The 46,799-nt window shown below is 47.4% G+C and carries 38 protein-coding genes and 1 pseudogene; 29 read left to right on the forward strand and 10 right to left on the reverse strand.

The annotated features are described in order from the left end of the window. Positions 1-29: 29 nt before the first annotated feature. Positions 30-593, reverse strand: a complete 564-nt coding sequence (gene pabA / locus ACSHX2_RS10700) for an aminodeoxychorismate/anthranilate synthase component II (protein ID WP_435692940.1) — start codon at positions 591-593, stop codon at positions 30-32. 11 nt (positions 594-604) lie between these two features. Further along, positions 605-2,104 (reverse strand): anthranilate synthase component I, encoded by a 1,500-nt coding sequence (gene trpE, locus ACSHX2_RS10705; protein ID WP_435692941.1) that lies wholly within the window; start codon positions 2,102-2,104, stop codon positions 605-607. A 125-nt stretch (positions 2,105-2,229) separates the two neighbouring features. On the opposite strand from trpE, the gene ACSHX2_RS10710 reads away from it, so the two are divergent. The 3 genes from ACSHX2_RS10710 to ACSHX2_RS10720 are packed head-to-tail and all read left to right on the forward strand — an operon-like array spanning position 2,230 to position 4,765. Continuing rightward, positions 2,230-3,339 (forward strand): hypothetical protein, encoded by a 1,110-nt coding sequence (locus tag ACSHX2_RS10710; protein ID WP_435692942.1) that lies wholly within the window; start codon positions 2,230-2,232, stop codon positions 3,337-3,339. A gap of 49 nt (positions 3,340-3,388) precedes the next feature. Then, positions 3,389-3,988: a 3'-5' exonuclease gene (locus ACSHX2_RS10715; RefSeq protein WP_435692943.1), complete on the forward strand. Its 600-nt coding sequence runs from the start codon at positions 3,389-3,391 to the stop codon at positions 3,986-3,988. A 24-nt stretch (positions 3,989-4,012) separates the two neighbouring features. After that, positions 4,013-4,765, forward strand: coding sequence for a hypothetical protein (locus ACSHX2_RS10720; protein WP_435692944.1), 753 nt, complete (start codon positions 4,013-4,015; stop codon positions 4,763-4,765). Between the two features lie 10 nt (positions 4,766-4,775). Here the strand turns inward: ACSHX2_RS10720 and ACSHX2_RS10725 are convergent, their stop codons facing one another. After that, positions 4,776-7,634: a GNAT family N-acetyltransferase gene (locus tag ACSHX2_RS10725; RefSeq protein ID WP_435692945.1), complete on the reverse strand. Its 2,859-nt coding sequence runs from the start codon at positions 7,632-7,634 to the stop codon at positions 4,776-4,778. 230 nt (positions 7,635-7,864) lie between these two features. Between ACSHX2_RS10725 and rplM the strand changes: the two genes are divergently transcribed. Both rplM and rpsI read left to right on the forward strand, forming a co-directional pair. Further along, positions 7,865-8,296, forward strand: coding sequence for a 50S ribosomal protein L13 (gene rplM / locus ACSHX2_RS10730; RefSeq protein ID WP_435692946.1), 432 nt, complete (start codon positions 7,865-7,867; stop codon positions 8,294-8,296). 26 nt (positions 8,297-8,322) lie between these two features. Then, positions 8,323-8,718, forward strand: a complete 396-nt coding sequence (gene rpsI / locus ACSHX2_RS10735) for a 30S ribosomal protein S9 (RefSeq protein WP_435692947.1) — start codon at positions 8,323-8,325, stop codon at positions 8,716-8,718. A gap of 126 nt (positions 8,719-8,844) precedes the next feature. Here rpsI and ACSHX2_RS10740 read toward each other — a convergent pair whose 3' ends face one another. From ACSHX2_RS10740 to ACSHX2_RS10750, 3 genes are all read right to left on the reverse strand, one after another. After that, on the reverse strand, positions 8,845-9,135 hold the full coding sequence (locus tag ACSHX2_RS10740; protein ID WP_435692948.1) for a hypothetical protein: 291 nt from the start codon (positions 9,133-9,135) through the stop codon (positions 8,845-8,847). A gap of 198 nt (positions 9,136-9,333) precedes the next feature. Beyond that, entirely contained in the window at positions 9,334-10,722 is a 1,389-nt protein-coding gene (locus ACSHX2_RS10745) for a WG repeat-containing protein (protein WP_435692949.1), read from the reverse strand. Between the two features lie 548 nt (positions 10,723-11,270). Beyond that, entirely contained in the window at positions 11,271-13,301 is a 2,031-nt protein-coding gene (locus tag ACSHX2_RS10750) for a thioredoxin domain-containing protein (RefSeq protein ID WP_435692950.1), read from the reverse strand. Between the two features lie 174 nt (positions 13,302-13,475). On the opposite strand from ACSHX2_RS10750, the gene ACSHX2_RS10755 reads away from it, so the two are divergent. Beyond that, complete coding sequence (locus ACSHX2_RS10755; RefSeq protein ID WP_435692951.1) at positions 13,476-13,694, forward strand: hypothetical protein; 219 nt, start codon at positions 13,476-13,478, stop codon at positions 13,692-13,694. A gap of 12 nt (positions 13,695-13,706) precedes the next feature. After that, positions 13,707-13,997 (forward strand): annotated as a pseudogene (locus tag ACSHX2_RS10760) (TlpA family protein disulfide reductase); the annotation flags it as partial. Positions 13,998-14,068: 71 nt separating this feature from the next. Here ACSHX2_RS10760 and aqpZ read toward each other — a convergent pair. Next, positions 14,069-14,761 carry an aquaporin Z gene (gene aqpZ, locus ACSHX2_RS10765; RefSeq protein ID WP_435692952.1) on the reverse strand — a complete coding sequence of 231 codons (693 nt, stop codon included), beginning with the start codon at positions 14,759-14,761 and terminating at the stop codon, positions 14,069-14,071. Positions 14,762-15,163: 402 nt separating this feature from the next. Here aqpZ and ACSHX2_RS10770 point away from each other — a divergent pair, with 402 nt between their 5' ends. Then, positions 15,164-15,658: a protein-tyrosine phosphatase family protein gene (locus ACSHX2_RS10770; RefSeq protein ID WP_435692953.1), complete on the forward strand. Its 495-nt coding sequence runs from the start codon at positions 15,164-15,166 to the stop codon at positions 15,656-15,658. A gap of 93 nt (positions 15,659-15,751) precedes the next feature. Beyond that, positions 15,752-17,614, forward strand: a complete 1,863-nt coding sequence (locus ACSHX2_RS10775) for a carbon starvation CstA family protein (RefSeq protein ID WP_435692954.1) — start codon at positions 15,752-15,754, stop codon at positions 17,612-17,614. 13 nt (positions 17,615-17,627) lie between these two features. Here the strand turns inward: ACSHX2_RS10775 and ACSHX2_RS10780 are convergent, their stop codons facing one another. Beyond that, entirely contained in the window at positions 17,628-18,347 is a 720-nt protein-coding gene (locus ACSHX2_RS10780) for an SIMPL domain-containing protein (protein WP_435692955.1), read from the reverse strand. Between the two features lie 111 nt (positions 18,348-18,458). Between ACSHX2_RS10780 and ACSHX2_RS10785 the strand changes: the two genes are divergently transcribed. The 11 genes from ACSHX2_RS10785 (at position 18,459) to ACSHX2_RS10835 (ending at position 33,065) form a co-directional block, all read left to right on the forward strand. Beyond that, the gene (locus ACSHX2_RS10785) at positions 18,459-20,456 is read left to right on the forward strand and encodes an ABC-F family ATP-binding cassette domain-containing protein (RefSeq protein WP_435692956.1); all 1,998 of its coding nucleotides are present in this window, start codon (positions 18,459-18,461) and stop codon (positions 20,454-20,456) included. Between the two features lie 154 nt (positions 20,457-20,610). Then, positions 20,611-21,018, forward strand: coding sequence for a DUF883 family protein (locus tag ACSHX2_RS10790; RefSeq protein WP_435692957.1), 408 nt, complete (start codon positions 20,611-20,613; stop codon positions 21,016-21,018). Between the two features lie 81 nt (positions 21,019-21,099). Beyond that, on the forward strand, positions 21,100-21,543 hold the full coding sequence (locus ACSHX2_RS10795; RefSeq protein WP_435692958.1) for a phage holin family protein: 444 nt from the start codon (positions 21,100-21,102) through the stop codon (positions 21,541-21,543). Continuing rightward, complete coding sequence (locus tag ACSHX2_RS10800; RefSeq protein WP_435692959.1) at positions 21,507-21,944, forward strand: hypothetical protein; 438 nt, start codon at positions 21,507-21,509, stop codon at positions 21,942-21,944. Before ACSHX2_RS10795 ends, ACSHX2_RS10800 begins: the two co-directional genes overlap by 37 nt. 12 nt (positions 21,945-21,956) lie before the next feature. Continuing rightward, positions 21,957-24,494 (forward strand): hypothetical protein, encoded by a 2,538-nt coding sequence (locus ACSHX2_RS10805; protein WP_435692960.1) that lies wholly within the window; start codon positions 21,957-21,959, stop codon positions 24,492-24,494. A gap of 130 nt (positions 24,495-24,624) precedes the next feature. Beyond that, positions 24,625-27,279, forward strand: coding sequence for a hypothetical protein (locus tag ACSHX2_RS10810; protein ID WP_435692961.1), 2,655 nt, complete (start codon positions 24,625-24,627; stop codon positions 27,277-27,279). After that, complete coding sequence (locus tag ACSHX2_RS10815) at positions 27,276-27,944, forward strand: hypothetical protein (protein ID WP_435692962.1); 669 nt, start codon at positions 27,276-27,278, stop codon at positions 27,942-27,944. Before ACSHX2_RS10810 ends, ACSHX2_RS10815 begins: the two co-directional genes overlap by 4 nt. Positions 27,945-27,949: 5 nt before the next feature. After that, positions 27,950-28,939, forward strand: a complete 990-nt coding sequence (locus tag ACSHX2_RS10820) for a prenyltransferase/squalene oxidase repeat-containing protein (RefSeq protein WP_435692963.1) — start codon at positions 27,950-27,952, stop codon at positions 28,937-28,939. Further along, a complete protein-coding gene (locus ACSHX2_RS10825; protein ID WP_435692964.1) occupies positions 28,936-30,393 on the forward strand; it encodes a hypothetical protein in 1,458 nt (485 codons plus the stop codon). Before ACSHX2_RS10820 ends, ACSHX2_RS10825 begins: the two co-directional genes overlap by 4 nt. Before the next feature lie 4 nt (positions 30,394-30,397). Then, positions 30,398-31,702 carry a hypothetical protein gene (locus ACSHX2_RS10830; protein WP_435692965.1) on the forward strand — a complete coding sequence of 435 codons (1,305 nt, stop codon included), beginning with the start codon at positions 30,398-30,400 and terminating at the stop codon, positions 31,700-31,702. Next, on the forward strand, positions 31,692-33,065 hold the full coding sequence (locus ACSHX2_RS10835) for a hypothetical protein (protein WP_435692966.1): 1,374 nt from the start codon (positions 31,692-31,694) through the stop codon (positions 33,063-33,065). Before ACSHX2_RS10830 ends, ACSHX2_RS10835 begins: the two co-directional genes overlap by 11 nt. Here ACSHX2_RS10835 and ACSHX2_RS10840 read toward each other — a convergent pair whose 3' ends face one another. Further along, entirely contained in the window at positions 33,066-34,616 is a 1,551-nt protein-coding gene (locus ACSHX2_RS10840; RefSeq protein WP_435692967.1) for a glycoside hydrolase family 75 protein, read from the reverse strand. Positions 34,617-34,728: 112 nt separating this feature from the next. Between ACSHX2_RS10840 and ACSHX2_RS10845 the strand changes: the two genes are divergently transcribed. From ACSHX2_RS10845 to ACSHX2_RS10885, 9 genes are all read left to right on the forward strand, one after another. Continuing rightward, positions 34,729-35,865 (forward strand): M20 family metallopeptidase, encoded by a 1,137-nt coding sequence (locus tag ACSHX2_RS10845; RefSeq protein WP_435692968.1) that lies wholly within the window; start codon positions 34,729-34,731, stop codon positions 35,863-35,865. A gap of 96 nt (positions 35,866-35,961) precedes the next feature. Further along, positions 35,962-37,161 carry an enoyl-ACP reductase FabV gene (gene fabV / locus ACSHX2_RS10850; RefSeq protein WP_435692969.1) on the forward strand — a complete coding sequence of 400 codons (1,200 nt, stop codon included), beginning with the start codon at positions 35,962-35,964 and terminating at the stop codon, positions 37,159-37,161. Positions 37,162-37,263: 102 nt separating this feature from the next. Then, complete coding sequence (locus tag ACSHX2_RS10855) at positions 37,264-37,992, forward strand: TlyA family RNA methyltransferase (protein ID WP_435692970.1); 729 nt, start codon at positions 37,264-37,266, stop codon at positions 37,990-37,992. A 67-nt stretch (positions 37,993-38,059) separates the two neighbouring features. Then, entirely contained in the window at positions 38,060-39,019 is a 960-nt protein-coding gene (locus ACSHX2_RS10860; RefSeq protein WP_435692971.1) for an AAA family ATPase, read from the forward strand. Between the two features lie 12 nt (positions 39,020-39,031). Then, the gene (locus ACSHX2_RS10865) at positions 39,032-39,898 is read left to right on the forward strand and encodes a DUF58 domain-containing protein (protein ID WP_435692972.1); all 867 of its coding nucleotides are present in this window, start codon (positions 39,032-39,034) and stop codon (positions 39,896-39,898) included. A 4-nt stretch (positions 39,899-39,902) separates the two neighbouring features. Further along, a complete protein-coding gene (locus ACSHX2_RS10870) occupies positions 39,903-40,634 on the forward strand; it encodes a hypothetical protein (protein WP_435692973.1) in 732 nt (243 codons plus the stop codon). After that, positions 40,631-41,656, forward strand: a complete 1,026-nt coding sequence (locus tag ACSHX2_RS10875) for a vWA domain-containing protein (RefSeq protein ID WP_435692974.1) — start codon at positions 40,631-40,633, stop codon at positions 41,654-41,656. The genes ACSHX2_RS10870 and ACSHX2_RS10875 overlap by 4 nt, the downstream gene beginning before the upstream one ends. Continuing rightward, a complete protein-coding gene (locus tag ACSHX2_RS10880) occupies positions 41,653-43,728 on the forward strand; it encodes a VWA domain-containing protein (protein ID WP_435692975.1) in 2,076 nt (691 codons plus the stop codon). The genes ACSHX2_RS10875 and ACSHX2_RS10880 overlap by 4 nt, the downstream gene beginning before the upstream one ends. Continuing rightward, the gene (locus ACSHX2_RS10885) at positions 43,728-46,244 is read left to right on the forward strand and encodes a hypothetical protein (RefSeq protein WP_435692976.1); all 2,517 of its coding nucleotides are present in this window, start codon (positions 43,728-43,730) and stop codon (positions 46,242-46,244) included. The genes ACSHX2_RS10880 and ACSHX2_RS10885 overlap by 1 nt, the downstream gene beginning before the upstream one ends. A 364-nt stretch (positions 46,245-46,608) precedes the next feature. Here the strand turns inward: ACSHX2_RS10885 and ACSHX2_RS10890 are convergent. Then, positions 46,609-46,799: hypothetical protein (locus ACSHX2_RS10890; RefSeq protein WP_435692977.1), on the reverse strand; the 191-nt coding region annotated here is incomplete at its 5' end.

Below are 46,799 nucleotides of genomic sequence, written 5' to 3' on the forward strand. Positions count from 1 at the left end.
GCGGTGAAGAAGAACTCGCCATAGAACAACTAAATATCTAAAAAGTTCTGAAGCATCACTTTGCCATGCTCGGTCAAGATCGACTCTGGGTGAAACTGCACACCATGGATTTCCATTTCCTTGTGCCGTAGCCCCATGATGACTCCGTCTTCCGTCTCTGCTGTAATTTCTAAGCAATCAGGAAGCGTCTCGCGCTTCACGATAAGTGAGTGGTAGCGCGTCGCTGTGAATGGGCTTGGGATTCCCTTGAAGACACTTTTGCCTTCATGAAATACTTTAGAAGTTTTGCCGTGCATCAGCTGCTCGGCACGAATCACATCACCACCGAATACCTGGCCGATCGACTGATGACCGAGGCACACGCCAAAGATTGGAATTTTACCCGCGAAATGTTCAATCACTTCGCAGCTTATTCCCGCTTCAGTCGGGCTACATGGACCTGGAGAAATACAGATATGCGTCGGTGCGAGTTCTTCAATGTCAGCGATGCTGAACTTGTCATTGCGAACAACCTTCATTTCTTGACCTAGCTCGCCAAAATACTGGACGAGGTTGTAGGTGAAGGAGTCGTAGTTATCGATTACTAAAAGCATAATGTGTCCTTCTATTCTTCAATGGTCTTGGCGAGCTCCACTGCGCGGAGCATTCCCAGCGCCTTGTTGCACGTTTCTTCAAATTCATAGGTCGGATTACTATCCGCCACCACACCAGCGCCTGCTTGCACGTAGACTTTCTCGTCTTTCACCAAGCACGTCCGCAGCGTAATACAGCCGTCATGGCTACCGTCCCAGCCGAAATAGCCTACTGCTCCAGAGTAAGTGCAGCGCTTATTTTTTTCGAGCTCGTTAATGATCTGCATCGCACGGATTTTCGGAGCCCCACTCACAGTCCCTGCTGGGAACGTAGAGCGAAGCACGTCATACGCGCTGTGACCATCAGCTAAATCTCCGTGCACATTGGAAACGATGTGCATCACATGACTGTAGCGCTCAACGATCATGAAATCGTCCACCGTAACACTTCCATGTTTAGCAATACGCCCCACGTCGTTGCGGGCAAGATCCACTAACATTAGGTGCTCTGCGCATTCCTTTTTGTCAGCTAACAGATCTGCCGCCAGAGCATCATCTTCTTCCTCGCTTTTCCCTCTCCAACGCGTTCCCGCAATCGGTCGGATGTCGATACGCCCTTTAACTGAGCGCACGTGGACTTCAGGAGAGCTACCAACAAGAGAGAAGCCCTCGAGCTGTAAAATAAACATGTAAGGTGACGGATTCACATGACGCAATGCACGATAGAGGTTCACTGGTGAACCAGTGTAGTCAGCCTCGAACCGTTGGCTTGGCACCACTTGAAACGCATCACCAGCGGCAATGTATTCCTTCGCGTGCACCACCATCTCCTCGTACTCAGCTTGAGTCGTATTGCTCTTCACTTCTGGCTGCGGATAATCCACTAGTCCATTGAGCGGAGCCACATGTACAGGCTCGTCGAGCTTATCGAGTAACACTTGGATCTTAGCCTTAGCATCAGCGTATGCTTCATCCACTGTCTCGAAATCATCTAACAAGGCGTTAGACACTACTAACATGCGACGTAACTTTTGGTCGAACACCAACATGGTATCCGCCAGCATGAACACAGCGTCAGGTAAACCGAGATCGTCCTCTGGCACTTGTGTGATCGTTGGTTCAAACTGCTGCACAGCATCGTAACCTAAGTAACCGACCATCCCCCCGTAGAACGGTGGAGCATCGCCATGGGTCACAGGCTTGTACTGGGCCATCAACTTCTCGAGCTCTTCAAGCACGTCATTTTCAGCTGATAAAAATTGGACTTCATTGCCCACATGCCACTCTATCTCTTTTCCATATGCTTTGAACACGGCGCGGGGTGCAGATCCTACAAAGGAATAGCGACCACCAGCGTCAGTACTTTCAGCGCTTTCCAACAAGAATGCTCCATTTTCATCCGCTATCTTCAAATAAGCGGAGACAGGAGTCTCAAAGTCGGCAGCTAGCTGAGCATACACAGGAACGACATTTCCACGCTCAGAAAGCGTTCGAAACTCTTCGAGACCAGGTTTGACAGGCAGTTGATTCACGCGGAGAGAATGCGCTCGGAACTCTAACTTGCAAGTGAGAAATGCAGCACAATGCCCACGAAATAACACTTCTCGTAAATTTCAACTGACAGAAACTGCACACGCGTAATAATACACCCAGCTCGATGCGTATCCTCTGCCTCATATCCCTACTTTTTTCTATTCAGCTCCTCGCTGAATCGCACCTGCCGCCCTCCTCGGAAATAGCAGTCGAGCCCTACTTAAAACAGGTTAAACAGCAGCTCACTACGCTTACGGGGAATAATCAGACTGCTGACAACGTTTTTCAAAATCTAGGATTCAGTGGAGTCAAATCTGCGAGCCAATCGAATCTCATGGTCGATGACACATGGCTGAGTGAAATCACGCTCACGCGCGAACACCATGGTATATTCAAACTCTTAGCTCCCCCATCTAATAAAACCTTCTTCGCGCCTCAATCTACAGATATAGCTCTGCAAGCTTCACTCGACCTCACAGCTCTTCATGAGCTCATCCTAGAATACCATCGCGCCTTTGGCCGAGAAGATGAAGCGAATGAGATCTTGGGCATGAAAATCGGCGGCGTGGAGCTCAGCAATTTACTACAAAACAAACACACCACACTCCAGCTGTGTATCGACTTTGACGACACGCGACAACTCCCACTTGGCAAAGAGAATATCGGATACCCTCATTTCGCCCTCCGCATAGATGGGTGCTGCGAGCAATTTGAACAAATAGTCCAGCATTACATGCAGACGCGTAATGCACTCTTCACCAGAGTCACTACTGAATCAGGATCGCTCTTCACCCTCCCCGCTTACTTCTCAGAGGCCATCGCTGGCTACCTTCCAGTAATAGCCTTTAACACTCAAGAAGACAGCACAACGATCGCCAGCAGTGCGGACATGTTAAAAAGACTCGCCTCAGAGAAAGACTCACTTGCGCTCGACCCAGAGTTTATTGAAACATGGGAAAGCCTCCCCCTAGATAGCTCATGTAAGCTATACGTCTCCAAGCGAGCAGTCGAAGGATTCCACCATTTTTACAAGCTCTCACTCAAAGAACGATGGACCGACAACCCAAGCTTCCTTGCAAAAAAGTTTCAGATTTCGGCTGCAGCAGCACAACTCAACAGCTCCAAATCAGGTCTTGCATTTACTCTATCCTCTGAGGAAAACAGCGACACCATCACAGCGAAAAGCCCCTTCCCCAGCAGTTTCATCTTATGGGTTTTGAAAACTGCCAATTAATCAGATTTCAATCAGGTTTTCAAATCACTACCAACTTTAGACGACACACTTGAAACTTTCCGAGACCATCTTCACCGCTATCGACTTTGAGTCAGCTGGCACCGCTCCCGGCAAAACCGATGCTCCAGTCCAGATCGGCACATGCACTTGGAGCCTGGCTGATGGAGTGACTGACAGCTGGATTTCCTACATCCACACTGAGCAAGACATCACATGGTCTGCACAAAAAGTCCATGGCATCACTCACGATGACTTACGCGACGCGCCAAAACTCATGCTGCTCTGGCCAAGCATTAAGCGACGCCTCAAAAACAAAGCCGTAGTCGCCCACGGCCACGGCACCGAAAAACGCTTCCTTCATGCCTTCCCCGGCCACGGATTCGGCCCATGGATCGACACCCTTCAACTCTCCCGCGCAGCGTGGCCAGAGCTCCCATCCCATTCACTCGGTGACCTCTGTAAAGCACTCGACCTCGAAGAAAAAGTCACAGAGCTGGTTTCAGAAAAAACTTGGCACGACGCCCTCTACGACGCCGTTGCGTCCATCATCTTACTAGAAAAAATCGTCTCCGATTTTCAGTTAGATGACGCGAACATATCAGTATTAGAAAGCCCTGACACTCGTACGTGGCATTCCCTAAGAGGCTAATCCCAACCTGATCAATAGATTAATATGACAGATCATAGCCCCGCTATTCAGCTACTCACAAAGCGGCTCAGAAAATCCTTCAACAGCTATGCGAAAAGTCATCGTTTTAGAATCTACGTAAAAAGAAGTATCAATAAGAAGCTCCTCAAATGGTGGAGCCCTTCTAATCTAGCGGCCCTACAGATCATCATTAACAAGCAGAGACAAAAGGCTACTACCGTAGCCGACTCAGGAGTCCCTATGCTTGGAGTTGTGCTGATGCGTAATTCAATTCTCCAAAACCCTAAAGAAACGGGTTCAGCTCTCGCTTTAGGCTCTACCGACTTTACCCCCGAGGGATTAAACCAACTCAATCAATTTGCCGACCGAATCAACGGCTCGCGTCATAAGGAGGATGACCAGAGTGATTTCAAGCAATATATTGACTCTGTTTTTTCTGACGAAAACTACACAGAGAGCCGTCGCCGTATAGTCCCTCCTCAATACTCAAAAGGTAACTCCATCTTCTTTTTAGATGTCATGATGCGAGGTGATGACGCCCTAAAAAAAGTAAACCCACTTCCCTCACTCTACCCTTTGATCATCTTACTAGGCACTGAAGGCAAAAGTACCCATTGTGAAGTCATGCCGAAAAAAATCGGAGCTCTCGGCTTATCGTCTCTCAAAAAAGGTACTGTGTGGAAATGGCTGCCAACACCCAGCTACATGACAATGCCAGCTAAAGTGTTTCTATACGCTTTAATAGCCTACGTTTTGTGGATTATCTTCATCCACTAACAGCTCACTTCTAAAGCTTACTCACATGTGCCTCCACGCACTCCGCCAGTAATGGCGGCTCATAACCACCTTCTAACACTGAGACTACTCGTCCCACACAGAATTTGTCAGCATACTTTGTTACCAGCTTCGTAAGCTTGCCAAAGCCATCCACACTGACGCGCATTTCGGCTAGCGGATCTCCATCGGCAGCATCAAAGCCAGCTGACAATAGAATCAACTCCGGCTGAAACTCCTTCAGTCTCTCTTTCAGCGGGTTCCCCCATGCTTCCAAGATCTCAGTATCTCCCGCCCCAGCTGGTAGCGGCACATTCACAGTGAATCCCTTCGCGGCACCCTCCCCCATCTCCTCAGCTTTGCCTCCTGTATAGAAAAGACCGTCTTGATGAGTTGAGAAATATAACACACTGGGATCCGAATAAAAGATCGACTGAGTTCCGTTTCCGCAGTGGACATCCCAGTCCAAGATAGCCACACGTTCAATTCCATATTCCTGCTGCACATAGCGTGCCGCGATTGCTACGTGATTGAAAATACAGAAGCCCATTCCCAAATCTTCGGATGCATGGTGCCCAGGAGGGCGCACCGCGCAAAAGGCTCTCGAGGCATCCCCCTTCATCACTTCATCCACAGCATTCAGCACTCCACCCGTGGAAAGCACCGCTGCATCATATGAGTCTTCACTGATAGCGGTATCGCCAGTACGTAATTGCTCAGCAAAATTCTCGACATCCATTTTTACAATGTCGTGGTAATGCGCTGAATGCACCAAGGTCACCTCCGCAACAGACGCCATACGGTCATCAAGCCGATTCAGCTTCGGAAATTTCTCATCCAAGACATCAAGTACGGCTTGATAACGAGCGGGTGACTCAGGGTGATTAGGGTCAGGATTATGCTTCAGCAGCTCATCAGAGCTCCATAGTGCTACCTTTTTCTTTTTCACCTTGGCTCTCTTCACCGCTTTAGCTGCCACCTTTTTCTTTTTTGACTTCCGGGACTTCTGCTTTTTCTCCCAAGCTTCCGCCTGCTTCACTAAAGCCGCCACATCCATCGTAAACTCATCACTATCCTCCCCGAAGATACGTTCACGCTCAGCTCCGCGGCTCATGAAGAGTTTAACCATCGCTTCATTACGCTTTTGCACCGATGCCCAAAAGGTCTTCACACCACGATCGTGCGCTATTTTAGCAATCTCGGAGAGTAAATAGTTAGCGATTCCCTTTCGCCTCGCCTTTTCATGTACCAAAAATGCCACCTCTGCGGTCTCCCCACTTTTATCTAGATAAAAACGACCCACCGCACGCAGCAGCTCGCAGTGATCATTCCGATAAAACATGCCAATTGCGAGATCGTGTGACTGATCCACCGATGCCATACGATAGGCTGCACCCTCATCTAAGGTCGGGATAGCCTGCCCATAACGTAAGCGGATTGTCTCCTCATCTTGGGCGTAGAAAAATTGCTGCAGAGCTCGGACATCACTCGGGTGTAATGGCCGCGATAGGTATTGAATACTATCGAACTGCACGCGCTGACTATCTATCCCCGCATCGGAGTCGTGAATGCCTTTGGGATTAAAGCCAAAAATCTCAGGAATCCATTTCTGCATGCGCGCCCCCACGAGTAGAGACTCGCGCGCATCTGGGTGAGCAATTTCAACCAGCCTCAATACCCGCTGGCGAATTGTCTGCCCCACCAGGTTTGCCACTCCATACTCAGTCACCACATAATGCACATCTCCACGCGAGCTACACACGCCACTTCCAGAGGTCAACCCCGTCACTATTCGGCTAGATCCGTCACTATCGCGCGACGCTAAAGCGATAATCGGCCGGCCATTCTTACTCATCGCAGCACCGCGAATAAAATCCTGAGTCGCGCCGATGCCTCCATAAAATCGATGACCTCGAGAATCGCGCACCACCTGCCCAGTGAGATCAATTTCACGCGCTCCATTAATCGAAACCATTCTTCGGTTCTTAGCAATCCGGTGCGGATCATTCGTCCATTCACTCTTATGCAGCTCAATGTCAGGATTCTCGTCCACAAAGTCATAGAGCTCCTGCGTACCTAGGTAGTGACTCGCCACACTCACTCCTTGATGGTAGCTTTTCCAACTATTGTCCACCACTCCAGCCTTTACGAGATCCATCATAGCATCCGTAAAACATCCAGTATGAATCCCGAGACGACTATGCCCTTTGAGAGCGTGTAGCACAGCCTGCGGACTATTTCCCATACTCACCTGCAGACAAGCCCCGTCATCAATCAGCTGTGCAGCATAATTTGCAATTTTCTTATGGTGATCTTTATATTCCCAAGGTTCGATTTCAGGCAGCTTCTCATCATGCTCAATATAATGATCGATCATGCTCAGCGGAATCTGAGTATCACCAAAGGTGCATGGAACATGGCTATTTATTTGTGCTATCACTTTCTTCGCAGATCTCACTGCCGAGTAAATCACGTCAGCACTCAGTCCCGTCGAAACAAAACCATTAGCATCGGGGGGGCTCACTTGTATCAAAACTGCATCTAGGCTTATCACACCACTACGAAAGAGCCTGGGAATCTCAAAGGTCGGACAAGGAGTGTAATCTGCCCAGCCACCCTCCACAGCCTCCGACATCGCGCGTGAAAGAAAGAAACTATTGGTTCTGAAGCTCCCCTCGTAGCGCCGCTCCACCCACGGTAAATCTCCCAATGTGTGGATATGCAACAGCTCGACATCTTGAAAATGCTCATGCTCGGCCAGCAAGCTATCAACTAGCGCAAAGGGAACCATCGCGCCTCCTCCGATAAAAACTCGCCCACCATTCGGGATCAAACTCTTCCAAGGAACTTGTTGCATACCCTGTGCTAACATTGCCTCATGCGATCAACCAAGTTCAATCCTCGGCTCTAGTCCCCCAACATATGGAAACTCTTCATATACAGCCAAATACCATCTCACTAAAAGAAAAGCGCGGATTCCATCGAGATTCTGATTGACACTTGCCGATGTGACTCCTAGTTTGCCCGCCCTTTCCCGACCTACGGGCTCTCACGCCGTATTTGGGCGTAAGGAAACATCAAGGAACCAGAATTTTAGCAAACATGAAAACATTTTCAGCCAAAGCTCAAGACGTAGAGCGCAAATGGTATGTGATCGACGCAGCAGACAAGGTGCTCGGTCAAGTCGCACGCGAGGCCGCAGTACTTCTTCGCGGCAAGCACAAGCCTATCTTCACTCCACACGTTGATACAGGTGACAACGTCATCATCATCAACGCTGAGAAAGTTGTCCTCACAGGCAACAAAGAAACTCAGAAAATCTACACAGCTTACACTGGCTACGTTGGTAACCAGAAGATTGAGACTCCTAAGAAAGTCCGTGAGCGTCACCCAGAACTTCTCGTTGAACGCGCAGTTAAGGGCATGATCCCACACAACAGACTCGGTAGCGCTGTCTACAAGAAGCTTCACGTATACAAAGGCACAGAGCACCCACACGGCGCTCAGAATCCTGAGTCATTTGAAGTTGCTTAATTCTCAATTATAAACATTTTTACATTATGAGCGAAGCAAACGTAATTTCCGCAACTGGCCGTCGCAAGAACGCCATTGCACACGCATGGATCTCCGAAGGCACTGGACAAATCACTATTAACAAGCGTCCATTCGAAGAATACTTCCCAACACTCACACAGCAGAACGCAGTTCTCGCACCATTCCTAGTTGCTAACCTTCTCAACAAGTTTGACGTAAAGGCTACAGCTAAAGGTGGTGGACTCAACGGACAGGTTGGCGCGATTCGCCTCGCGATCTCCCGCGCTCTCGTTGAACACGACGCAGAACTCCGCCCGGCACTCAAAGCTGCTCTCTTCCTTCGCCGCGACCCGCGCATGAAGGAACGTAAGAAAGCTGGACAGCCAGGCGCACGCAAACGCTTCCAGTTCTCCAAGCGTTAATCCGCTACTCCGAACCCGGAACACTCTGGTTCCTTTCCAAAAAACCGCAGTTGCTCAGCAGCTGTGGTTTTTTCTTTTTTTAGCCCTGTAGCGACCGCTCACGGAACAGGTTCGAAGGCTTTCCCTCTAGCGACAGAAATCAAACTCATCTGAAGAAAGCTGCTCACCATGAGCATGCTCTTTCAACATCATGATTATGTCCATATTCTGGCGATCCGTACGCAGCCAAACATAGCCATAGTCAGAATCATCTTTCTCTTCCGCCTCGTAAAACCAACCGTCGGAATCAATCACAAGATACGCACCGTCGACCACGTCTGCCCATTGCAAGCGAGTAGTCAGTTCAGCGAGGGAATAGTTCACACCAAGAAAACCATCTTGGTCGATTTCGTAATACTTTAAATCAGGAGACACCATGGGAGTAATTTTTAAACTTCCCCATTTCTAGCACCATCCAAGCACGAGGTGAATCAAGAAATGCGATGCAAGCAAAAACCACCCCGTCAACACCCCTCCTCTATCCTAAAGCGATCTCCTCCACCCTCTACCAAGGGACGACTGTCCCCCAGCGTCCGGCTGTGCACCTGACTTTTAGCTGACGATGATACAACCATCTCATTTTGAGACCTCTTTAGCGACAACAGATATCCCTTCACTAAATGGGGCCATTTCATCCCATTCCAATTTGATGGCTATATCGCCTTTTCTATTGATACAACCGCGTTTCTCATTCTTTTCCCTTCTTACAGGTGCTAACCCATTGATAAATCTGCCCGCTTTAGACCATTGCGGTTTAATGACTATTTTACCCTTAGTGTCTATATGACCCCATTTTTCATTATCCCAATCACCAGCCATTACGAGATATAAACCTTCACATGCCTTATTATCCATAAACGTCCATCTGGGCTCTATGACTGTATTCCCTTTGTTATCAATAACTCCATACCTACCATCTCTCTCATTTTTATTTTTCAAAAAAACTATGGCACGCCCTTTATCGAAGGAACCAATATAATCCCAGTAGGGCTCTACGATCATTTTACCACTCTTATCAAACACTCCCCATTTACCTTTCATCTCGCATCCTCTCCTAACTCTAGCGAGACCTTCAGAAAAAATAGGGGAAGGTCCTATTATATCCCATTCTGGCTCTATCACAATTTCCCCTAATTTATTAATTACACCCCAATTATTTTTTTCTTTAGTACCGCTTCTTACCTTTGCAAATCCACCCTCAAAACAACTGACTTCCCTCCATTGTAATTTGATCAAAGTTTCTCCAGTTTCATTAATAAACCCAAATTTGTTACCTTTTCGAACCATTGCTAATGCTTCAGAGAAAGACCCTACTTCATCCCATTCTAGCTTAATCGCAATATTACCTTTTCTATCAATAAACCCCCACTTCGACTCACTTCGCACTGCAGCAAGACCTTGGTAATAACTCTTTATTTCATCCCACTTGGGCTCCACTAGCACTTCGCATTTATTATTGATAACTCCCCATTTTCCTTCTCTGCTTACTAAGGCTAATTTCTCTTTAAAATGAACTATTTCATCCCATGAAGGTTCAATTACTAGATCTCCCTGTTCATCTATAAAGCCCCATTTTGAGTCCTTTTTGACTGCTGCAAGCCCGTCTCTAACACCACTTATTCTATCCCATTCGGGTTTTAACATGATACTCCCGTTAGAATTTATTAGCCCCCATTTTCCAGTTTGATAACTACCTTTCCTAACCTCGAAAATCCCTTCCTGAAATAAATGTACTGCGTCCCATTGAGGTTTTATTTTAATTTCCCCAGATAAATCGATAATTCCATATTTACCTTGGTCCCGGAAAGGTGCCAGCCCTTGATGAAAATGCCCAATATAGTCCCAAGTAAGATCAAGTATAACAGTACCTTTCGTGTCAATAACCCCATACTTAATTTGATCTGAAGCGTGTAAATAAGAGCAAAGCTGAAACCATGACAGCATGATAATAATTATTTTTTTCATAACAAAACTTCCCATCCGAGACTTATTGACTTCTTAAAAACCATAACCCCACCTCTTGATTCGCAGGTTTTCCCCTCACAATCGAGCCTCTCAGTTATAGTTAACTGTAAGCCTCCCCGTCAAGAGGTCAGTTTAAAACTAGAGTTTCTTGGTTGTTACTTGGGTTAAGTGACGATGCATTTAAGAGATCATTTAAGGCGGCAACCCCTTTAAAGATGAAGTCACTTATTCTCGACGAGTGGATGAGTTGAGTTGCTCGCTATGAGGTGTCCACGATCATACATGCTTTCTCCCTGGGGTGAACATCAGGGTGCACCATATCACGTGGTGTCACCTGTGGTTGATCATCGCTTTGTTTACATCTACGTTGTGTGATCCCTTTGTTCGAACTAACTATCACCTTTGTGAGGCGCCCGACGAGGGACGACTGTCCCAGTCGTCCGACAGGGTTGATGCCTCATACCTTCTTCAAGCTGCGAACATTAAAATCAGCTAGCTTCACGAAAACAGCCCCACCTAAATTCTCAGGACCGCACACGTCCATTTACTTAGTCCGCACTATCCAGCGCCTCCGGCTCAGTCACCGGCTGTTGACAGCTCTCGCCCTCACAAAGATACGCCGTCGTCTTCCCCCCTTGAGCCTTCAGCCCTCTCTCAAACGCATCCACCTGCCCGCTATTACTCATCACAGTCAATTGAGGACGATAGCGCGTAGATAACTGCCTATAAAACCCCTCAAGACCATTCTCCCCCTCCGCTAACACCAAGCGCTGATCTTTAGCGTAGTAGAGATCAAGAGCCTGAAGCATATTGGTCATCGAGGTAGGCGTCTGCATGAGCACCTCACCATAGGCCTTGAACGTGCGCTCAGCAGTCACTTTATAATCCTCACGGCCAGTGATCCTCGCCAGCTTCAGGAACTCCATAGCCGCTACTCCACTTGCTGTCGGCATGGCACCATCATAGTCACCCTTCAGACGCACCATCACATCGTCGACCGCGGCACTCTCAAAGAAACCACCTTTCTCTTGATCAAAAAACAATGCCTCACTCGCGTCCGCCAAGGCCACAGCAAATCCTAACATTTCAGGATCGAGCGTGAGTTCATAGAGTCGGCGTGTCGCCTGTAGCATCAACAAGTAACTCTCAGCTTGCGCTGACCAATCCACGCTAGCCGCATGCCAGCGATGCGCCAATCGCTCACCATCCCACATCTCCTTTTGAATGAAGCGATGCGCCTTGAGTGCCGCTGCGAGATACTTGTCTTCCTCTAGCACCCGGCCAGCACGCGCCAAGGCTCCGATCATCATCCCATTCCAAGATGCCAACACTTTATCATCAATACCCGGGCGAACTCGCGCTGCCCGCGCGGCTTTCATTTTTGCCACTGCGCCATCTAACACAGTCTTTCGCGTCGCCGTTAACCACGCCTCATCCTGCACCACTGAAAGCACATTCTGATGTTTTAAAGCTTCGGGATCACTGTGGTCATAAAAATTCCCTTCCTCAGAAACCGCAAAGTACTCTGAGACAATCGTGAACTCTTCTTCGTTCAGAATGTTTTCTAACTCTGAGCTAGTCCAACAGAAATACTTCCCCTCTTTTCCCTCACTTTGCGCATCCTCAGCACAATAAAAAGCGCCTCGCTCAGACACCAGATCACTCAATACATAGCGGCAAATTTCACGCGCAACCTCAGCATATTTTTCCTTCTTCGTGATCTGATACAGATCGAGATACACATCGAGCAGCTGCGCTTGATCGTAGAGCATTTTCTCAAAACGCGGCACCTGCCACTTACCGTCGACCGCATATCGGTGAAAGCCACCACCTAGCTGGTCCATAATACCACCCTCAGCCATCCGCTCAGCAGTGAACTCAGCAAAGCCAAGTAAGCGCTCGTCACCAATACGTTTCCACGAACGCAGCACATAACGCATGTGCGACGGCATAGGAAACTTCGGGCCACTAGCCCAGCCACCTTCCACTTGGTCACCACTCTCCAGCAGCATCACTGCAGCACGGTCTAGTACAGCACGCTCAGGAACCGTCTCGGATTCCATACCTGCGCCAAAGTTTTCTTGGATATGCTCACGCAGCGCTGCCGCGGACTGCACCACCTTACCTTGTTTCTCGCGCCACGCCTCCTCAAGCTGGAGCAAGACACTCTTAAAACCGACACGACCACCTCGGTCCACTGGAGGGAAATAAGTGCCGCCATAAAATGGAGCAAGGTCAGGGGTCAGAAAAACGTTCAGCGGCCAGCCGCCAGTTTCACCGGTCATTGCCTGATAGGCCGTCATGTACACTTTATCAATATCAGGACGTTCCTCACGATCCAACTTGATCGATACAAAATGCGCATTCAAGACTGCTGCAATCTCTTCATTCTCAAAACTTTCTCGCTCCATCACATGACACCAATGGCATGTCGAATAACCGATACTAAGAAAGATCGGCTTATTCTCAGCCTTCGCCTTACTAAATGCCTCCTCGCCCCACGGATCCCAATCCACCGGATTGCTTGCATGCTGGCGGAGATAAGGAGATGCGGCATTTGCCAAGCGGTTTTCTTTCATAGTGTGCGTTGGTTCAGTCGACTGCTGAGCACACACTGAACCAATCAGCAGCACTGTATTCAATAAAGATCGAAGCAGCCTCACACCAAGCACGTTACGGTTTACAGTTTCTCACCGCAAGTGTTAGCTAGATTTCTGGAATAAAATGACATTCTGGCTATCTTACCGATAAGTATGAACAAACCACTTTTCACTCTCTCAGCTATTCTGGCTTTGGGGGGAATCAGTTTTGCTGATGTCCCTAGCCAAAAGGATATTCAGAGTAAAGTCACCCAAAGTGTTGCTGAATCCCTGCACGGGCACACACGTGTGCTTAAAAATGGAGCCCTCGCCCCAGTATCTATTAGCAAGAAAGCTGACTACTATTTTGTCTACTACGCCGCAAGCTGGTGACCACCGTGTCGAAGCGCAGTTCCACAGTTAGTGGAATCATACAAAACAAACATCGCCCCGACTAAGAACATCGAATTCGTGATGATGAACTTTGATCAGAGCGAAAAGTCAGCCCTCAAATGGGCGAAGCAAGATAAAATGCCTTGGCCTATCGTGCTAGAAAAAGACGCACCCAATGTCTACTTTGGTCAAATCGAGAACCTACCACTCCCCGCCTATCTCATCATCGATAAAAATGGTGAGCTAGTCGCGCACGGCAAAGAAGCGACTATGAAGAAGCTCGCTGAGCTCAAGACCTCATAAAAAAGCTACTACTTTAAAACAGAAAAGCCCGACCCAGCTCTATGCTAGATCGGGCTTTTTTTATAAACTAACTAAGCCTTTTTCTTAGAGCCAATCACGCGATATACGAGAGCACCAAGTACAGCACCAATGATAGGTGCCACCCAGAACAACCACAGCTGTTTGACTGCCCATCCACCAGCAAAGATCGCCACTCCTGTGGAGCGCGCTGGATTCACGGAAGTATTTGTCACTGGAATGGAAATCAGGTGAATCAAGGTAAGTCCAAGACCAATAGCGATCGGCGCCAAGCCAGCCGGCGCACGCTCATCTGTAGCACCTAAAATAATGATGAGGAACATCATGGTCATCACTACTTCACAAACAAATCCAGCAAGCATACTGTATCCATTTGGCGAATGCTCACCATAACCATTTGAGGCAAATCCTCCATCTAAACTGAAAGCATCATTCCCGCTCGCTATCACGTAAAGCACACCTCCAGCAACGATTCCTCCCACCAACTGAGCGATAATGTACGGCAGTAAATCTTTCTTATCAAAGCGTCCACCCAGCATCAAACCGATCGATACAGCTGGATTCAAATGGCAGCCCGAAATGTGACCAATCGCAAAAGCCATCGTCAACACAGTTAAACCAAAAGCTAAAGCCACCCCCAGATAGCCAATTCCAACATCTGGTATGCCAGCAGCAAGAACCGCACTACCACAACCACCTAATACCAACCAAAATGTCCCGAAGGACTCAGCAATATATTTTTTCATATCTTAATCATTGTCAGGCTAAACCCTTCAACTAACAAATTATCAGATAGGACACACCCCTGCCAACCTTTAATTCCTCCAGCTTTGTCACAGATTAAAAATGGGACCGACAAGCGACCTGGCACAAAAAAAGCGACCCGATTGTGTATCATCTGGAAAAACCCAAAAACCAGGAATGATATTCAATCGGGCCGCCTATATTTGTCGCGACACCGGAAAAGTACACGATTTAGACCTCACGTCAACACCTTTCCGTAAAATAATTAAAAAACACCAAACCTAACAAACTCATCTGATAAACCAAGATGATAATTCCATTGAAATCCCTTCGATAGCTTCATCCTAGATCATTTTGTCACTTTGATGGTTTGAATAAATAGTCGATATGAGCTTGAGTCAGCCATGAAGAAACTCGTGAGACCGTGGTATTGGCCAGCGAAAGGACAACCTGAACGCACAGAACCATTCACTTGGATCATCGATGATGTCATTGCAGCCTCTTGGTGGCCAGACCCCTATGTTTTCGATATTTACGACGAGCAGAATGTCAAAGCTGTGGTGAACTGTTGTGAGTTCGACAACAGAAATGACGTCCCACCCCAGTTTGACTACTATCACATTCATGTGCCTGACTTCGGTGTTCCCAATGAAGCGCAAATCGACCGATTTATCGCGATAATGGACAAGCACCACAAAGCCAAAGAATCCGTCGTTATTCATTGTGTGGCAGGCTGCGGACGCACAGGCCAATTCATCGTGGCCTGGTGCTCAAAAGCGGGACTCATCCCTAAAGGCAAAAATCCGGTAGAGTGGATTCGCAGCAAGAGAAGATGCTGTTTAGAGACTGGAGCACAAGAAGCTTGTGCACGCCGCCTTTATAAAAAGTACCACGCGTAATATAATTTTCGATCTAGTAGAAAAACATCACGAAAAAGTGTCACTCCCCGAGCGCTAAGACAATATTCAGCATTGCCCTAATCTGACCCCACTATGACCACCCTAGCCATTGCTCTTGGAGCACTCATTTTCTATCTTATTGCCTACAACACCTATGGGAAATGGTTAGGCCAAAAGGTCTTCCGCCTCAGCAAAGACTGTGTCGCACCATCTGTAGAGTTTGAAGACGGAAATGATTACGTTCCTACTAAAAAAGGTATTGTTTTTGGTCACCATTTCACATCGATCGCAGGAACTGGGCCGATTGTTGGGCCGGCGCTAGCTGTGATGTGGGGCTGGCTTCCGGCGCTACTCTGGGTCCTCATTGGCTCAGTTTTCATTGGAGCTGTGCATGACTTCGGAGCACTCGTCGTCTCCATGCGCAACAAGGGAAAAACTGTGGGTGACATCGCTGGCAACGTGATCGCGCCGCGTGTTCGCATTCTGTTTCTACTAGTTCTACTCATCGCGCTTTCCATCGTCCTAGCCATTTTCGGCTTAGTCATCGCGGTCGTCTTCCGCCTTTTCCCGCAATCCATCACTCCTTGTCTAATCCAGATCCCTCTAGCTATCGCGATTGGTTTCTTCGTTCATAGAAAAGGTCTTAACATCCTCATCCCCTCCATTATAGCCTTAGGCCTCATGTACCTATCCGTGGTATTCGGCAACCAAGGTATTTTAGCTGACTTCAACATGACACTCTCTGGGTGGCCAGTAATGACATGGGTCACCATTCTCTTACTATATTCCTACGTCGCCTCAGTCCTCCCTGTTTGGGCACTACTTCAACCGCGCGATTACATCAACTCCCTCCAGCTCATTTCCGCACTTGCGCTCGTAGTCATTGGACTCTTTGTTGCCGGCATCTGGGGAGGCGCACCAATCGACGGTATTCGCCCGCCCCTGGAAATTGTCGCACCCGCCATTGAGAAAAGCGTGACAGCGAAACAGCTCCCGCTCATTTTCCCCTTCCTCTTTGTCACCATTGCCTGTGGCGCAGTCTCAGGCTTCCATTGCCTAGTATCGTCTGGCACCTCCTCCAAACAACTCAAATGCGAAACCGAAGCTCGCTTCGTCGGTTACGGATCCATGCTCACAGAAGGATTTCTCGCCGTGCTCGTCATCTTAGCTTGTGTCGCAGGTCTAGGTCTGGGCCTCACAAAAGGGGATGAATTTCTAACAGGAACAGCCGCTTGGAATGCTCAGTATAGCGACTGGGCTAGCTCGACTGGCCTCGCAGCTAAAATTAATGCCTTCGTCACCGGCTCCTCAAACTTCCTTCAAGCACTCGGCATTTCATCTACTTTCGCAAAAGCGCTGATGGGCGTATTCGTCGCATCCTTTGCCGCCACTACGCTTGATTCAGCCTGCCGCCTCCAACGCTACGTTGTCCAGGAACTCGCTGGCTGCTTTATCGATTTCAAATTCCGCAAACTTCCAGAGCCAGAACAAAGCGTAAAAACACTAGCCGCTCGTAAGTCGTCTTGGATCACTAATAAACACGTCTGCACCATTGCCGCCTGCCTTATCGCCTGGTGGATGGCCTCACTCCCAGCCGTTCCTGGCGCAACTGGCGTGTTCGGCCAACCCGGCTCTGGCGGAGTCATCCTCTGGCCGCTTTTCGGCGCCACTAACCAACTGCTTGGCGGGCTCGCCTTCCTCGTCATTCTCTTCTGGATGCGACGTAAAAAAATGCCGATCTGGTTTATTGTCATCCCCACATTTTTCATGCTCATCCTCCCAGCCTGGGCAATGCTCTACCAAATCTTCGTCGCCGCGATAGGGTCTGATCAATCTTGGATTGAACAAGAACGCTGGCTCTTAGTCGGCATAGGCTCCGCCACCATTTTGCTAGAAATATGGATGATCGCAGAAGCTCTAGTCAGCTGGAAAAAACTTCAGGCATCTAATAATTAGCCTCACTCCGCGGCTACTTTAGTGGAGTAACCAAACGGAACACTACTTTCACCTGTGACTCGATTTGAAGCTGACCAGAAGCAGAGCTCTTAGTCGCCTGCTCATCTGCAGCAAATGAATTAGAAGCTGCGAGCGCTCGGTGCTGCACTCCTGATCCTGTTCTCACATCTTCAATAAGCAAAGGCTCAGCAATCTGTGACCCGAGTGAACTTGCTAGCATCTCTGCGCGCTTTTTCGCATCGAGCATCGCCGCATTTTTAAGCTTCGCCTCTTCACCTTCACGGTCATTGAGTTGGTAGTTTACGCTCTGGACACTCACATTACCTAGCTTCGACAGTCCGAGCCAAGTCGGCTTGTATTGAGAAAAATCACTACTACTGAAGCTGACTCGCGTGCGAGCGACATAGCCTTCTTTCACTCGCTGTCTCTCACGGTAGCTCCAGTTTTCACCAAACTCCATTTGAGCCGTCTTGGTCTTTTTCTCTTCTACCTTTTGCTCTTTTAAAAACAACAAAAGCTCGGAGACTTTAGCGGCATGCACTTCAGCAACCTCTGCGAGATCCATTCCTTTGTTTTCCACCAGCAAGCTCCAAGCCATCTCGTCAGGAGTCACCTTCGCGCTCGCTTTCCCAGTCACACGCACTTGTGGTAATTCTGAAACTTCCGAAGCCATAATCGGCACCTCGCTGAGCACCAACATGCCAGCAATCATCACAAAATATTTTTTCAGCATAACTGACAAATGACCCGCAGAATGATGTTGGTCAACTTTGATATTCGAGCTCGACTCGAATCTCTAATTTTCGCCATTGCCTAAACGTTGGTTTCGCTCTACGCCACTGCCGTGCTAGCGATCAAAAAACTACGCGTCGAGTTCGGCGCCCGCGTTGTCTTCAAGGACCTCTCCTTTAGTATACTTCCTAAGGAACGTATTTCCTTTGCGGGGCATAACGGTGCAGGGAAATCCACCTTGATGAAATGTATCGGCGGAGCCCTCCAACCTAATGGTGGTGAGATCAGCAAACCAAAAGACTTTAAAATCGGCTACCTCCCCCAGGAAGGCATCCACATAAAAGGAATCACTCTCTGGGATGAAACCGAATCCGCTTTTGGTGAAGCCACTAGCATTCAGGAGCAGATTGACACACTCTCTGAGCAACTCAACGACATGGATTCGTCCTCCGATGAATACCTAGAACTGCTTTATAAAATAGGTGACCTAGACATCGCTCTAGAAAATTTTGACCCAAATACCATCAAGCCACGTGTGGAATCTGTCCTCACTGGTTTAGGCTTCAAGCGCAGTGACTTTACCCGCGACTGTGGTGAATTCTCTGGTGGTTGGCAGATGCGTATCGCAATGGCTAAACTCTTCCTCCAAGAGCCGGCCGTACTCCTACTTGATGAGCCGACGAACCACCTGGATATCGACTCGCAAACATGGATGGAGCAATACCTCTTTAATTACTCAGGTGCGATCGTCATCATTTCACACGATCTTTCACTTCTGGATGCATTGACCACGCGCACTATCGCCTTCGCGCACGGTCGAGCAGAAGAATACGCCGGCAACTATTCTTTCTACATGAGAGAGTCCAAGCTGCGCAAAGAAATCCAGCTGAAGGCATACCAAGCTCAGCAGAAAGAAATCGACAAAACCAAGCAGTTCATCGAGCGCTTCCGCGCAAAAGCATCAAAGGCGTCACAGGCTCAATCACGCCTCAAGCAACTTGAGAAAATCGAACTCATCGAGATCGAACAAGACGATGCAGTAATGAGCTTCACGTTCCCATCCCCTCCTCCCTCCGCTCAATCGGTAGCTAAGCTAGAGAATGCCGATAAAGCTTATGGTAAGCTCCAAATCTTTAAGGACTTTAATTTCGAAGTAGAACGCGGTGAACGCCTCGCGATTGTGGGACCAAACGGAGCTGGGAAATCAACATTCTGCCGACTCATCACTGGCCAAGAAGATCCAGATGGCGGCCTCTATACCCTCGGGCAGAAGTCGAAAATCTCCTTCTTCTCGCAGAACCATGCTGATGAACTTGACCCGAACAAAACCGTTCTAGAAACCTGCCAAGAGGTAGCTTCTCGTGAAAACGCGCCACTCGTTCGAAATATTCTAGGCTGTTTCCTTTTCCGTGGAGACGATGTGTTCAAGAAAGTGGGAGTCCTCTCTGGAGGTGAACGCTCGCGCGTGGCCCTCGTGTGCATGCTTATTCAGCCAGCAAACTTCTTGATTCTTGATGAGCCGACCAACCACCTCGATGTTCAGTCTCAGGCGGTTTTACAAAATGCACTACAAGAATACCCAGGCGCCTACCTCATCGTTTCTCACAACAGAGCTTTCCTCGACCCCATCGTTACTAAGACCATCGAGTTCCGCCCAGGTGAAGAGCCTGCGATCTACCATGGCAATGTGACCTACTACCTCGATAAAAAAGTTGACGAAAAACAAGCAAGTAAAGGGCTGTCAAGATTACCTTCAACAAAACAAACTAGCTCACCCGCTCCCTCAGGTGTGAGCAAAGCCCCTAAGATTTCTCGTAAAGAGCAGCGTAAGATCGATGCTGAAAACCGCCAGAAGCGCAGCAAAGTGCTAAAACCGCTCCAAGAAGAGTTTTCCACTCTAGAAACATCGATCAGCCAGATTGAATCTAAACAAGCGCAACTCACAGAACTGATGGGTAAGCCTGAGACTCTAGCGAACCCTAACAAAACCAAGGAATATACTGAGTCCTACGCAAAACTCACAAATCAGTTAGATAAAGTCTATTCCCGTTGGTCAGAGGTTAGTGAACAGATAGAGCAGCTAGAAGCTTCTCTCACGACTACAAATTAAGTCTTATTTTCTATCAGTGCCTTCTTGAGTTTTTTTTTGTTCTATGTAATTTAGGGGCTGAGTGGAACTTTGATGATCGTTTAATTCCTCCCCCATGATCACTCATTAGTTACATAAATTTCCAATCACTCAGAAACTCAATAAATAAACCATTATGGATTACGCGACACCAACCCCAGGTACTCTCAAAGAAGAAGAAAATGAGATACCAGTGAACAACACTAGTAAAGCAGCAGAACTCAGCAAAGCAGCAGCGGAAAAAGCACGCCATGCAGCGCAAGAAGTTCAAAATAAAGCAGTTCAGCTCAAAAGTGCTGCGTCTGATAAAGCTCAACAGTTCAAAGGCTATGCCGGCGAAAAAGCGACAGCTATTAAAGAAGGAGCTACTGCAAAAGCTCACGATGTAAAAGTAGCAGCAGGTGAAAAGTATGTGCAAAGCAAAGCAAAGGCTCAAGACCTTCACCAGAGCTCTGAAGAGTACATCCGCCAGAACCCAACAAAATGTGTACTTGGTGCATTTGGCGTTGGCCTTCTCGTAGGATTATTAGCTCGCCGCCGATAAACCAAATTTCTACATCCTATTTAAGCAACCGGCTCTCTCCCATTTCGGTGTGAGCCGGTTTTAATTTAAAGGGAAATGCCAATGACAGACCCAGCTCCCCAAGAGAGAGATTTCTCCATAAAAGACACCGTCAACTACCTCAAAGAGGAAGGTGGCGCCTATGTGAAAACTAAGGTCGAACTCGCGTCTATCGAGGCGAAAGAAGCTGCTGAAATAGCAGTGAAGAAAGCAAGCATCGGTGGAGTCTTGGCCTTCTTCGCGCTCTTCTCCTATATCTTACTGCTCGTTAGCCTCATCGGAGCATGCTCCAGACTTTTAGAAGGAAAGATGCATACCGTGGAGCAATATGTAGGCACATGGCCACTCGTCACCTTTGGCTTCTTTATAATCCACCTCCTCTGCGTATTTATTTTCCTCGATAAACTCAAAAACGTAGGGAAAATCGTACCCTTCCAGCACACACTGGCTGAACTTGAAAAAGATAAACAATGGCTGCAACAAATCAAATCGAGCAAAGAAAGCTAGCGCTCGTAAAGCAACTTGAAGAATCTCGCAGCTCCATCTTAGGAGCGAAACTCTTGATCGATGAGCAATTCTCAAGCAAGAAGTCAGCTCTTCAAGAGGCTCTCAATGTGCCAAAGAGAGTAAAAAACTCCTTCATGATCCAGCCTCTGAAGACTTCAATTATCGCTGTAAGCTCAGGTCTCGCTGCCTCACTCTTCCTGCGAGGGCGAAATAAGCGTAAAAAGAAACATCCAAAGTTAGCGAAAGCCGCCAAACAATCCGTGTCCACGGCTCTTACACTCGCTGTTTTACGACCAATTCTTCAGCGTGCAGCTCTCCACTTTTATCACGAGTGGCTGGACAAAAAAGAGCAACAACGCGCCAAAGAACTCTCCTTTCAAAAACGTCAAGAGATGCTTTAGTAAAGACAGCACATGTCCTTACGCCACTTCATCATCCGCTTACGCGTCCTAATCACAATCCTCATTATAGTTGGGATTGTTGGCGTTGTTGGCGGATTTTTCTATCTCCATGAAAAAGGCTTTAGCGAAAATGCAGCTGACCGAGTATCTAAAGAAATGGAGCGCTACGGTATTTATGCCGAGTTTGATAACCTAAGCTTTCATCTCATTCGTGGACTCACTGCCAACAATGTAGCTTTTTATCGCACCAAAAAGCGCGAGATTGAAATAGCTAGCCTTCCATCACTCGCTATCCATGTGGACAAAACCAAGATGATGCGTGGCATCCTCAAGATTACGAATGTCTCTGTTACGGACGCACATCTAGCCATTCCTCTAATATCGGATTTCCCTGATAGCCCAATCATCAAAATCGACAATGTTACCGGATCAATCGACCTCCCAGGCAGCCAATCCGTCAGCACGACAAACCTCACTGGCCTTTATCAAGGAATCGAAGTTTCACTCAGCTGTAACGTTTGGCGCGATAAGCCCAAAGAAAAGAGCTCTTTGACACACGAGCAAAAGCTCAAAAAAGTTGCAGTATATAAGGATTTTATAGAGCAGTTAGACAACTGGAAGTGGCCAGAAGATGAATCACCTAAGCTATCACTCTTCGTTGAAGGGAATCTTTCTCGCTCAGAGAAAATCGATTTTGACTTTGTTTTCGACTCTCCAAAGCTGGAGTACAAAAACTACTCTATGGAGGAGGTTCATTTGGAGGGAGATTGGAACCAAAACCTTGTGACGATCGATAACCTTATTTTCACAAACCAGGCGGAGAAACTCAGCATCACAGCTGACTACGACTTTCTTCAAAAAGGCGGTAGATATAAAATTAATTCCTCGATCCACCTACAAAACTTCTTCAAGCAAGTATTCGACAAACGAATCATGTCACAGTTCCGAGCAACTGGTAGAAATCATATTCTAGCTGAGGGGACTTACAAACTCCCAAAAACTCCTGAAGAACGTTTAGATGTTAGGCTAATTGGTAAGATAGAAAGTAGAGATTTTAATTTCTCTGGAGCATCCGTAAATACTCTGAAATCAGATTTTTCATGGAATAATGGCGACCTCTACCTCGATAAAATCGAAGTAGAGCATGACCTAGGAAAATTGACCGGACGACTGATTATCAAAGATCGCCTGATTCGTTACAACATGGTTTCTAGCCTTCCCGCTCATGTGTACTTCCCATTTATCAAGTTGGATCTACTACGTGATTACCTCTCTAGGATCACTTTTACGGATAAATCATACATCGACGTTCATTCCTCAGGCTCGATCAATCAGGACGATCTCAAGGACTGGAACTCACAAGGCCACGCAGTGCTTCGAAACTTTAAGAAGAATGGAGTCCCTATCAGTCACGCTACTGGCAAGTACAGGCTCGATAGAGCATCCGCTACATTTAGTGACCTCACAGCCACCTTTGATTACACAAACTATGCACTCAAACGTGTAAACAACGGACCGAAGTCAGGCACCCTCACAGCAAAAAAACTCCACTTCGAATGGGTCAAAAAGCTCGCCCTAATCGAACAAGCCCGTGGCAGCGCGTGGCCAGCACCAGTCCTCAACCTTTTTGCACCTAAAATTGGAGAACATCTAGAACAATACCGCTTCCACTCCCCCCCTTCGCTCAATTGTTCAGGTAGAGTTTCTTGGACCACAGAAAAAAATAACAGCACTGACCTAACAATAGATTTCACCTCAAAGGGCATAACCGACTACCGCTTTCTCGGCGAAGACTTACCTCTCGAAAATGTCAAAGCTAGCGTGCGCGTTCTCCCTGACAAAGTAGAAGTCAACAATCTCTCGGGCAAGGCGTTTAGTGGTGCACTCAATGGCTACATTCACGTCATCCCATCAAGCTCCTATTACAAAGGCAAATTCACCGAGAATAATGCACAGCTCAGTGAAGTGAGTAGTATTTATGGTCTTAAAGGGCTGGATCAAGGCAGAGTCACGGCTGACTTCAGCTTTAGTGGACAAGGATCAGACATTACCACCCTAGACGGTAGTGGAAAGCTCTCGCTCAAAGACGCCGACCTTATGGCAGTCCCCTTGTTTGGACCGCTCTCAAAACTCGTGGACGGAGTCCTCAGCTCTGCGGCAAGGCGCGACACCTTACTCCATGAAAAAGCCAATAACCTCGACTGCACGTTCACCGCTAGAAATGGGGTTTTTTATACAAAGGACCTAAGCTCTATGACTCAAAGTACTGTCTTTACAGGTGAAGGCTGGATCAACTGTGACTCTCTAACTCTCGATCTCACTATTCGCATGAACTACCGGGGGCTCATGGGGCTCGCAGAAGTTCCGATGAAGATTATTGAACTCCCCGTACAAGCCCTGAATAAAATATTCACCGGTCGCAATGTCGAAGGTCTCCGCCAGTTTCATGGCACTGGAAAGCTTAGCAAACCAAACTGGCAATTCGCGCCGTTCCAGTCACCGAGCGACGGCAAACGCGATCCGATTTTCCGCCGCCCAACAAACAGGTAATCGACGGCCAATCAAATTCACAACTCCTTGGTGAGTTTTCCCTTGGTTTTTCGGAAGATGGCACGAGTATAGTGAGTACTAAAAAGGGTGTTCGATAATGATTAAAAAGCCCCTTCTCGACTGTTGAAAAATGACCGATCCAGAGAACAAGCCGGAAACTGACCACCAACTGCCAGACTCTCTTCGTCAGCAGCTTCAAAAGTTTCGTGCTAAAGTCTGGCGCATCAAAGTTCTTGAAGCCCTACTAGCAGGCCTTTTTGGCCTCTTGTTCTCGTACATTCTCGTCTTTACCTTAGATCGTTTCTTCCCGACACCAGGTATTCTCCGGCTGTTTATTCTCTTGGCTGGCATCTCACTCTTTGCCGTTTTTGCCCCACTTTGGATTAATCGCTGGGTTTTCAAGCACCGTCGCGAAAATCAACTCGCACAGCTGATCGCCAAGCAATACCCAAGACTCGGCGACCGCCTGCTGGGTGCAGTCGAGCTACAGTCGCAAAATGAAAGCTCTATTTCCCCTAGGCTCAGAGATGCGGCCATGGCTGAAGTCGCAAAGGAAATTAATACACGCGACCTCGAAAATGCTCTCCCTCGTTCATGGCGGAAAAGATGGGCTTTCGCGGTAATTACTCTAATTGCCATTTCGGTTACAGCCTGGAGCCTCACACCAAAAGCAGGATGGAATGCACTCCAACGCTGGCTCATGCCGCTTGCTGAAATTGAGCGCTACACTGAAACAAAGATCGATTTCAGTAACCTTCCCCACCCCTACTACGTCGCTCACGGAGAAGCTTACGCTATTGATTTACGACTCACTGAGAACTCTAATAAACCAGCCGAAGCCAAAGCCAGACTAGGAATTAAAGAGTGGGAAAACTCACCCCTGCTAGACAGTTCTTATCGTTTTGATTTCCCTCCTATTCTTAAAGAACAAGAGATTGAACTTCAAGCAGGAGACGCATTCGCATCGCTAACTGTGACCCCACTCATGAGACCTAGCCTAAAGTCTCTCACGGCAAAAGTCCATTACCCTGACTACCTTCAGAGAGAGGATGAGTTAATTGATCTCAGTGCGGGTCAGATTAGCATAGTACAAGGTAGTTCCTTCTCTGTTCATGGTGAAGTTAATCGTTCACTCTCTTCGGCATCAGCGACTCTCCGCGTACCGAACCAACCTGACGAATTAGGAAAAATCACCTACCAAGACACTCCTCTCATAGTCGAAACTTCTGGTCCTCAATTCAAACTTCCTACTCTCAAAGTAGAGCATGACCGAGTGGTTATTCCGTTGCGTTGGACTGACCAGCACAAGCTCTTCAATCGTAAGCCGACCCTCTTCACAATGGAGCAGCTCACAGACACCCCTCCATCGGTATATATCCAAAACATAGCAGAAGAAACCTACGTACTCGCTGACTCAGCAATCCAATTTGACATATTCTCTGAAGACGATTTTGGAGTGAAGTTATCAGGTATAGAATGGCAGGGAGAATTCACCAAAGCCAGCCCACTCGATCCAGCTCGCGGTGAACTAGCACTTGTCGATGGAGCCCCTCAAATGCTCTCCATATCTGAAACCGTCGATTTTTCATTTCCAGCCTATAATATTACACCGCAAAAGCTCACGATCCGCGCCTGGTCAGAAGACTATAAAGTCGACCACAAACGCAGCTATTCCTCCCCAATTGTAGTCTACGTACTCTCGAAAGACGAACATCGAGAAATGCTAGAACAACGCACCCGTTCGACTATTAACAAACTCGAAGACCTCATGCGAACTGAGCTCGACTTACTCGATGGCAACAAAAGACTCGAGCGCCATAGCGGTGCCGAACTCCAAGAAGCGGAACTCCAGGAAAAACTGGAAGACCAAGCACAGAAAGAATCTGAAAACTCAGAAGCGATGAAAGAGCTCGCTGAGCAAATGGAGGACATTTTTAAAGAAGCGAGTAAGAATGGTGACATCGACCCCTCCACACTTAAGAAGCTTGCAGAAACAGCGCTCGACATGGGTGAAATGGCTAAGCAAAAGATGCCTGAAATCGAGCAAAAACTCGATGAAGCACAGAGCCAAGAAAGTACTGCGGAGAAAACTAAGGAAGACGTCACTGAAGCAGTAAAAAAACAGAGTGAACTGCTTCAACAGATGGAGAAAACCATACAAAAAGCGAGCGAGGCTAACCAGCAGTTAGAAGCTGGCACATTTGTTAATCGACTCCGTAAAGCTGCTGGAGATCAGGAACAAATCGCAAACACCCATATCGAGGTTGTCCAAACACCTCACTCCACTGAGCTAGCTGTCCTCGGTAAACAGTTTGTTGAATTAGACCCAAGCGACCAACGTAAAATGTTTGAGCTCTATTCACTACAGGATCAAACAGGATCAGATGTGCGCTGGATCCAGGAAGACTTAGGACACTTCTACTCACGCACTCAAAAAGAAGAACACCGTGACCTCCTAGAAAAGATGCGTAAATCAGATGTCGACAATGATTTCGAGCACATGCTTTCACTGATTGAACGCAACAACAACATCAAGTCGATTGACCTAGCTAAGCGTACTGCAGAGCAACTGCGGCTCTGGGCTGGCGAACTAGAAAAAGCGTCTCAAAAAGATTCTGGTGGCGGCGGAGGTGGTGGTGGCTCGCCAAATTCTGAAGACGAAGATTTCGAGTTCATGCTCAAGGTTATGGAGCTCATTCAGCAGGAACAAAACATCCGCGCAAGAACTCGCTCGCTCGAACAAAAACGCCGCCTATTAGAACCTCAAACCACTCAAGTTCAGTGATCAAGTATCCCCTGTTTTTAGCCCTCAGCTTATTCTCGTTAGCTCATGCCAACGAGTCTGACTTCATGCGTGCGTTCAAAGAACAGCATGGCAACGAAAATGAAATACCCAGCCAGATTTTAGAGCTCCATTCTGAAGGAGCCCTACGTGTGGCTAGGGAGCAAGATGAACTCTCTGCTGATGTCCAAGAACTCATTCAGTTAGAAACCAGTGACAAGGTCATCCAATTCCTCGCGGAAGCAGAAGAGCTCATGGCTGGCGCTACCGACAACTTAGTAGCGAAAAACACATCTGGCTCCACCATTGCCATCGAAACTGAGATCATTGAAAAAATCGCAGGCGCAGCTCAACAAAAACAGCAAAGTGGTCAGGGTGAAGGAAAACCTAACAGTGCACTGATGCAGATGCTCCAACAGATGATGCAGGGGCAATCAGGTCAAGGTCAACCAAGTGATGAGCAGGGTGACGGTAAACAGCCCGGGTCTAAAGGAGGTGAAGGCCAAGAAGCAGACTCAGACTCATTAAATAACAACCAAGAGGGAGATGTATCAGGAACATCAGAAACGAGACGATTGCCAAAAAAATCAGGCTCCGCCGGTAGTGTCATGCCTAAAGAGTTTCAAAAAGCTCTCGAAGCCTACAATAAAGGTATAGAGACAAAATAATTTCAATGCATCTCCGTTCTATCATATTTAGCCTACTATGCCTCAGCTCACTACAGCTCGAAGCTCAGAGTATTGCTCGTCGTGAAAATGACGCCATACCAGCAAAGGTAGAGTCAATCTACACACGAGGCTTAAAGTATCTTGCCAGCTCGCAACAAGCCAATGGCACATGGAGTGACAACTCAGGCCACTACCCTGGTGTCGTTGGACTCGCCACACTCGCGTTTCTTGCGCATGGAGAAGATCCGAATCATGGCCCGTATTCATCTAACATTAAGAGCTGTGTTAATTTCATCCTCGAATCTCAAAAACCAGAAAACGGCTACATCGGCACAAGCATGTACAACCATGGCTTTGCCACTCTCGCTCTTGCCGAGGCATACGGTGCAGTAGATGACCCCAAAATTGGTAGAGCACTCCAAAAAGCAGTCGACCTTATTCTGTCAGCTCAGAAGAGAAACCCTAAAGGTGGCTGGCGCTACAGCCCAGATAGTAAAGACGCGGATACCACAGTCACCGGCTGTCAGATTGTGGCCCTTTTAGCCGCTAGAAATGCAGGCATCCCGATTCCTGATACAGCAATCGAACGCGCCCTAAAATACATGAGTAGCTGCCGCGACAGTAGTGGAGCATATGGCTACACCTCACGCGGTGGAGGGAAGACGACACTCACAGCCATTGGCTCACTCTGCTATTCCTTAGCTAAGCAAAAAGATGCAGAAGGCTTTGACCAATCACTAGAGAACCTCAAACGTAACCTCGATTACCGCGACACCCACTACACGTATTATTTCGAATACTACATGTCGCAGGCTCTCTTCCAAGCAGACGAAGAAGCATGGAAACTCTGGAACGAAAAAAACATCCGCCTTCTCTCCGTAACCCAGCAGCCGGAGGGCTCTTGGGCTGGTAACCGAGGACCATCCTACAGTACAGCTAGCGCCCTTCTCTCTCTTGCGCTAAACTATAGACTTCTACCCGTTTACGAAAAATGAAACTCCCCTCTATCGTATTATCACTCCTAGCAAGCACTCTATCCATGCTTGCTTCGCAGGATATTTTAAACTTCCAGAACAACGACACTTTACACGGAGAGTTCCTCGGTTTTGAAGGAACTGAGGGGCTTATTTGGAAAACCGCACAGTCAGATCAACCGATCACTTTCAAAACTGGAAATTTACGGAAAGTTGTCTTTAACCAAGGTCTTTCAAGACAACCCTTTGTCCATTCCAGTCTTCTAACACTCTCTAATGGCGATATTCTCCCCTGCTCGATTTCAACGATTACCGAAGACTCAATCCACGTTCACACTGACTTTTCTAGTGATTTAGTCATTTCCAGAGAGTATGTGAAAAGCTGCGTCCTCAATCCACTAGGCCAACAAATTCTCTACCAAGGCCCCTATCTTGAAGAGAACTGGGAGATGTCCGCGATGCCAAATGCCCAAATACAGACTCAACAAGAAATGCCCCCAGCCACATGGGAGTTCGGAAGCTTCGGCTGGTACAACAGAGGGGACATGGGTGCCCTTTTCCTACGTGATTTCAAACTCCCACAAGCATTTCGTTTACAGTACATCACTGAATCGCCCCGTCATTCTAACATCGCATTAATTATCCATGCTGATTTAAATAAAACTGAACTGCCAAATAATGCTGAAGAAGCTAACCAACGCTTAAATTCAGCAGAGCGTATTACTGCCCTATTTGGCTCATGCCTCGCGATTAAACTGGGCTCACATAATGCCACACTGACAGCATACTCAGTCTCTGAAAATGGCGAGTCAAGTTACACGAATATTACAGCCGTCAATGGAAGGAGTAATATTACCCCTCAGTTTGGAAGCAATCAAACTGAGATTGAACTGCGAGTGAACCGTACAAAGCAAGTCATAGCACTCTACTATGGTCAGCAGCTCGTCAGCCAGTGGAGTCTCAAGGGCATCGACCATCTCCCTAACGGTCAGACATTCGGCTTTCTGGCCCACTACGGTGGTGATAACTATTTAACCAGAGTCTCTGATATAGCGATAGCACCCTGGAATGGAATCTTCGATTCAGCTCCTAGTCTAGAAAGCGAAACTCAAGATGTTGTTATGCTATCAAACGGGAAGGACCGTTTCGCTGGAAATATTAAAAGCCTAGTTGACCAACAGCTTACCCTCGACGGCACATATGCTGAAATGGTGATTCCTAGAAACGAACTCCAGTCTCTCAACTTCGCTACTGATGAAGTCACAGCCCTTTCTAACAACGGAGAGAAAAGTGTCATATTCCAATTTAGTGGTACTGGCTTCCTCTCAGCTACTCCTCAGTCGAGTGAAGGTCAAAAAATCCAAGTAAACCACCCTATCTTAGGCAATATATCACTCGACGTAGCCTACCTTACTGCGATCAATTACCAAGCAGGTGCCAGCCTTCTCGATCAATGGAACTCAAAAATTGATTAACACCATGATTCGTCACTCCATTTATTGTTTCTGCGCCCTCCTCCCATTCTCTGTTGGAGCCCAAAGCTCCATTTCCCTCATGAATGGCAACCGTCTCACTGCTGAAGTACAGCAGCTTTTAAAAAGCGGCGAATGCGTAATCCAGCTCGTGACCAATGAGGTACCAGTGACCCTTAAGTCGAACACCATAGAATGCATCGAGTTTGGTAACGATATCGAGGATATTGAACACCACAGCGAAAATATTATTCTAGCAAATGGCGATTCCCTCCCCTGCTCAATTCTTGGTTTAAAAGATAATCAGCTAGAAATAAATACCCACTTCGGGGGCTCATTTCTTATTCAGCTAAATCAAATCAAATCACTCTCTTTTAATCACACTTTTGAGCCTATAATCTATCAGGGACCTAACCACCCCAATGAATGGGCCATGCTCTCAAACTGGCAAATCGATCAAGGGAGTCTACAAACTAGTAATAATGCCGAAGCTAGCATTAAACTTCCTCTCCCTTCTAACTTCTCTATCAGTTTTAATGTGAAATGGGACGGTGACCGGCCAAGATTTAAACTCTACCTCTGTGCCGATGCTCAACGCAAAGCAGACTCTAAAGGCTGTTACTTTATAGATTTTAATACTTCTAACATTCAAGTATACCGCTCCACGCCATCGAGGACAAAGCAACGCATAGGAGAAATGCCTATTCGACTCAAAGAGGTTTCTATGAGCTCCGCATTTGTTGAAGTCAAAGTCGACAGGAAACTTCAGCAGGTAGCTATTCTGATAGATGGTAAGAATGTGGGCACATTTGACGACACGGAAGTCTCCGCGCCAATGGGGAACTGGACCATTCTAGAAGCTAACATGCAGAACGAAAGTCTATCACTCTCAGAGATAAGCATCAAAGAATCCGCAGATATTTTTTTCACAGGGAAACATCCAGATGACCCTGTCGATACTAAGCTCGATACACTCTATGATAAAGAAGGCCGCATCTATTCTGGGAAGTTATTAGACATCATGAAATCAGATGACGGTCCCGAGCTGCGTTTTGAAAACAAACACTCTAAAGACCCACTTCTGGTTCCACTAGCTCAGGCTCATACTGTGTACTTAGAAAAAAATGAGTCCTATGAACCTGTCTTAGGAAACTATATTCTAGAAGTTCAAGGAGGAGGAAAACTCCACCTTCTAGACTTCACCCTTAATGAAGCCACTGTACTCACTTCTCATCCCATATTAGGTGAGATTGCACTACCTCGTACCGCCCTCACTAGACTCACTAAACAGACGATTCCTAATGAGAAATAGAAATACACCTCTGGCCATTCTTTACTGCTTTTTGGGAAGTCTCAATTTTCTACTAGCAGGCCCTAACTCGACTTTACATTTCATTAACGGCGACTCCTTGAGTGGAGAAATTGTACAACTCGACCAAGACATCGTAACTTTTCAAGCCGACGACCTCAAGGAGTTGGTTCAATTTCATCGCAGTCACCTCCTCAACCTATCACTCCCCAGCAGCACAAAGACAGTCCCTGACTCAACCGTTCCTCACCTTGCTATTCTAACTCTTGAAGATCGGTTCTACCCAAAAGGTGAACGTGACCAAATAAAAGGAAAGCTTGTTCGAATCACTGATGACTTCGTAGAACTCGATACCCCTTACGCTGGAGAACTGAAGATCGACCGCTCACTGATCTATTCCTTCGAAATTTCTAATCAAAAGCATCTCATCTATTCTGGGCCAAACTCTTTAGATGAATGGAATGAACTGGGCACACCAGCTTCTTGGTCTTTTGCTAATAACGCTTTAATCACGGGCCTCAATGACAGCAGCATTGCTGTAGAACTAGATTTCCCAACACGCAGCCATCTACACTTCACTGTAGATCGCAAAAAAAACATCGACCTTTCAATTCTGCTATATGCCGATAGCGCTGAAACTGAAAATCCGGATAACTATTACGACCTCACCATTAACTCAAACTACTTGAGTATGCAAAAGCATCTAGAAAAGGGACGTTCGGAAGGTTTGACTAAAACATTTTCTACAAGGGCAAGCACACTAGGGGAACAAGTACCATATGATATCTATGTAGACCTCAACTTAGGCGAGTTCTCTATTTATGTGAGTGGTGAGCTTACCGCTAAATTTTCAGATCCCTCGCCAGCCCCTGAAATAATGGGCAACTCACTCCACTTCAGCACACATCGTAGCTATGAGATGCGGATCCGAAACATCGAGCTCTCAAAGTGGAATGGCACATTACCCATTGCCAACGAAGAAGAAGCACAAACTCTAGAAACCGAGGGAAACCTCATCAGATTAGCCAACGGCGATGCTCTCAGTGGAAACATTGGCCCAACGGTTGAAGAAAAAATTGAAGTCGAGACAGAGCATGCAGCATTTGATGTCCCTATCTCAAGCATCAGTTCTATCCAGCTCACTCCAAAAGAAGAAAACCACCCACGCGCAGACACCTATGACTTGAAAGCCTATTTCAAATCTGGTGGTTGGATCATTCTAGATCCCATCAGTCTCGATTCTGAAACTTTAGTTGGGAACCATGAGGCTATCGGTGATGTCAGCTTTGATCTCGATACCTTTAGCAAAATTGAGTTTAATATCTATGATAGAAAACTCAACGCACTCAGAGAAGATCGCTGGTAGCTAACTTTGTGGCTCGGAGTTCTCAGAGCTTGGAGCCGACTCCTCTTTTTCTGGGTCTTTAGCAGTTTCTGGAGACGTCTCACTCTCAGCTTCATCACTGACATTTTCAGTGTTTTCTACCGGCTCTATTTCTTCCTTTGGAGCTAACAGATCTTCCCATTCGTAAAGCGAATAGTTCTCACCCAAGCCTCCGACTTCATCGAGCAACTCGGAGCAACGTTCTCTCCATTTTTCATAATTTGGAGCGCTGGCTGGCAAGTCTCTAGAATTACTAAAGACCAAATAAGTCACTGTGAGGTCTGATACAGGTCTACTATACGGGCTCGCTTTTTTATTAATTTGCTTTGCCATACGCAGTGACGCTTCCCCAACCTTAAAAGTAGGCCCACCATCGCCAACGATAGCTGGATAAATCACATCATCTACGATCACCACAGCGTAGTCCCCTACTCTAACTGCATGTGGGTCACTTCTGTTGGTGATCACATTCACTGGCATCACAATGAAGGGATCGTACTCTGCAATGAGAAAGCTCCGCGCTTCCATATCGTCGATACCGCGCTGAAGCATTTTCATGCGTGCTTTCAGCCACGTTTTACGATCTGCCGTCGTTTTAGGATCTGCGATCTCACTCTTCGCGTTACCAATCCTTTTTTTCCAGCCCGCTACCATTGGGTTAGGAGTCTTTGTCTGCTTCTTCCAGCCATAGCTAGTAAATGGTTGGTAGTACGCTGAGTTTACAATCTTATCAGGCATTTCAGCCAATCGGTCTCCATCTGACCCATCAGACACCACATCCATATCACCTTGGAGCAAGAGCATCTTCCGGCCACTTTCCTTGTGCGTTAGATTCAGAATCGTCTCGCAATCGTAGAAATTATGCTTCGTAGAAAGCTCGTTCAGCTTCACCACTTCTCGCTCGAGTCTCTTCACTTTATTCTCATAAAGTGTGTAATAGAAATTCGAGACCTTAGCTCCTTCTAACATCCCTTGTAAGCCAGGAAGCACATCACCTAATTCAGGATTGATAGAGCTCAGTTCCTTGAGACTTTGTGAAGCCTTGGGTAACCGAACCTTAAGCTTATACTCAGCTACATAACTCTCTTTATCTTTACGCTCTACTGAAGCAAGAGTTCCCTTGCTAGTTTCGAAGGCGTAATCAAAATGAAAACCCTTCGACATCCTTACCATATCACCTTTAGTCCCAACAAAATGTTCCAGACTCGGAATCGCTTTATTCACGAGAACGGGATCAGTTTCTATCTGAGTAGCTGGAACGACAACTTCTGATACAGACTCATCTATGATTGGCTCGATTTCAGGTTCCACGTGCACGACTTCTTCAGCCTCCACCTCAAGGGTGACATACTCCTGACGCTCCGCCTCTCGCTTGGCCAAAATAACTTCTTTCGCGTAGTCCCTCAGTTTTCTTGGCACCTCCGTAAACGGCACGATCACTGCGAATAAAACGAGAAGGAAAAAAGACGCTCGTAGCCATGGAAAGCCTTTTGTCTTTCCCTCCTTGAGCATGGATTCTTTTGAATGAGCCATAGTTTCAAACAAGCTGCCACACTAACGATATTTGAAAACCTAAAAGCACCTGTGCCCGATAAATTTCTTTCTCTTTTCTGGCGGACTAAAAGTCGCTATACACCCGTCTAACATGACCACTGTTGAACTTCTCCAAACTCTCATCCAGATCCCCAGCGTTAATCCAGATAATGATCCAGGGACAGACAAAGTCGGTGAACAGGATATCGCCGAGTTTCTCCGCCACTTCCTCACTCCACATGGTTTTCAAGTCACGTTAGAAGAAGTTCTCCCTGGCCGGCCAAATGTCATTGCTCGCTGCCCCGGCCCAGATAACAGACCTCGCATTTTCCTAGGACCGCACACCGACACTGTCGGAGTCAGCGGAATGGTCTTCGATCCATTTTGTGGCGAAATTAAAGATGGCTCTATCCTTGGACGTGGAGCGTCCGACACCAAAGGCCCCATGGCGGCCATGCTCACAGCCCTGATAGAGAATAAAGAGCTACTAGCCGAACTTCCTGTTGCTATCGATTTCGTAGCCTTCATGGCGGAAGAATCCTCGCAGCACGGCTCCAAACATTTCGCGGAATGGCACGCGGATGAATACATCTTCGGTATCGCTGGCGAGCCGACTTCACTCGACATCGTTTACACCACCAAGGGCTCACTCTGGCTCACCGTTGTCGCCAAAGGTATGGCAGCCCACGCGTCGCAACCCGAGCGCGGTTCGAATGCTATCATGACTCTGACTCGATCACTAGATCACATGAACCGCAAGCTAGCCAACAGGCTCGCAACTTACACGCATTCCGTACTGGGTCACTCGAGCTTCAACGTCGGCACGATCAAAGGAGGCACACGTCCAAACATCGTTCCTGACCACGCTGAAGCTGAAATTGACATTCGCACCACTCCCTCACTTTTCGCCGAGGGCGGAGCACATTCACTCGTGTTAGACTTTATCAAGGAGCAGCAACTTCCACTCGAAGTTGTCAGCGCACACGAGAACCCACCAATGGAAACACCCACCACGGACCCAATCATTCTGCAACTGCTCAAAGCCAATCCAGACACACAGCTCGTCGGAGCTCCTTGGTTTTCAGATGCTGCTCATTTATCTAACGCTGGAATCCCTTCCATTTGTCTCGGTCCAGGCTCTATCAATCAGGCGCACACCAAAGACGAATTCATCAAAATTTCCGATCTCGAAGCGGGCCACACATACTTCTCTAACTTCATCCGTTCCTTCAAGGAATTGCCGCTTTAGCCGCCTCCATCCTGCTTGACCTATTACCCTCCTCGTTCTAGCTTATTTCACAACTGACCGAGGCTCTCACAGCCTCACTATTCCAATTTTATCATCATGATCGTAAAACCAAAAATTCGCGGATTCATCTGTACCACTTCTCATCCTGACGGCTGTGCTGCACACGTGCAGGAGCAAATCGACTATGTAAAGTCTAAGCCAAAGATCGAGAACGGTCCTAAGAACATCCTCGTTATCGGCTCCTCCACTGGTTACGGCCTCGCATCCCGCATCGTTCCAGCATTTCAATCTGGCGCAAACACTCTCGGACTTTTCTTTGAAAAGCCAGGTTCTGAGAAGCGTACTGGTTCCGCAGGTTGGTACAACTCCGCAGCTTTTGAAAAAGCAGCCACCGCTGAAGGCCTTTTCGCAAAATCTCTCAACGGTGACGCGTTTTCTAACGAACTCAAAGCCCAAGCGATTGATATCATTAAAAATGACATGGGCGGCAAGATCGACCTCGTCGTTTATTCACTCGCATCCCCACGACGCACAGACCCAAACACTGGCGAAGTCTACAAATCTGTACTCAAAACCACAGGTGGCGACTACACCAACAAAACTCTCAACACCGATAAAGGTGAAGTAGATGAGGTCACCATCGGCGCAGCAACTCCAGAAGAAGTCGAACACACTATCAAGGTGATGGGTGGCGAAGACTGGGAAATGTGGATGAACGCTCTCATCGAAGCCGACGTTCTCGATAAAGGCGTGAAAACTGTAGCCTACTCCTACATTGGCCCTGAACTCACTTGGCCGATCTACACTGACGGAACTATCGGTCAGGCGAAGAAAGACCTCGAAAAATCCTGCGCTAAAATCGACGCCGATCTCAAAGCTAAGTTCGAAGGAGAAGCCTACGTATCCGTAAATAAAGCACTCGTCACTCAGGCATCATCAGCTATTCCTGTCGTGCCACTCTACATCTCTATTCTCTACAAGAAGATGAAAGCAGAAGGCCTTCACGAAGGCTGTATCGAGCAGATCGAGCGTCTCTTCTCTGACCGCCTCTACTCAGGTGATCCTAAGCTCGATGAAGCAGGCCGCATCCGTATCGACGATTGGGAAATGCGTGATGACATCCAGTCCGCAGTCCAAGAAATTTGGAGCTCAGTTTCCAATGAAAATTTCTCCGAAGTCGCAGATTTCAAAGGCTACCAAGACGAATTCCTCAAACTCTTCGGCTACGGCCTTTCTGGGGTTGACTACGACGCTGAGACAGATCCTGCGACAGCCGTTCCTTCGCTCGCTGAATAACAAAAGCGAACCAAGCACTTTTCCAAAGCGCCTCACGTAATAACGAGGCGCTTTTTTCATTTAAACACTTCTCACCTCACACTTTTACCTTATCACTCTCCTATGAAAGAACGTGCTGACGCCTTGCTAGTCTCCCGCAATATGTGCGACTCCCGCGAACAAGCGAAACGCCTCATCCTAGCTGGTGAAGTTCTCACAGGTACTACTGTCGTTTCTAAACCGTCGACCAAACTCCCAGTAGACGCTCCTCTCTTTATTAAAGTGAAACCAAAATATGTTTCACGTGGAGGTCTCAAACTCGAGGGAGCTCTCAAGCATTTTAATTTTGATCCAGAAGGCATGACCTGTCTCGACTGCGGAGCCTCCACTGGAGGCTTCACCGACTGCCTGCTCCAAGCTGGTGCAGTAAAAGTCCATGCCATCGACGTCGGCACCAACCAGCTCGTGTGGAAACTGCGCAGCGACGACCGAGTCATCGTCAAAGAAAAGTTCAATGCTCGCTACATGACCCGCGAAGATGTCGGTGAACTCTGCGATCTCTGCGTCACCGACGTTTCATTTATCTCACTCACAAAAATACTTCCCTCTCTTTTCGACGTTCTCAAACCTGACGGTAATATCATTTGTCTCGTTAAACCACAATTCGAACTAGAGCGTGACGAGATCGGTAAAGGCGGTATCGTGCGCGACCCCGAGCTCCATCAAAAAGCGGTCGATAAAATCCGCAACTTTGTGACTAAGGACCTAGGTTATAAATGGCTCGATTACACTACGTCCCCTATCACAGGAACCGATGGAAACGTCGAGTACCTTGCCCTTCTGAGCTTTTAAGCATTTCTCTGTAAGATTTCCCCGTCATACTGCGATATTATCTACCCATCTTCTAATCTCCTGATTTATGTCCTCTATTTCTGAAACTCTGCAAACTATCCGTGAACGTGTCGGTCTAGTCGTTGTAGGCCAAGAAACGCTCATCGAGCGACTACTTTTAGCGCTACTCTGCAATGGCCACGTTCTCCTAGAAGGCGTTCCAGGTGTTGCAAAAACGCTGACGATCAACACTCTTGCAAAGGCTGTCAAAGCTGACTTCAGCCGTGTTCAGTTCACTCCAGACCTACTCCCTGGCGACCTCACTGGAACTCTGGTCTACGATCCTCGTAACCACACATTCACAGCTGAAAAAGGTCCAATCTTTGCAAACTTTTTGCTCGCCGATGAAATCAACCGAGCTCCTGCGAAAGTGCAATCAGCTCTGCTCGAAGCGATGGCTGAAAAGCAAGTCACTCTTGGAAAAGAGACATTTCCACTTCCAAAACCATTCCTCGTTCTCGCGACCCAAAACCCAGTCGAACAAGAAGGCACGTACATGCTTCCTGAAGCGCAAGTCGACCGGTTCATGTTCAAACTGAAAGTCGAGTACCCAACCATGGAAGAAGAACTTCTCGTGGTGCAGCGTATGGCTAAAGCTGAACCACTGCTCGAAATCGACTCCATTATCACGATCGAAGAACTCATGCTGATGCGCAAGGAACTCGAACAAGTCCAGATTGACGAAAAAATCGAGCGCTACCTACTCCGTCTGGTCGATGCCACACGTCACCCATCGAACTATGGCTTAGATATCTCCCAGTACATCCGCTTCGGGGCCTCACCGCGTGCGTCCATTTTCCTCTCACTCGCAGCACGTGGACATGCTCTTATGAATGGCCGTGACTACACTACTCCTCAAGACGTCAAGGATGTCGCTCATGACATTCTCCGTCACCGCATAGCTATCAGCTACCGCGCTGAAGCTGCAGCGATGACTTCTGATGATTTATTAGAAACCATTCTCAAACAAGTACCAGTCAACGTATAACAGAATCTAACTGTGCTTAGTGAAGCTGAACATCGTCTGAACCTCCTAGAACTCAAGTGCCGTAAGCCTGTGGAGCACTTGCTTGCAGGTGAATACAGTTCTGTCTTCAAAGGGCGCGGTGTCGAGTTCGAAGATGTTCGCGCCTACCAACCTGGTGACGACGTCCGCAGCATGGACTGGAAAGTCACCGCGCGCACTGGCGAACCTCACATCAAGCGTTACATAGAAGAGCGCGAACAGTTCTTCTACCTGCTCGTCGACCTCTCAGCATCTATGCTGCACGATCCTAAAGGGCGCAAGCGCGAGGCGATGGTCGAGATCTGTTCGCTCCTCACCATGGTCGCGATCAAAAACCAAGACCGAGTGGGGCTCATTCTTTTCACAGACCAGATCGAACATGTCATACCTCCAGGCAAAGGAAGAAGCCATGCCATGCGTATCATGGATGCGCTGATGACTTTCAAACCTGAAAGCAAGGGCACAGACTTCGTCACCATGCTCGCGCGATTCGGACACATCGCTCGGAAACAATCCGTCGCTTTTGTCGTTTCAGACTTCCTCACAGACGAATACGTGCTCGAGCTGCAAGCCCTCGCTTTTCGTCATGATATCAATGCAATCCACCTCTCCGACCCCGAGATTGCTGAATCAAATCTCAGTGGTCTTATCCGCATGGAAGACGCTGAGTCCGGTTCCCAGAAAGTAATCGACCTACATAGACAGGGTGACCTAAGAAAACACACCTCCGACCTCAAACAGAAAATGTTAGAAGCTGGAGTAAATTTGTTAGATCACACCATCGGTGAAGATTCAGTCGAAGCTCTCGCTGGATTTTTCCATTCCAGACAGAGAGTCGGAATAGATGAGACAGGAGGCTAGCGCTATGAAAATGATCCTCTATCAAATAGCAGCCCTAGCCATCTCTACTCTGATTGCTCAAGCAAGTGGAGCCATTCAGCTCGAGCTATCTTCTACGGAATGTCTACCCGGTGACCTCATCGAGCTGAGAGCAAAATCAACAACTCAGGACTTCCAAGAATTTAGTCTCAGTATTCCAGCGAACAAAAACCTCCTCCTAATCGCCCATGAAGTGAGTCCTGTAACACTCACTCATGAACAATACTCACAAAGCCACCTCTGGATTTTCCAAGCCATTGCCCCAGGTGAAATAAACCTTTCCGGCATTACCGCTCAGTTCACAGAAGATGAGGAGCCTAAACTCCTAAATCCACTAACTCTAACAATAGGATCCTACGAGACGCTTGATAGCGATCCCACCCCCGCTTCCTTTCCTGAAAGCTCCACAACATCTTCCTCACATATTTTCTTATGGTCAGCTCTAAGCATATCACTATTCGGAATAGGAGGACTGATCCTAGCAAAAAATCGCAAGCCGGATCAAGAGACTGAGCAGCCTACACCTCCATCTTTACACGCTCTAAAAGAGCAACTAACACAAGGAAAACTGTCTGATCAGCTTTGCTATGACTTGCTTGAACAAACAGACCCGGCCCTCTCAGACGCCCACAAAAAACTGATAGAGCGAGCCCTCTACCAACCAAACTTTTCAGCAAGTGAACTGCTTATAGAACTTAACAAGGAGAGCCGTTCATGACATTTCTCTATCCATGGGTACTCGCTCTCATACCACTTGCACTATGGCTGATTCGCCGTAGACGCGATCGTAGTTCGGTATCGGTCCCATCACTCAGCCTTTGGCCAGATAAAGAGTCAGGTAAAGCACGTTACCTTTGGATTCCCATGACTCTGAGGCGGTTGGCTATTATCTGTATCCTCATTTCTCTCGCTCGTCCTCAATGGACATCCCAGCGCTCGCTAGACATATCTGAAGGAATCGCGATCCAAATGTTAGTCGATGTTTCCAGCAGTATGGATATGGACCTCAAAGGCTTTGCTGATGAGAAAACCTCTCGCATGGAAGTAGCTAAAAAAATGGTCAGTAACTTTATAGCTGGCGATGGTAAAACTCTAAATGGGAGGAGTGGTGACCTTATTGGCCTCATCACTTTTGCCCGTTATGCTGACACGCGTAGCCCGCTTACCTTCGGCCATGATGCCTTAGTCCAAATTGTCGAGGATCTCCAAATCCAAGAACGGCCTAACGAAGATGGTACAGCCTATGGTGACGCATTGGCTCTGGCTGCCGCCCGTCTAAAAAAACTCGATGAACTCAAACATGGTGACTTCCAGGCCGACATCGAGTCTGTCAAAAGCCGAGTGATCATTCTACTAACAGATGGTGAGAATAACTCAGGAGCCCACCTTCCACAAGAAGCTGCGGGTTTAGCTAAAGAATGGGGCTGTAAAGTATACACCATTAGCCTAGGTGACTCAAGCTTCGCCAAGACCAATGCATTAGGAGATGAAACACTCACTGCTGCGGAGAAGCTGTTAGAACACATCAGTAATGAAACTGGCGGTATTTTCCGTAAGGCTGGTGACTACCAATCCCTGCTCAGCGTCTATGCTGAAATCGACAAACTTGAGCGAGCAGAGTTTTCTACCCGAAGCTATGAAGTCCAATCAGAGTGGTTTTGGTTTCCTCTCTCTATTGCCTTCATTTCTCTACTCGCAGCCCTCATTTTAGAAGCCACCATCCTCCGAGTTGTGCCATGAGTGAGTTTACTTTCCAGAATCCTACAGCCTTCCTGCTCGTTCTCTTACTCCTTCCTATCGGATGGTTACTTCATCGGGCACGTAAAAAGCGCCGAGTCGTCATTCAAACTCTTGGTTCAGAATACAGCACCCATCGCAAGCTCAGAGACATTTTACGTCTCACAGCTCTAGTCCTAACTATCTGTGCTCTAGCAAAACCAGGCCACAGCCCACAAACTCAATCGGTTTCGACCACCGGTAGGGACGTCGTTTTTGCCCTCGATGTCTCACGTAGCATGCTCGCTGAGGATGTCATTCCATCCAGACTCGAAGTAGCTAAGCAAGCTATTAGAGATGCGCTCGATACTCTAGAATCTGAGCGAGTCGGACTTGTCGTCTATGCTGGCAGCGCATCCATCCTCTGCCCCTTAACCTATGACCATGACTTCGTGGCACATATGTTAGACCAAGCACACCCACGTGCAGTAGATTTTGGAGGAACCACCATGCAATCAGCTGTCGAAAAAATCGTCGACCAAGTATTCCTTGCCGAGCGAGAAAATGTCCAAGACATCATCATCCTAACAGATGGTGGAGATCACGGATCAAAAATGGCTAAGATCGCCGAGTTACTCGATGAAAAAAAGGCCGACGCACTGATTGTGGGGATAGGTAATCCAAATCAAGGCTTCCCAATTCCGATTATCACCGAAGATGGCAAAGAAGAAGATCTTACCATCGATGGCCAAACCGTTTTCACTCGTTTAGATGACGCCTCTCTCGCGAGCTTTTCCCAACAATCAAGCCGAGCGCACTATGTCCCTGCCGCGACAGCTCCATTCAACCTTGGGCAACTCTATCTTGAGTACGCCAAGGATAAAAGCGAAGCTTCCAGTGATAGCGAAAACGGCTTTACGCTCTACCAAGACGCTTCAGTATTTTTCCTAGCTCCCGCACTGCTCCTTCTTCTCTTAGCTGAATGTTGGGGGCTTAAAGGCCTTCAACTCAGTCATGCCGCGGCTCTAGCTCTGGTCTTCACTCTAACCAATCTTGATGCTGCGGAGTCTTATGAGGAAAGTGAATTCAATGTAGCCTCAGCACTAATGAGTAATCAGCAGTACGAGGAAGCTGTTGAAAAATTTACCGAGCTCAATCAACAGCTCAATGACAGGCAGGCATCACATAAGACCCTGGCAGCGAGTTCTTTCAATCAAGGACTGTGTTACTACGAACTCTCGCAAAAAAACGCCAATGACTCAGCGGAGGTAGCTCTCAATTACGCCCAGCAAGCACAGCGTTCATTTCTCTCAGCAAAACGCTATGACACTCACTTCATCCGCGCAGGACAACGCATCGTAAGCACTACTCAATGGATGGGAACATTAGAAGCAATTCTCAAAGACCAACAAGAAGCAGACGAAGAGTTAGAAAAGGAAATTCAAGCTCTCATCGATGAGCTCAAAAGTATTCTTAAAGAGCAGCAGGCAATCAATGCTGCAGTTAAGATCAGCGAGCGAACCCATAAAACCCATACTTCGCCAGAAGTAGCCGACCTTTCGAAACTCTATCACGACACCCAAAACCAGCTCAGCTCTCGCTCCTCTCTTGCTAAAAAAAGCATGGAATTGATCAATAAAAAGCTCGTCATTCCTACACCGGATCAAGTAGCTGAAACCCTAATGACCCAGCCGCTGAAATACATCGAGCAAGTGATCAGCATGCAGCAAAACGCAGCGGAGAGAGTACTTGAACGCTCAGAATGGCCAGCAAGCCGTAGCCAGCAGTCAAGTGCAGAAGCCCTCATCACTGAGATCATTGATTTACTCAGTGGAAAGTCAGATCAAAACTCAGACGATAGTGAGTATTCGGAAGATGATGATGAAGGCGATTACGAATATTCGGAAGATGACAGCGAAAGTTCGATGAGTTCAGAAAGTATGCAAGGAGATCTCTCCTCAAGCTCTCAAATGCAATCTCTGCCAGAACCTAATTACTCCGCGGAAGATATTCTCCAAGAAGAACAAGGCAACCTCCAGTTCCGTCAAGAAAAACGCGCTAATCAAAATGCGTCCAAAGTAGAAAAAGACTACTAATGAGATACCTTCTTGCCATTTTCATCTTCAGTTTACCTCTATCTATCCACGCTCAAGAGGACACCAGTGTGCCGGAACAACAAAATCCGATCACATATGTTAAACCAGAAATCACAACCCGCTCGATCTTCCCCGATAGGCTGGCTAGTGCCCTTGTATATTTTGACACTGTTGTAGAGCAGCCATACTTGGATCAAATAGAGAATGACTCGTGCCGGATAGTAAGCGTCGAAACTTATGAAACTGACAGCACCGAAAATGCACATCAGTCGGCAGCCATTATTCAATTCCAAGTAAGAAAAGCCGGCATCGCGATGTTGCCTTCAGTCCCCTTCGAATCTGAGACAAAAAGGTATGAGTCCACCGTAGTTCAATTCATGGCCTCTGAACCTATGCGCAGTGAAGCTATCACACTAACAATCACTCCCGAGAAATCAAAAGTCTACGTCGGGGAGCCTGTCCGCTTCGATCTTACTTGGGAAAGTTCACTCCACGCACCAGCACTACAAAACCTTCGCCTCAATCCTAGTTTCTTCTCCAACGAAGACATCGAAGTCGTCATCCCACGTAATACTGAACCTGAAAATAGCCAAGTTGGACTCCCCATTGGAGGCCGGCGTGTTATCGCTACGCGCGAATTACTTCCAGAAGATCCTAAAGCTCTTGGTAAAGTCACTTTACCCATCTACCTGCGCTTCAACAAAGCCGGCACCTTCGACCTCCCTCCAACAAAATTAGAAATCAGTAAACTCGCAAGGCCAAAATCTGGCTTCGCGCAGTATGTAGCACATTTCAACAACAGCTTCTTTGTCCCTACTGAGGAAGACCAGCTCTACGATCGACTCTATAATACATCGCAGCCCATTGAAGTAGAAGTCCTCCCTCTCCCAACCAACGAACTCACTCAAAACTTCACAGGACTCTTCAGCCCGACTGAAATCACTATCGATATCAAACCGAGTGATACAGTCGAAATCGGTCAGGTTCTCGAACTCGAACTCAATCTAAAATCGGAAGTTCCCGGTGGCTTTCTTGAGCTTCAAGAACTCAACGAACAGCCAAATTTAGATGAACGATTTCTCATAACAGGTGACTTCGGGAAAGTGTGGCACCAAGGAGCAACAAGCTTCAAACAACGAATGCGAATTCTCAGTACTAGCATTCAAAGCATTCCACCTCTCGACTTCACCATTTTTAATATCGATACAGGAAACTACGAAATCATTACCACTCCTAGTATTCCACTAACAGTCAATCCATATCAGAACCAAGATACTATATCCCTAGCAAACCTCAACGCGACACAAACTCTCAGCTCAAACCCCGAAGGTATTTGGTACAACAATCCTATAAATCCTATGAATGACTTTCTCCAACAATTTCTCTTTGTAATTAACAAATACTTCTGGGTTTTACTTTCCCTCATACCCGTCATCTCAGCACTGCTTATCCCACTTGTCCGAGAAGCGCGAAAGCGTTCGCTAAATGCTGCATACAAACAGCAAGCAGAGTCATACAAAGCATTTCTGAGAGCCCCTCAAAATAGCCAAGTGAAGTGGGACTCTTTCCTAGCCTGGCTAGCTTCTTACTTCCAAGCAAACAACAAGGCTTGGACATACAGTGACACTTCCCAAGCGCTGAAAAACATCAAAGCTAACGAGGATGACTTAGTTACTCTAACCGAAATTCATCAGCACTTAGACAAAACAATCTATACTGAAACAACTCAAAATCCAGATTACTCCAAACTCACGGACATCGCCAAACGACTCTCAAAACTCCTTCCTCTCATTCTCCTCTCTACCGTCATTAGTGTAGCTCTAAGCCCTCTATCACTCCGGGCTGCTGAATGGGAACAAGCCGAAAAAAACTTCCAGCAAGCTCAAACAAGTAATGACCCACAGCTTTACTCTCAAGCTGCTTTACTCTTCGAAGAAGCTGCTAAGCAGCAGGTTCAACCTGCAACATCGTGGTACAACGCGGGTAACGCATGGTTCCAAGCTGGCGAACTGGGCCGTAGTATTGCGGCCTACCGCCATGCTCAACAGCTGAGCCCATGGGATGAGAAGGTCTCAGAAAATTTAACTTCAGCCCGGGCACTAGTAGCAACCGAAGTAGCTCTCAATGAAACATGGTGGGATCAGACACCTCTCATTGCTCTCAAAGTTACCACACTCTGTACCTCCATCACTCTATTCTCTCTTCTCCTAGCCACCATTCGCTATAGAAATAAAAAACTCTACAAGTACAGCTTAGCCTGTGGAATTATTTTTATCAGCCTACTCACTACGACGACTATCAAGATCGTCCAACAGAACGTCAGTGGTGTGATTACGACAAATAAAGTAAACGGCAGAAAAGGACCAAGCTACGCTTACGCCAGCGCCTTCGATAACTCACTTAAAGATGGCTTAGAATTCTCTCTCATTGAATCCCGTGATTCGTGGCTCAGAATTCAACTACTAGACAAACGCGAGTGCTGGGTACCTTCCACTCAAGTAGTGCTCATCAAATAGCTACTCTCAGCAGCCTAGGCCAGCGTGTTATATCTCTACTGAACTCCAGCTTCTTAGATTAACTAGTCACAGATTCCCTTATACCGCGGTGCTCTCGCGCGCTGTTTCAGCTTTTCAACGACACTGAGCTCTCGCGATCAAAGGACTCTACATAAAGCAAAAAGATCCTGTAGGGATCTGCGAACCTAGCCCAATGGTTGAGCCGAAGGCGATACCTTGGAATCAGATTCTAGTAGTACTCAACAACGCTGTAAGCGTTGAGGCATAGCAGGCATGAACCTCCTTGGTACTTCATTCTCTCCAAAGTCTAAAGGGCCAATGTCGGTTCAAGCATCGAATGGTCGTGATGTCCCTTTTTCCAAAGTCACCAGACTTTGCTCTGAAGACCTGAGACATTCCGACCTTCGTCACGTCGCAGTCCATTGGCCTCACACTTTTTCCTTTCTCCTCCCACAGCTTTGCTGTGGGAACTATCTGGGCACAAAAAAAGTCCGCTTCCAGCGTTAGCTAGAAGCGGACATATAACCTGGCGACGACCTACTCTCACAGGGCCTA

Origin of the sequence: Rubritalea sp., from assembly GCF_051252225.1 — a bacterium.
GTDB lineage: Bacteria > Verrucomicrobiota > Verrucomicrobiia > Verrucomicrobiales > Akkermansiaceae > Rubritalea.

Excerpts from the sequence above, each read along its gene's own strand:
- pabA (WP_435692940.1), bottom strand. The coding sequence starts at position 593 with ATGCTTTTAGTAATCGATAACTACGACTCCTTCACCTACAACCTCGTC.
- ACSHX2_RS10710 (WP_435692942.1), top strand. The coding sequence starts at position 2,230 with ATGCGTATCCTCTGCCTCATATCCCTACTTTTTTCTATTCAGCTCCTC.
- ACSHX2_RS10720 (WP_435692944.1), top strand. The coding sequence starts at position 4,013 with ATGACAGATCATAGCCCCGCTATTCAGCTACTCACAAAGCGGCTCAGA.
- ACSHX2_RS10725 (WP_435692945.1), bottom strand. The coding sequence starts at position 7,634 with ATGTTAGCACAGGGTATGCAACAAGTTCCTTGGAAGAGTTTGATCCCG.
- rplM (WP_435692946.1), top strand. The coding sequence starts at position 7,865 with ATGAAAACATTTTCAGCCAAAGCTCAAGACGTAGAGCGCAAATGGTAT.
- rpsI (WP_435692947.1), top strand. The coding sequence starts at position 8,323 with ATGAGCGAAGCAAACGTAATTTCCGCAACTGGCCGTCGCAAGAACGCC.
- ACSHX2_RS10740 (WP_435692948.1), bottom strand. The coding sequence starts at position 9,135 with ATGGTGTCTCCTGATTTAAAGTATTACGAAATCGACCAAGATGGTTTT.
- ACSHX2_RS10745 (WP_435692949.1), bottom strand. The coding sequence starts at position 10,722 with ATGAAAAAAATAATTATTATCATGCTGTCATGGTTTCAGCTTTGCTCT.
- ACSHX2_RS10750 (WP_435692950.1), bottom strand. The coding sequence starts at position 13,301 with ATGAAAGAAAACCGCTTGGCAAATGCCGCATCTCCTTATCTCCGCCAG.
- ACSHX2_RS10755 (WP_435692951.1), top strand. The coding sequence starts at position 13,476 with ATGAACAAACCACTTTTCACTCTCTCAGCTATTCTGGCTTTGGGGGGA.
- aqpZ (WP_435692952.1), bottom strand. The coding sequence starts at position 14,761 with ATGAAAAAATATATTGCTGAGTCCTTCGGGACATTTTGGTTGGTATTA.
- ACSHX2_RS10770 (WP_435692953.1), top strand. The coding sequence starts at position 15,164 with ATGAAGAAACTCGTGAGACCGTGGTATTGGCCAGCGAAAGGACAACCT.
- ACSHX2_RS10775 (WP_435692954.1), top strand. The coding sequence starts at position 15,752 with ATGACCACCCTAGCCATTGCTCTTGGAGCACTCATTTTCTATCTTATT.
- ACSHX2_RS10780 (WP_435692955.1), bottom strand. The coding sequence starts at position 18,347 with ATGCTGAAAAAATATTTTGTGATGATTGCTGGCATGTTGGTGCTCAGC.
- ACSHX2_RS10790 (WP_435692957.1), top strand. The coding sequence starts at position 20,611 with ATGGATTACGCGACACCAACCCCAGGTACTCTCAAAGAAGAAGAAAAT.
- ACSHX2_RS10795 (WP_435692958.1), top strand. The coding sequence starts at position 21,100 with ATGACAGACCCAGCTCCCCAAGAGAGAGATTTCTCCATAAAAGACACC.
- ACSHX2_RS10800 (WP_435692959.1), top strand. The coding sequence starts at position 21,507 with ATGGCTGCAACAAATCAAATCGAGCAAAGAAAGCTAGCGCTCGTAAAG.
- ACSHX2_RS10805 (WP_435692960.1), top strand. The coding sequence starts at position 21,957 with ATGTCCTTACGCCACTTCATCATCCGCTTACGCGTCCTAATCACAATC.
- ACSHX2_RS10810 (WP_435692961.1), top strand. The coding sequence starts at position 24,625 with ATGACCGATCCAGAGAACAAGCCGGAAACTGACCACCAACTGCCAGAC.
- ACSHX2_RS10820 (WP_435692963.1), top strand. The coding sequence starts at position 27,950 with ATGCATCTCCGTTCTATCATATTTAGCCTACTATGCCTCAGCTCACTA.
- ACSHX2_RS10825 (WP_435692964.1), top strand. The coding sequence starts at position 28,936 with ATGAAACTCCCCTCTATCGTATTATCACTCCTAGCAAGCACTCTATCC.
- ACSHX2_RS10830 (WP_435692965.1), top strand. The coding sequence starts at position 30,398 with ATGATTCGTCACTCCATTTATTGTTTCTGCGCCCTCCTCCCATTCTCT.
- ACSHX2_RS10835 (WP_435692966.1), top strand. The coding sequence starts at position 31,692 with ATGAGAAATAGAAATACACCTCTGGCCATTCTTTACTGCTTTTTGGGA.
- ACSHX2_RS10840 (WP_435692967.1), bottom strand. The coding sequence starts at position 34,616 with ATGGCTCATTCAAAAGAATCCATGCTCAAGGAGGGAAAGACAAAAGGC.
- ACSHX2_RS10845 (WP_435692968.1), top strand. The coding sequence starts at position 34,729 with ATGACCACTGTTGAACTTCTCCAAACTCTCATCCAGATCCCCAGCGTT.
- fabV (WP_435692969.1), top strand. The coding sequence starts at position 35,962 with ATGATCGTAAAACCAAAAATTCGCGGATTCATCTGTACCACTTCTCAT.
- ACSHX2_RS10855 (WP_435692970.1), top strand. The coding sequence starts at position 37,264 with ATGAAAGAACGTGCTGACGCCTTGCTAGTCTCCCGCAATATGTGCGAC.
- ACSHX2_RS10860 (WP_435692971.1), top strand. The coding sequence starts at position 38,060 with ATGTCCTCTATTTCTGAAACTCTGCAAACTATCCGTGAACGTGTCGGT.
- ACSHX2_RS10870 (WP_435692973.1), top strand. The coding sequence starts at position 39,903 with ATGAAAATGATCCTCTATCAAATAGCAGCCCTAGCCATCTCTACTCTG.
- ACSHX2_RS10875 (WP_435692974.1), top strand. The coding sequence starts at position 40,631 with ATGACATTTCTCTATCCATGGGTACTCGCTCTCATACCACTTGCACTA.
- ACSHX2_RS10880 (WP_435692975.1), top strand. The coding sequence starts at position 41,653 with ATGAGTGAGTTTACTTTCCAGAATCCTACAGCCTTCCTGCTCGTTCTC.
- ACSHX2_RS10885 (WP_435692976.1), top strand. The coding sequence starts at position 43,728 with ATGAGATACCTTCTTGCCATTTTCATCTTCAGTTTACCTCTATCTATC.